This window comes from Ewingella allii, assembly GCF_044430645.1.
GTDB lineage: Bacteria > Pseudomonadota > Gammaproteobacteria > Enterobacterales > Enterobacteriaceae > Ewingella > Ewingella allii.
In genome coordinates, this window is record NZ_JAWUDN010000002.1 from 401,275 (window position 1) to 445,079 (window position 43,805).

39 protein-coding genes (1 of these 39 running past the window's edge) are annotated in these 43,805 nt (G+C 55.0%); 27 read left to right on the plus strand and 12 right to left on the minus strand.

The window, feature by feature from the left end:
* Positions 1 to 83, minus strand: partial view of a transporter substrate-binding domain-containing protein gene (locus SBO83_RS08600; RefSeq protein ID WP_396131192.1) — the 5' end (the start) only. Its footprint begins 709 nt before the window's first position; only the first 83 of its 792 coding nucleotides appear in the window; the start codon lies at positions 81 to 83; its stop codon lies beyond the left edge, outside the window.
* A 21-nt stretch (positions 84 to 104) separates the two neighbouring features.
* Positions 105 to 1,292 (minus strand): amidohydrolase, encoded by a 1,188-nt coding sequence (locus SBO83_RS08605; RefSeq protein ID WP_396131193.1) that lies wholly within the window; start codon positions 1,290 to 1,292, stop codon positions 105 to 107.
* 205 nt (positions 1,293 to 1,497) lie between these two features.
* On the opposite strand from SBO83_RS08605, the gene SBO83_RS08610 reads away from it, so the two are divergent.
* Positions 1,498 to 2,367: a LysR substrate-binding domain-containing protein gene (locus SBO83_RS08610; protein ID WP_396131194.1), complete on the plus strand. Its 870-nt coding sequence runs from the start codon at positions 1,498 to 1,500 to the stop codon at positions 2,365 to 2,367.
* Between the two features lie 17 nt (positions 2,368 to 2,384).
* Here SBO83_RS08610 and SBO83_RS08615 read toward each other — a convergent pair whose 3' ends face one another.
* Positions 2,385 to 3,266: a PhzF family phenazine biosynthesis isomerase gene (locus SBO83_RS08615; protein ID WP_396131195.1), complete on the minus strand. Its 882-nt coding sequence runs from the start codon at positions 3,264 to 3,266 to the stop codon at positions 2,385 to 2,387.
* 89 nt (positions 3,267 to 3,355) lie between these two features.
* On the opposite strand from SBO83_RS08615, the gene SBO83_RS08620 reads away from it, so the two are divergent.
* Positions 3,356 to 4,675 (plus strand): SidA/IucD/PvdA family monooxygenase, encoded by a 1,320-nt coding sequence (locus SBO83_RS08620; protein ID WP_396131196.1) that lies wholly within the window; start codon positions 3,356 to 3,358, stop codon positions 4,673 to 4,675.
* Here SBO83_RS08620 and SBO83_RS08625 read toward each other — a convergent pair.
* Positions 4,672 to 5,193 carry a class IV adenylate cyclase gene (locus SBO83_RS08625; RefSeq protein ID WP_396131197.1) on the minus strand — a complete coding sequence of 174 codons (522 nt, stop codon included), beginning with the start codon at positions 5,191 to 5,193 and terminating at the stop codon, positions 4,672 to 4,674. The genes SBO83_RS08620 and SBO83_RS08625 overlap by 4 nt on opposite strands.
* Before the next feature lie 207 nt (positions 5,194 to 5,400).
* Here SBO83_RS08625 and SBO83_RS08630 point away from each other — a divergent pair, with 207 nt between their 5' ends.
* Positions 5,401 to 5,841, plus strand: a complete 441-nt coding sequence (locus SBO83_RS08630; protein WP_034792620.1) for a DUF1198 domain-containing protein — start codon at positions 5,401 to 5,403, stop codon at positions 5,839 to 5,841.
* A 132-nt stretch (positions 5,842 to 5,973) separates the two neighbouring features.
* Positions 5,974 to 6,861, plus strand: coding sequence for a GyrI-like domain-containing protein (locus SBO83_RS08635; protein ID WP_396131198.1), 888 nt, complete (start codon positions 5,974 to 5,976; stop codon positions 6,859 to 6,861).
* A gap of 66 nt (positions 6,862 to 6,927) precedes the next feature.
* On the opposite strand, the gene SBO83_RS08640 is transcribed toward SBO83_RS08635, so the two are convergent.
* A complete protein-coding gene (locus SBO83_RS08640) occupies positions 6,928 to 7,263 on the minus strand; it encodes a DUF2002 family protein (RefSeq protein WP_034792632.1) in 336 nt (111 codons plus the stop codon).
* Positions 7,264 to 7,411: 148 nt separating this feature from the next.
* Positions 7,412 to 8,608 (minus strand): MFS transporter, encoded by a 1,197-nt coding sequence (locus SBO83_RS08645; protein WP_396131199.1) that lies wholly within the window; start codon positions 8,606 to 8,608, stop codon positions 7,412 to 7,414.
* Between the two features lie 280 nt (positions 8,609 to 8,888).
* On the opposite strand from SBO83_RS08645, the gene SBO83_RS08650 reads away from it, so the two are divergent.
* Positions 8,889 to 9,197 carry a DUF883 family protein gene (locus SBO83_RS08650; protein WP_034792638.1) on the plus strand — a complete coding sequence of 103 codons (309 nt, stop codon included), beginning with the start codon at positions 8,889 to 8,891 and terminating at the stop codon, positions 9,195 to 9,197.
* 260 nt (positions 9,198 to 9,457) lie between these two features.
* On the opposite strand, the gene pdxR is transcribed toward SBO83_RS08650, so the two are convergent.
* A complete protein-coding gene (gene pdxR / locus SBO83_RS08655) occupies positions 9,458 to 10,918 on the minus strand; it encodes a MocR-like pyridoxine biosynthesis transcription factor PdxR (protein WP_396131200.1) in 1,461 nt (486 codons plus the stop codon).
* Between the two features lie 91 nt (positions 10,919 to 11,009).
* Between pdxR and SBO83_RS08660 the strand changes: the two genes are divergently transcribed.
* From SBO83_RS08660 to nrdF, 5 genes are all read left to right on the plus strand, one after another.
* Positions 11,010 to 11,441 carry a carboxymuconolactone decarboxylase family protein gene (locus SBO83_RS08660; RefSeq protein ID WP_396131201.1) on the plus strand — a complete coding sequence of 144 codons (432 nt, stop codon included), beginning with the start codon at positions 11,010 to 11,012 and terminating at the stop codon, positions 11,439 to 11,441.
* Between the two features lie 257 nt (positions 11,442 to 11,698).
* Complete coding sequence (nrdH, locus tag SBO83_RS08665) at positions 11,699 to 11,938, plus strand: glutaredoxin-like protein NrdH (RefSeq protein ID WP_100937547.1); 240 nt, start codon at positions 11,699 to 11,701, stop codon at positions 11,936 to 11,938.
* A 10-nt stretch (positions 11,939 to 11,948) separates the two neighbouring features.
* The gene (nrdI, locus tag SBO83_RS08670) at positions 11,949 to 12,353 is read left to right on the plus strand and encodes a class Ib ribonucleoside-diphosphate reductase assembly flavoprotein NrdI (RefSeq protein WP_034792650.1); all 405 of its coding nucleotides are present in this window, start codon (positions 11,949 to 11,951) and stop codon (positions 12,351 to 12,353) included.
* Positions 12,335 to 14,497 (plus strand): class 1b ribonucleoside-diphosphate reductase subunit alpha, encoded by a 2,163-nt coding sequence (nrdE, locus tag SBO83_RS08675; RefSeq protein ID WP_396131202.1) that lies wholly within the window; start codon positions 12,335 to 12,337, stop codon positions 14,495 to 14,497. Before nrdI ends, nrdE begins: the two co-directional genes overlap by 19 nt.
* Positions 14,498 to 14,517: 20 nt before the next feature.
* On the plus strand, positions 14,518 to 15,501 hold the full coding sequence (gene nrdF / locus SBO83_RS08680; RefSeq protein ID WP_396131203.1) for a class 1b ribonucleoside-diphosphate reductase subunit beta: 984 nt from the start codon (positions 14,518 to 14,520) through the stop codon (positions 15,499 to 15,501).
* On the opposite strand, the gene SBO83_RS08685 is transcribed toward nrdF, so the two are convergent.
* Positions 15,498 to 17,138 (minus strand): AarF/UbiB family protein, encoded by a 1,641-nt coding sequence (locus tag SBO83_RS08685; protein ID WP_396131204.1) that lies wholly within the window; start codon positions 17,136 to 17,138, stop codon positions 15,498 to 15,500. The two genes, nrdF and SBO83_RS08685, sit on opposite strands and share 4 nt — an antisense overlap.
* 137 nt (positions 17,139 to 17,275) lie before the next feature.
* Positions 17,276 to 18,631, minus strand: coding sequence for a 2-hydroxycarboxylate transporter family protein (locus SBO83_RS08690; protein ID WP_396131205.1), 1,356 nt, complete (start codon positions 18,629 to 18,631; stop codon positions 17,276 to 17,278).
* Between the two features lie 312 nt (positions 18,632 to 18,943).
* On the opposite strand from SBO83_RS08690, the gene SBO83_RS08695 reads away from it, so the two are divergent.
* From SBO83_RS08695 to proX (SBO83_RS08720), 6 genes are all read left to right on the plus strand, one after another.
* A complete protein-coding gene (locus SBO83_RS08695) occupies positions 18,944 to 20,581 on the plus strand; it encodes an ATP-binding protein (RefSeq protein ID WP_396131206.1) in 1,638 nt (545 codons plus the stop codon).
* 121 nt (positions 20,582 to 20,702) lie between these two features.
* A complete protein-coding gene (locus SBO83_RS08700; protein WP_034792741.1) occupies positions 20,703 to 21,422 on the plus strand; it encodes a response regulator in 720 nt (239 codons plus the stop codon).
* A gap of 600 nt (positions 21,423 to 22,022) precedes the next feature.
* The gene (proV, locus tag SBO83_RS08705) at positions 22,023 to 23,219 is read left to right on the plus strand and encodes a glycine betaine/L-proline ABC transporter ATP-binding protein ProV (RefSeq protein ID WP_185689337.1); all 1,197 of its coding nucleotides are present in this window, start codon (positions 22,023 to 22,025) and stop codon (positions 23,217 to 23,219) included.
* On the plus strand, positions 23,219 to 24,433 hold the full coding sequence (gene proW, locus SBO83_RS08710; RefSeq protein WP_396131207.1) for a glycine betaine/L-proline ABC transporter permease ProW: 1,215 nt from the start codon (positions 23,219 to 23,221) through the stop codon (positions 24,431 to 24,433). The genes proV and proW overlap by 1 nt, the downstream gene beginning before the upstream one ends.
* 130 nt (positions 24,434 to 24,563) lie before the next feature.
* Entirely contained in the window at positions 24,564 to 25,568 is a 1,005-nt protein-coding gene (proX, locus tag SBO83_RS08715) for a glycine betaine/L-proline ABC transporter substrate-binding protein ProX (RefSeq protein ID WP_396131208.1), read from the plus strand.
* 56 nt (positions 25,569 to 25,624) lie between these two features.
* Positions 25,625 to 26,623: a glycine betaine/L-proline ABC transporter substrate-binding protein ProX gene (gene proX / locus SBO83_RS08720; RefSeq protein WP_396131209.1), complete on the plus strand. Its 999-nt coding sequence runs from the start codon at positions 25,625 to 25,627 to the stop codon at positions 26,621 to 26,623.
* Between the two features lie 513 nt (positions 26,624 to 27,136).
* On the opposite strand, the gene SBO83_RS08725 is transcribed toward proX (SBO83_RS08720), so the two are convergent.
* Positions 27,137 to 27,949, minus strand: a complete 813-nt coding sequence (locus SBO83_RS08725) for a DUF4225 domain-containing protein (RefSeq protein ID WP_396131210.1) — start codon at positions 27,947 to 27,949, stop codon at positions 27,137 to 27,139.
* A 307-nt stretch (positions 27,950 to 28,256) separates the two neighbouring features.
* Here SBO83_RS08725 and SBO83_RS08730 point away from each other — a divergent pair, with 307 nt between their 5' ends.
* A complete protein-coding gene (locus SBO83_RS08730; protein ID WP_396131211.1) occupies positions 28,257 to 28,688 on the plus strand; it encodes a type II toxin-antitoxin system HicB family antitoxin in 432 nt (143 codons plus the stop codon).
* On the opposite strand, the gene SBO83_RS08735 is transcribed toward SBO83_RS08730, so the two are convergent.
* The gene (locus SBO83_RS08735; protein ID WP_396131212.1) at positions 28,685 to 29,569 is read right to left on the minus strand and encodes a LysR substrate-binding domain-containing protein; all 885 of its coding nucleotides are present in this window, start codon (positions 29,567 to 29,569) and stop codon (positions 28,685 to 28,687) included. The two genes, SBO83_RS08730 and SBO83_RS08735, sit on opposite strands and share 4 nt — an antisense overlap.
* A 144-nt stretch (positions 29,570 to 29,713) precedes the next feature.
* On the opposite strand from SBO83_RS08735, the gene SBO83_RS08740 reads away from it, so the two are divergent.
* The 5 genes from SBO83_RS08740 (at position 29,714) to emrB (ending at position 36,255) form a co-directional block, all read left to right on the plus strand.
* Positions 29,714 to 30,898 carry an MFS transporter gene (locus tag SBO83_RS08740; RefSeq protein WP_396131213.1) on the plus strand — a complete coding sequence of 395 codons (1,185 nt, stop codon included), beginning with the start codon at positions 29,714 to 29,716 and terminating at the stop codon, positions 30,896 to 30,898.
* 570 nt (positions 30,899 to 31,468) lie between these two features.
* A complete protein-coding gene (gene mprA, locus SBO83_RS08745; RefSeq protein WP_034792674.1) occupies positions 31,469 to 31,990 on the plus strand; it encodes a transcriptional repressor MprA in 522 nt (173 codons plus the stop codon).
* 22 nt (positions 31,991 to 32,012) lie between these two features.
* Positions 32,013 to 33,467 carry an efflux transporter outer membrane subunit gene (locus tag SBO83_RS08750; protein ID WP_353503218.1) on the plus strand — a complete coding sequence of 485 codons (1,455 nt, stop codon included), beginning with the start codon at positions 32,013 to 32,015 and terminating at the stop codon, positions 33,465 to 33,467.
* 29 nt (positions 33,468 to 33,496) lie between these two features.
* Positions 33,497 to 34,693, plus strand: a complete 1,197-nt coding sequence (gene emrA / locus SBO83_RS08755; protein WP_034792680.1) for a multidrug efflux MFS transporter periplasmic adaptor subunit EmrA — start codon at positions 33,497 to 33,499, stop codon at positions 34,691 to 34,693.
* A 17-nt stretch (positions 34,694 to 34,710) separates the two neighbouring features.
* Complete coding sequence (gene emrB, locus SBO83_RS08760) at positions 34,711 to 36,255, plus strand: multidrug efflux MFS transporter permease subunit EmrB (RefSeq protein WP_353503220.1); 1,545 nt, start codon at positions 34,711 to 34,713, stop codon at positions 36,253 to 36,255.
* An 89-nt stretch (positions 36,256 to 36,344) separates the two neighbouring features.
* On the opposite strand, the gene SBO83_RS08765 is transcribed toward emrB, so the two are convergent.
* Complete coding sequence (locus SBO83_RS08765) at positions 36,345 to 37,478, minus strand: tRNA/rRNA methyltransferase (RefSeq protein ID WP_396131214.1); 1,134 nt, start codon at positions 37,476 to 37,478, stop codon at positions 36,345 to 36,347.
* Between the two features lie 228 nt (positions 37,479 to 37,706).
* Between SBO83_RS08765 and trxC the strand changes: the two genes are divergently transcribed.
* The 5 genes from trxC to SBO83_RS08790 all read left to right on the plus strand — a co-directional run bounded on the left by trxC (position 37,707) and on the right by SBO83_RS08790 (position 43,550).
* The gene (gene trxC, locus SBO83_RS08770) at positions 37,707 to 38,126 is read left to right on the plus strand and encodes a thioredoxin TrxC (RefSeq protein ID WP_034792689.1); all 420 of its coding nucleotides are present in this window, start codon (positions 37,707 to 37,709) and stop codon (positions 38,124 to 38,126) included.
* 130 nt (positions 38,127 to 38,256) lie between these two features.
* Positions 38,257 to 38,961 carry a DTW domain-containing protein gene (locus SBO83_RS08775; protein WP_396131215.1) on the plus strand — a complete coding sequence of 235 codons (705 nt, stop codon included), beginning with the start codon at positions 38,257 to 38,259 and terminating at the stop codon, positions 38,959 to 38,961.
* A gap of 32 nt (positions 38,962 to 38,993) precedes the next feature.
* On the plus strand, positions 38,994 to 41,672 hold the full coding sequence (locus tag SBO83_RS08780) for a bifunctional acetate--CoA ligase family protein/GNAT family N-acetyltransferase (RefSeq protein WP_396131216.1): 2,679 nt from the start codon (positions 38,994 to 38,996) through the stop codon (positions 41,670 to 41,672).
* Positions 41,673 to 41,786: 114 nt separating this feature from the next.
* Positions 41,787 to 43,142, plus strand: a complete 1,356-nt coding sequence (gene pssA / locus SBO83_RS08785; RefSeq protein ID WP_396131217.1) for a CDP-diacylglycerol--serine O-phosphatidyltransferase — start codon at positions 41,787 to 41,789, stop codon at positions 43,140 to 43,142.
* Positions 43,143 to 43,202: 60 nt separating this feature from the next.
* Complete coding sequence (locus SBO83_RS08790) at positions 43,203 to 43,550, plus strand: YfiM family lipoprotein (RefSeq protein WP_396131218.1); 348 nt, start codon at positions 43,203 to 43,205, stop codon at positions 43,548 to 43,550.
* Positions 43,551 to 43,805 lie beyond the last annotated feature (255 nt).

The window sequence follows — 43,805 nt, forward strand, 5'->3', positions numbered from 1 at the left end:
ACGCGCAGCGTCTCACCTTCGGCGTGCGCCATGCTGCTCATCATCAGGCCTAAAGCCGCCAAAACCAGTGTTTTTCTCATCATTATGTTCTCTCTTTCCCAAGGTTATCGCTGTGAATGCCACTGTGAAAACTCTTCGCGCACCGCGCTGAGCATCGCCGGGTCCTGATACAAGTCGATCGCGGTCATCGCCAGCGCCTTGGCGGCCTGTAACATGGTTTGCAGCCCGGCCGGAGAGCCCGCGGCTTCGGCAAATTCCGGGGTATGCGGCAGCACATCGCCAATGCGCAAGTAAGGGTGGATGGCCGCCGTGATCTGGCTAACGTTGCCGATATCAGAGGAACCAATGCCGCCGCTGAGTGGCGGTGGCACCACTTCCACACCCAGTATCTCCAGGTTCTGTTGGAAGAAACCGGCCAGCGTCTGATTGTTATTGCGCTCGGCGTAGGTCAGCCCTTCTTCGATTTCCAGCCGCGCGCCGCTCATGTCGGCCGCCCCTTGCGCGGCGGCAAACGCTTTCTGTTTGACGATAGCCAGCCCTTTGACGGTGTTGGCGCGCATCAGGAATTTCGCCTCGGCATAGGCCGGAACGATATTGGTGGCGCTGCCGCCGTTAGTGATGATGCCGTGGACGCGGACATCATCGGTGAACAGCTGGCGCAGGGCGTTAATGCCGACGAAAGTGTGGATCACCGCGTCCAGCGCGCTGATACCGTTTTGCGGCGCCGACGCCGCGTGGGCCGCCTTGCCGTAAAATTTAAAGGTGGCATCGACACAGGCCAAACCGCCGCGCGTCACCATGGTTTTATCTCGCGGGTGGAACATCATCGCGGCGTCCACGTGGTCGAAATAGCCAAGGTTTGCCAGAATGATTTTGCCGCCGCCCTCTTCTTCCGCGGGTGTACCAATCACTTCCAGCTTGCCGGTCAGGGCTTCGCCGCAGGCTTTTAAAGCCAGCGCGGCGGTGATTGACGCCGCGCCGATCAGGTTGTGGCCGCAGGCGTGGCCCAGACCTTCCAGCGCGTCATATTCGGCTAAAAGTGCAAGGGTCGGGCCGGGCCTGCCGCTGTCGAAAGTGGCACGAAACGCCGTCGGCAGGTCGCCAATGCCCTCTTCAATGCTAAAACCAGCGGCGCGCAGCGGCGCAATCAGCGCGGCGGCGGACTTCACCTCTTCAAAGCTCAATTCAGGATTGGCATGCAGGTTTAGCGCCAGCAGCGTTACCTCATCCGAAAGCTGGTCAACCGCGCCAATCACGCGATTTTTATGTTCTGTTATGGTGCAAAAAGCCATGTTGTTTTCCCTGCCGTGGTGCAAAAAACCAAAAAATATTTTCGCCCGCCGCCGTGGAGACGCTTCTCAGAGCAGGACGAACACCCTCAGAAATAGGGCTTTTTGCCGAAAGCGTCCAATTGAGCCTTTTTATCTGTTGCGCTTATTAGCCAAAAATTATTTTATGGCTGAAGCATTTCATCAACAAACGGGGATCGGGGCGGCAATGAATGAAAAAGATTGGCTGATTCTTAGGGCGGTCTATCAACATAAAAATATCACCCGCGCCGCCGAGCAGCTTTACACCTCGCAGCCCGCGCTGAGTTATCGCCTGCGGCAAATTGAGCGCAAGTTGGCGATTCGGCTGTTCGCCGAGGGGCAAAAGGGGCTGGTGTTTACCGCGCAGGGGGAGTATCTCGCCCAGCACGCCCTGAAGGTGCTGGCGGATTTGCAGCAGTTGAAAATCACCCTGCACAGCATGGAGCGCGGCCAGCAGGGGGAGATCACCCTCGGCGTCTCCAGCAACTACGCGGCTTATCGCCTGCCCGCCCTGCTCAAACAGTTTCAGCAAACCCATCCCGGCATTCGCGTTCACGTGATGAGTGGCTTTAGCGAACAGATTTTCCAAAAGCTGTTGCGTAATGAAATCGACATGGCGCTGGTGAAGGACGACTTTAGCTGGAAAGAGGGCAAACATTTGGTGGAGGAGGATGACTATTTTTTAGTGAACCGTCAGGATTTCGATTTCTCTTTACTGCCGCAAATGCCGCAGATAAAAATCCACCACGGCGCGCACGTCACCCAACTGATTGAGCGTTGGTGGAACGCCAATTTCTCCCATGCGCCGAATATTGCGATGGAGGTCGATAAGCTGGAGGTTTGTCTGGCGATGGTCGAGCACGGACTGGGTTATGCCATTGTCGCCAGCTACTTACCTTTGGCCGAGCACCTTTATCGCCGCCCGATCACGGTCGATGGCAAAACGGTGAAGAACCGAACCTGGCTGCTTCACCGCCATAATTTGGACACCTCGCCGGTGATGCAGCCGTTTATCCACTTGATGCAAATGGCGCTGCACGACGAGGCGAGAAATTGAATCGCAGCAACTAAAATTTAGAGGGTGACGGTACCGTCAATCAGCGTGCAGGTATTGCCGCCAATCCAAGGTTCACCGTCGATGTACTCCACCGCCACGCAGCCTTCGCGCTGGCGAATGGTGCCCTGACGCACCTGATAGCGTTCGCCGGTTTGCGCTCCGTCCGGGAAGCCCTGAGACTTCAGCACCCGTGCCAGACAGGCGTTGGCGCTGCCAGTCACCGGGTCTTCAATCAGCACGCCCTGCTCGATAATCAACGCACGCAGCTCATAATCCGCCGGGCCGTCCTGATCATGCAGGCCGAAGATCGCCAAACCGTGCATCCCTGACTTATGCACGATCTCTTGCAAGGCGTCGGCGTCAAACTGCGCAGCCAAACAGGCTTTGGCACTCTCCATGCGCACCACCAGCCAACCCAGCCCCATGTTGACCGCCACCGGCACGGCGTCCTGCTGGCGTTTCGCCCCTTTTAAGGCTTTATCCAGCAGCGGCAGGTGCTCTGCCGCCAGTGCTGACAGGCTGGCAGGGGGCGCACGGAAGGCCAAACCGCCCTCTTCCAGCATCTTGACCGGCACCAGCCCGACGCCGCACTCCTGAATCAAATGACCGGCGTTTTTCGGCTTCAGGCCCGCTTCCAGCAGCGAGTGCGCGGTGCCTAGGGTCGGGTGGCCCGCGAACTGGAACTCCGTGTCCGGGGTGAAAATACGCACTCGATAATCCGCCGCCGGGTCGGTCGGTTTAAGCACAAAAGTGGTTTCTGAAAGATTGGTCCAACGCGCCATGGCGCTCATTTCTTCATCACTCAGGTCGTCGGCGTCGAAGATAACGGCCAGCGGGTTGCCTTTGAGTGGAACAGCAGTAAAAACATCGACTTGCTTAAAGCGGCGGGTCTGGGTCATGAGAGATCCTGTCTAAAGTCAGCGATTAAAAATCCACATTCAAAGCAGTGTTCTATGATTACTGCATCCGAAAGTCAAAAGAGACTTGTATGTCCACCATGCCATTTATGTCTAAAAACAGTGAAAAGAGTACAGCAGTTGACCTGATAGGGGTCGGGATTGGGCCTTTCAATCTGAGCCTCGCGGCGCTGGCAAAAGATTCCGGCAAAGTGCAAAGCCATTTTTTCGATGCCAACGACGCCTTCCGCTGGCACCCCGGCATGTTACTGCCGACCGCCACCATGCAGACCTACGTGTTGCAGGATCTGGTGACCACCGTCGCGCCGCGCAGCGAATTCTCATTTATCAATTATCTGGTGGAGCAGAAGAAGATTTATCGCTTCCTCGCCACCGAGCAGCTGATCATCAGCCGCGATGAGTTCTCTGACTACCTTCAGTGGGCCTGCGATCGCATCGACAATCTGCATTTCTCCCAGCCGGTAGACGCCATCGACTTTGACGACGCCACCGAAGAGTTTGTGGTGCATACGCCGCAGGGCGACCACCGGGCGCGCAACATCTGTCTGGGCACCGGCCACGCGCCGTGGGTGCCGAAAAGCGCCCGCGCGGCGCTGGGCAAACAGTGTTTCCACGCCGCCGAGATTGAGCTGCGCGAGCATGATTTTACTGGCAAAAGAGTGATGATTGTCGGCGGCGGCCAGAGCGGCGCTGACATCGTGCTCAACGCCCTCGACGGCCACTGGGGCGAGTTCGCCGAACTGAGTTGGCTGTCGCGCCGCCCCAACTTCCAGCCGCTGGATGAGTCGATTTTCACCAATGAGTATTTCACGCCGGAATACGTGGATTACTTCTACACCCTGCCGGAAGAGATCCGTGAGCGGGAGATTCAAACCCAGAAACTGCCTTCCGACGGCATCAGCTACCACACGCTGGAAGCCATCTATAAGCAGCTTTACCACAAGTTTGACGTGCTGCATCAGCCGCGCAATGTGCGCCTGTTCCCACACCGCGCGCTGGACGCTATCCGCCAGCAGGCCGACGGCAGCTATCGCCTCCAGGCCTTGCACGGGCTGGAAAATGTCGAGGAGCATTTCGACGCTGACGTGGTGATTCTGGCTACTGGCTACCGCCCGGCCCTGCCGGACTACCTCGCGCCGCTGCTGGATCGCATTCCCTATGACCGCGAGCAGCACCTGCCGCTGCGGCCTAATTTCAACCTGCAATGGGAAGGCCCGGCCAACAACCGCATTTACGCGGTAAACGCTGGGATCCATAGCCACGGCAGCGCCGAAGGCCAGCTAACCCTCACCGCGTGGCGCTCGGCGAAGATCCTCAACCACCTATTGGGCGAAGCGCATTACGATCTCAGCCCCGGCCCGTCGCTGGTGCAGTGGTGGAGCGGCAACTAGTGCCGGCCTTTGGCTTTTAGCAGATCCACATAGGCCTGATCGATTAACTCCTGACGGTCTATGTGCAGTTTTTCCAGCAGATCTTCGGCAATGGCCACGCCCTGCTCTTGGGTTTCGTGGTCGGCCAGCACCACTTCAAACTCCAGATAGTCGCCGAGATGCTTGACGCGATCCAAATGCAGCCGCGTCTGACCAATCATAAATAAAGTGCGCTGTTTGATAACCCGCCCGGCCGCACCGTAGGCCAGCGTCAGGGTATGGCGCAGCCCGTCGGGATCGGCGGTTTCGGTCAGGGTGTAGAAACTGGTTTTCGGCCCGGACTGATCCGGCCGCTGGTAGAAGATCAGCTCACCGCGATCCGCTGAGAAGGTGCGCAGCTTGAGGCGACCGTGCGGGCAAACAAAGAAAGTATCATCTTGATCAATCAGCGTCGGCAATCCCTCAGCCAGTAGGGCGAGCTTTTCATACATTGCTGAAAAATCATCAATTCTGGCTTTTATTTCAACATTTCTGGCCATGCCCTCTCCTTAAAAACAGTCCATAAAAGTTAGCCGTTTTACCCTATCATGATGAAACCACCATGACATCCGCAGGGTTAATCGACGCGGCGCAAATTCTTGGTTTTCTCCTTAAGCTTTTCAGGTAATAACCAGATAAACTCGCACTATCGGGTGTCGCGCACCTTTCTCATTACGTCAGTCAAAGGCCGGAGGCCAGCGTCCAGAATGATATGGATTATGTTAGCTGCAGTTGTTGTCGTGTTTATCGTTGGCTATTGGTTCATGACCGCAGATACCCGTAAGGCGAATGACTCCCTTGCCAGCCTGCTAAAAATTAAGCCGGTTTATATCGATTCCATGCTGTTAGAAATGGGCAAGCGCCAGAGCCAGATGTTTACTCGCTCGATCAGTGGCGGCTATGCCGAAGAGATCCGCAAGGCGGCCTATGTGGTGTTTATCTACCACACCTTTATTAAAGACGCTTCGGAAGAAAACGTGATCAAATGGCGCGAGATTCTGATCCGCGCGCACCTGCCGCCGCAGCTCTCCAGCGAGCACGCCGAGCTGGCGCTGTTCTACTTCTCCGAGTTGGATATCGAACCGTTCGAGTTGGCGCAGTTCCGCCGTCAGTACAATGAAACCTATAATCAGATTCACTTAGTTTGAAGCCTGACGCTTGGTTAGTGCAGCGCGAAACGGCCCTTCTGGGCCGTTTTTGTTTCCGACACCTAAAAGAGCAATCTCAGTCAGGATGACTCCTCCCGCCGCTGGCAAAGTGGTGTCTTGAAGAGAGGGAAAATGAATAACGATAAATTTGATCATTACGCCCGGCGTTTCGAGCAGGTATTTGATTTTATTGAACAGCATCTGGACAGCGCGCTGACGGTTGAACAGCTCAGCGAAGTGGCCTGCTTCTCGCGGTTCCACTTTCATCGCCAGTTCAGCCAGTTCTGTGGGGTGAGCGTCAGCCGCTATATCACGCTGATGCGCCTCAAGCGCGCCTCGTACCGGCTGGTTCAGCAGTCGCCGAACAAGATTATTGATATTGCGTTAGATGCCGGTTTTGAAAATCCGGAGTCCTTTTCCCGCGCCTTCAAGCATACCTTTGGCCTAACCCCCAGCGAGTTCCGCAAGGCGCCCGTATGGATGGACTGGCATAAACATTTTCAGTTTCCCGGCATGGAAACCCAGAAGAGGATGGAGAAGATGGACGTAAAAATTATTGAAGTTGAGCCGATACCGGTGGCGGTGCTAGAGCACCACGGCGAGCCGATGCGTGTCAGCAACTCAGTGGCGACCTTTATTGAGTGGCGCAAAGCCTCGGGGTTGTCGGATTACGCGACGCAAAGCACCTACGGCGTGCCTTATAACGACCCGCTGGTCACGCCGGGCGAGGAGTTTCGCTTCGACATTTGTGGCGAACTCAACCCGCAGGCGCAGGGCAAAGTCCCGGCTAATTCGCAGGGAGTTATCAGTAAAACCCTGCCCGGCGGCCGCTGCGCCGTGGTGCGCCACGTGGGTTCATACGATCGCATCAGTGAAACGGTCTACAACCTGTATCGCCAGTGGCTGCCGCAAAGTGGTGAAGAGCTGCGCGATTTCCCGGTTTATTTCCGCTATTTGCAGCTTGACCAAGAGTTGCCGGAACACGCCCAGCAAACGGACATTCTGCTGCCGCTGAAATAGCCATTCGTCCAATCATAGGCAAAAAAATAGCGCTGAATTTTCAGCGCTATTTTCTTTTCCACCGGCTTAGCGGAAGACGTTTTCGAGATAACTCGCCAGAATCTGGCGTGAACTGAAACCGTGGCAGATGCCGTAATAAGCTTCGTTCTCACTGGCTACGTCCAGCGGAAAACGGGTGTAAACCTGACTGCTGCGAAAAGAGGCCGTCGGCTCGGCGAAACGTTCGCTGCGCTCTTTCAGCGCCGGATGTATCACCAGGGCAGTCCGACCAAACCGCGCTTCCCGGTTCACATACACGTAGTGCTCACCCCGGTGGTAACCGTAGGCTTTATCATCAACAAAATCGCGCTCAAAACCTGAATTTTCTAAAACGCGCGCCACTTCATCTGGCCGTAAATACATGGTTGCTCCTCGCTTCTTTAACCGCAGAGCGACCTTACCGTATTCATCCGCCTGAATAACCACTTTATCCCGAGATTTGGCCTCTTTAGGATTTATCTAAAGCCAATAAAGATAAATTCCCGGCGTTTTACGCTATGTTTTTTCACCCTCAAGCCGAAGGCGGGGCCGCTTTGGCATTGGCCCACAGGCGCAGCGTCATTAACCATGCCAACACCACCATAATCGCCGCCGCCAGATAGATAGACGAGGTGCCCGCGTGTGCGATCAGCAAGCCAGCAATTGGCCCGGTCAGGCCCAAACCGAGGTCGAGAAACGCCGAATATGTCCCCAGTGCGGTGCCCTGATTCTGCGGCGGTACCTGCTTCACCGCCTCAACGCCGAGGGCCGGGAAGATAAGCGAGAAGCCGCAGCCGGTCAGCAATGCGCCCAGTTGCACGGTGATAGGATCACTGCCGAGCCAGATCATCAGCAGGCCCAAAGCTTCGAACAAGAAAGAGGCCAGCGCCACACGCAGGCCGCCAAAACGGTTAATGGTGTTAGCAAGGATCAGGCGAATGCCCACAAAGCCCAGACTGAACAGGGTCAGGGTGAAAGCCGCGCCGCTCCAGTTCTTCTCCGCATAGTAGAGAGTGATGAAGGTGGCGATCACCCCGAAACCCACGGTACCGAAGCCGAGGCCCAAACCGTGCAACCACATGCGCCCCAGCACCGCTTTGAACGCAATTCTCTTACCCGTCGTCACAGAAATATCCTGTTTACGGCTCGCCAGCCAGAGGGCCAGCAGCACGGACAACACCAGCAGCACCGCGACGCCGGTCAGTCCAAATTGTGCATTGAGCATCACGCCCAGCGGCGCGCCCACCGCCATCGCGCCGTAGGTGGCGACGCCGTTCCATGAAATCACCCGCGCCGTGTGCATGGCTCCCACCGCGCCAATCCCCCACAGGGTGGTGCCGGTGCTGGCAAAGCTTTCGCCCACGCCCAAGAACAGGCGGCCAACGCACAGCATCAGCAGGCTAAGCAGCGGATAGCCCGCCAGCAGCACCGCCAACATGTAGAATACGCCGCTGATACCACAGCAAGTCAGGCCAAACAGCACCACCTTTTTCGGTCCGAGCTGGTCGGCATAGCGCCCGGCGTGCGGGCGGCTGATGAGCGTTGCGAAGTACTGCACGCTGATAATTAGCCCAGCCAATACCGAGTTAAAACCCAGCGTGTTATGCACAAAGCCCGGCAGCACCGCCAGCGGCAAGCCGATGGTCAGATAGCAAACAAAGGTGAATGTCATGAATGACAAAATGCGTTTATTTAATTGCAGATTGGTGCGCAGCGTACTTACTGACATGGGAGAACCCGAACGGAGATCACAGATTGAATATTTATAGGATAAACAGGTTTGGCAGAAGTAGAAATCTAATTGCCGGGGAAAAATGTTATCTGCTGTAAAACCTTTCTCCACTTACAGAAAAGTCTGAGCCACGTCACGCTAAGCCGCGTGGGGACTGGTGCCGCTTCATAGTCAGAACCGCTAATATCGCCGAAAATCGCGGGTGATTCCCCTATGGATCCTTCCATCGCAGCATTTTGGACTATGCTTAAAGTACAGTTCAAACAAGGAGAGCCAAATGTTTAAGAAATCAGAAAAAGTAGAACGAGACATTAATGAGGATGTAACTCTGCTGGCCGATACCCTTGACGAGGTGCTGCAATCTTCGGGCGCTAAATCGAAAGATGAGCTGGAAAAAATTCGCGGCAAAGCCGAAGGCGTTTTACGCGATGCTCGTGCCCGCTTTAACGGCAACAGCAACATTAAGCAGCACGCGATTGACGCGGCTAACCAGGCGACCAACTACGTGAAAGATAATCCGTGGCACGGCGTCGGTGTCGGTGCCGCCGTAGGTATCGTGCTCGGTGTTTTACTGGGTCGCCGCTAAGCGCCTCGGTAAGCAGAAGTAACCTGAGTAGTAAGTAGGACAGGTGCTAATTCCTGTGTCGGGTACCAGCACCTGAGCGGAAGTTGACCCCCTCATTATTCCGCTTAGAAGCGGGGCTAATTTAATATTGGCCCCGTTTTCTATTTCCCCGTCATACTTCAAATGGCTGATGCGTTGGCTTTACTCAATCACCCGAATCACTGACACATGTCAGCTCATCGGGATTCCTTCGTTTGCCGCCTTCCATCCATTCGAATTATTTAGGGGAACCTCTCCGCGCTCTCAATCAAAATCGCCGCTAATTTATCGACCAGCTTGTCGGCCTGCTGTTGATTGAGAATATTGGGAAAGCCCATCAGTAAGCCATTTGGCCTTTGCGCATCGCCCTTCTTCCTCGGCTCCACTTGCCAATCTGACAGCGCCTGAATGGCCAGCCCCTGCGAGCGGGCGTGGCGCGCAATGGCAGCATCGTCGAAGCTGGCGGCCAAATTGGCGCACAGCTGGATCCCCCCGGCCTGTGGATTAACCCACAGCTGGTCGCTTGGAAAACGCGCCGCCAGCGCCTGAGTCAAAAAGGCCCGGCGCTCGACGTACAGCTGGCGCATACGCTTGAGATGGCGATAAAAATGGCCCTGCGCGATAAACTCAGCCACGCCGGTTTGCATCAGCCGCGGGCTGGCACAGCCGCGCAAATGGCAATATTCACTGACCTTATCCACCAGCTTTTCCGGCACCACCACATAGCCGAGGCGCAGCGCGGGGAACATCACCTTGCTAAAGGTCCCGGCGTAAATCACCTGCCCCCGAGCATCGAGGCTTTTCAGCGATGGCAGCGGCTGTCCCTGATAGCGAAACTCACTGTCATAGTCGTCTTCGATGATCCACGCCTCACGGCTGGCGGCCCAGTCGAGCAGCGCCATGCGCCGCGACAGGCTGAGTGATACGCCCATTGGGCTTTGGTGTGCGGGGGTGACCACGGCAAATTTCGCCTGCGGGAAGTGCTGAACGGCGTGGTCGATGTCCATCCCCTCGCCGTCCACCGGGATGCCCATCGGCGTGGCGCCCGCCGCGCGGAAAAAGGCCTGCGTCACCGGATAGCCGGGGTCCTCCAGCCAAACGCCGTCCTGCGGCTGCATTAGGCTACCTATCACTAAATCCAGCACCGCCGCGTAGCCCGAGCAGATGAAAACCTGCTCCGGTCGGCAAGAGAAGCCGCGCGACAACTGCAAGTAGGCCGCTACTTCATGGCGCAGAGCGGCATCGCCGTTGAGCGGCGCGTGGCCGAGATCCTCGATTCGCGTATGGCGAATTTGCCGCGCCACGATGCGCGACCAGATAGCGCGCGGGAAAGCGTCAAGCGCGGGCAGGCCAAGTTCCAGAGGAAAAGGCCGGCTGTTGGGCAACATCGGGTTAACCGTAAAGCGCGGCGGCTCGGGGACGCGCTCCGGTAAGGAGGAAAGGGTCGGCAGCGACAGGCTGACGCGCGTCCCCGCCTGTCCGCGGCTCTGCAAAAAGCCTTCCGCCATCAGCAGGCCGTAGGCGTTATCCACCGTGGCGCGGGCGACGCCCAGCTCGCTCGCCAGGCTGCGCGCCGAGGGCACGCGCTCTCCGGCCTGTAGCTGGTTCTGCATGATAGCCTGCTTAAAGCGATGATAAATCTGCCGATAGAGTGGCGCGGAGAGCTGGGGATCGAGCTGGAAGGAAGCCGAAAACGCGGACATTCATGGCCCTATCAAAAAGTGATTTTATGGCTCTGTAGTATAGTCCATGCGGCGGCTAAAGTATCTCTTATCAACCCAAGAGGAGATCAACATGACCCAGCTTCGCCTGCCTTACTACCAACTGTCCGCCAGCGTGATGGAACCGATGAAAGCCGCCCTCGGCGCGCTGGAGAAAGGCCCGTTGGACAACATCATCATTGAGCTGGTGTTCCTGCGCGTATCGCAAATCAATGGCTGCGCCTACTGTCTGGATATGCACGCGAAGGCGCTGCGCAAGGCGGAATACCCACAGGGAAAATTGGATCAACTGGCGGGATGGCGCGTCAGCCACGCCTATTCCGAACAGGAGCGCGCGGCGCTGGCATGGGCAGAGAGCCTGACGCTGATTGCTGCCACCGGCGCAGCGGATAGCGATTATGAGCCACTAAAGGCGCAATTTAGCGACGTTGAAATCTCTGAATTGACTTTTGCTATTGGTCTGATGAATGCGTTTAACCGTCTTGCGGTGGGGATGCGTCAATAAATGACCCGTTAATCTCTGCTTAAAAAATAATCCCACCCTCTTCAGCCCGCACCCAGCGGGCTTTGTCATTTTTGCAATAAGCAAAATTAAAATATCTACATATTGTATGGTTGATAATTTAAATCACCACATCTAGTATTCAATTCGTCGGGACGCTACTAAAGCACCGACACCCGCGCCCCCTAACTGCTGAAGCCATCGCCACAGCGACCGGGCAAAAATTGTCTCTGATTTCATTATGGATGGGAATACGAATCATGAGCATTATTATTTACAGCAAGCCAGACTGTGTCCAATGCAACGCCACATACCGCGCTTTAGATAAGCAAGGCATCGCCTACCAAGTCATCGACTTAACGCAGGATGCGCAAGCACTGGGCCAGGTTCGCGCCATGGGTTATCAGCAAGTGCCGGTGATCGTGGCCGGTGACGATCACTGGTCTGGCTTCCGCCCAGACAAAATCAGCGAATTGCGCCAACTGCAAACCGCGTTCTGAGGCCAGGCGGATGAATCCGTTGGTCTATTTTTCCAGTAGTTCAGAGAACACTCATCGTTTCGTCGGTAGAACAGGTCTGCCGGCGATTCGAATTCCGATTGACCGCCAGCCAGAGAAGTTACGCGTCACTCAACCCTACATTCTGGTGGTGCCGAGTTACGGCGGCGGCTCAGCCAAGGGCGCAGTGCCCACGCAGGTCATTCGTTTTCTGAACGATGAACACAATCGTTCACTTATCCGCGGCGTTATCGCCGCCGGAAACACTAATTTCGGCGCAGCGTATTGTATTGCCGGTGACATCATCGCCCAAAAGTGTCAGGTGCCTTACCTGTATCGCTTTGAATTACTGGGTACGCCGGAAGACGTTGCAAAGGTTACACAGGGAGTTACTGAATTTTGGCAACGACAGAAATGAGTCTTACCGAGGCAGACACCAGCAGCCCGGACTATCACGCTCTGAACGCGATGTTGAATCTGTTCGATGCCGAAGGCCGTATCCAATTCGACAAAGACAGGCTTGCGGCGCGCCAGTACTTCCTGCAGCACGTGAATCAAAACACGGTGTTTTTCCACAATTTGGCGGAAAAGCTGCGTTATCTGGTGGAAGAAGGTTATTACGAAGCGCAGGTGCTGGATCAGTACGCCTTCGAAGACATTAAGCGTTTGTTTAAACAGGCTTATGCCAAAAAATTCCGCTTCCAGACCTTTCTGGGGGCCTTCAAGTATTACACCAGCTACACGCTGAAAACCTTCGACGGCAAACGCTATCTTGAGCGTTACGAAGACCGCGTGTGCATGGTGGCGCTGACGCTGGCTCAGGGCGATGTCGCCCTCGCCGGGCACTTTGTGGATGAGATCATCTCTGGCCGCTTCCAGCCTGCCACGCCCACTTTCCTCAACTGCGGCAAAAAGCAGCGCGGCGAGCTGGTCTCCTGCTTCCTGCTGCGCATTGAAGACAACATGGAGTCGATTGGTCGCTCGGTGAACTCGGCGCTGCAACTGTCCAAACGCGGCGGCGGCGTGGCCTTTATGCTGACCAACATCCGTGAAGTCGGCGCGCCGATTAAACGCATTGAGAACCAGTCATCCGGCGTCATTCCTATTATGAAGATGCTGGAAGACGCCTTCTCCTACGCCAACCAGCTCGGCGCGCGTCAGGGCGCGGGCGCGGTGTATCTCAACGCGCACCACCCGGACATCCTGCGTTTCCTTGATACTAAGCGCGAAAACGCCGATGAGAAGATCCGCATCAAAACCCTCTCTCTTGGCGTAGTGATCCCGGATATCACCTTTGAGCTGGCGAAGAACAATGAAGATATGTACCTGTTCTCGCCGTATCACGTGGAGAAGGTCTACGGCGTGCCAATGTCTGAAATCAGCATCACGGAGAAATACCGTGAAATGGTTAACGACAAGCGCATCCATAAAACCAAGATCAACGCCCGCGAGTTCTTCCAGATTCTGGCAGAGATTCAGTTTGAATCCGGTTATCCGTACATGATGTTTGAAGACACGGTGAACCGCGCGAACCCGATCAAGGGTCGCATCAACATGAGTAACCTCTGCTCGGAGATTTTGCAGGTCAACACGCCGACCGTTTATGGCGAAGACCTCTCTTATCAGCAGGTGGGGAAAGATATCTCCTGTAACCTCGGCTCGCTAAATATCGCCTCGGCGATGGACTCGCCGGACTTCGGCAACACGGTAGAAATGGCTATCCGCGCGCTGACGGCGGTCTCCGACATGAGCAACATCCGCTCGGTGCCTTCTATCGATCAGGGTAATCAGGACTCCCACGCCATCGGCCTTGGGCAGATGAACCTGCACGGCTATCTGTGCCGCGAACGCATTTACTATGGTTCAGAAGCCGGTTTGGACTTCACCAATATCTATTTCTACAGCGTGGCTTATCACGCCGTGCGCGCCTCCAACCAGCTGGCGATTGAGCGCAACCAGCGTTTCAAAGGCTTTGAGGATTCGACCTACGCCAGCGGCAGCTACTTCGACAAATATGTCGATGAAGCCCAGGCCGACAAGTGGCAGCCGAAAACCGAGCGCGTGCGCGAGCTGTTTAGCGAGGCGGGAATTCACATCCCAACGACCCAAGACTGGGCAGCGCTGAAGGCCTCGGTGATGCAGCACGGACTGTACAACCAGAACTTACAGGCGGTGCCGCCGACCGGATCTATTTCTTACATCAATAACTCGACCTCAAGCATTCACCCGATTGTTTCACGGGTGGAGATCCGCAAAGAGGGCAAGATTGGCCGCGTCTACTATCCGGCGGCGTTCATGACCAATGACAACCTTGATTACTATCAGGATGCCTATGAGATTGGGCCGGAAAAGATCATCGATACCTATGCCGAAGCCACGCAGCATGTGGATCAGGGGCTGTCGCTAACGCTGTTCTTCCGCGACACCGCCACCACGCGCGACATCAACAAAGCGCAGATTTACGCCTGGCGCAAAGGCATCAAAACTATCTATTACATCCGTCTACGCCAGATGGCGCTGGCCGGGACTGAAGTTCAGGGTTGCGTGTCTTGCACACTGTGATCGATTGAAAGGACTTAAAAATGAGCGCAGTAAAACAATTATTAGTTCCGCAGCCAATCAGCAAAGCCATCAACTGGAACAAGATTCAGGATGATAAAGATTTGGAGGTGTGGAACCGCCTGACCTCCAACTTCTGGCTGCCGGAGAAGGTGCCGCTGTCCAATGACATTCCCTCTTGGGCCACGCTGAGTCCAAAAGAGAAGCAGCTGACTATCCGCGTATTTACCGGCCTGACGCTGCTCGACACCGTGCAAAACGTGGTGGGCGCGCCGACCTTGATGAAAGACGCGGTCACGCCACACGAAGAGGCGGTGTACTCGAATATCTGCTTTATGGAGGCGGTACACGCCCGCTCGTACAGCTCGATTTTCTCCACGCTGTGCGCCACCTCGGACGTAGACGAAGCTTATCGCTGGAGCGAAGAGAACGTCGCGCTGCAAAACAAGGCGGCGATCATTCTCTCCTATTATGGCGGGCAAGATCCGCTGATGAAGAAAGTCGCCAGCGTGTTCCTCGAATCTTTCCTGTTCTACTCCGGCTTCTATCTGCCGATGTACTGGTCCAGCCGCGCCAAGCTGACCAACACCGCCGATCTGATCCGCCTGATCATTCGCGATGAGGCCGTGCACGGCTATTACATTGGTTATAAGTTCCAGAAGGCCTTGGCTTTGGAAAGCGAAGAGCGCCAGCGGCAGATCAAAGCACAGGCGTTTGATCTGATTCAGGATCTGTACGACAACGAAATTCGCTATACCGAAGAGTTATATGACGACGTGGGCTGGAGCGAGGACGTGAAGAAGTTCCTGCACTACAACGCCAATAAGGCGCTGATGAACCTGGGTTATGAGGCTCTGTTCCCGGCCAGCATGGCGGATGTCAACCCGGCCATCTTGTCAGCCCTGTCGCCAAACGCCGATGAAAACCACGACTTCTTCTCCGGCTCCGGCTCGTCCTACGTGATTGGCACGGCGGTGAATACCGAAGACGAAGACTGGGACTTCTAACGCCGCAGTCTTAGCACCAGCAGCACCAACCCCGCGATACACACCGTTGTTCCCAGCAGTGGGAACAACGGAATTCCCCACAGATTGACGGTCGAATTCATCAAATAGGGCGCGATGCCCAGCGCAAAGGCGGCGGTGACGATGGCTATCGCCAGCGTAATGGCCGCGCGTTCCAGCGAACGGCTCAGTTCACTGAGGTTTTTGATCTCCACCCCGGCGTGCAGCCTGCCGCTTTTCAGCCGCTGGGTGATCAGCCGCAGGGTTTGCGGCAGCTCCTCGCTGGCCTCCACGGCTTCAATCCCCAAATTCACCAGACGCTGGCGCGTCGCCTCCGGCGAGAAGCGCTGCAGCATCATTTTTTCCAGCATCGGGCGCAGCGTGGCGACAATATCAAACTGCGGATCCAGCCGGTGCAGCACGCCGTCGGCGGTGATCAGCGCCTTAAACAGCAGCACCAGATCGGACGGCAGGATCAACTGATGCTCGCGGGCCATCAGCAGGAAATCGGTTAACGCGCCGCCGAGGGTCATCGGGGCAGAAAGCTGCCGGTCAAAGAAGTTCTGCGCCGCCAGCTCTAGGTCCATCAAATCCACCGCGTCGGTGTCGGTCCAGGCCACCAGCGTGTTGACGATCCCCGCCGTGTCGCGCTCCACCAGCGCGTGCAGCAACAGCAGCAGCTGATTGCGCCGCCGCTCGGAGAGGCTACCCACCATGCCGAAATCGATAAAACCGACTTTATCCCCCGCCAGCGCCATCAGGTTACCCGGATGGGGATCAGCATGGTAGAGGCGTAGATCCAGCACCATTTTCATAAAGGCAATGGCTCCGCGCCGCGCCAGCAGCGGGCGATCAAAGCCTGCGGCGATCAAATCGGCCGGATTAGAGGGCGAGACGCCGGGCAAATATTGCTGCACCAGCAGGCGGGGCGAAGAGAATTCGCTGTAGATCTTGGGAATGACGATCTCCGGCTGATCGCGAAAATAGTCGCCGATCTGCCGACAGTTGTAGCCTTCGTGGCTGAGATCTAATTCGTGGTTGAGCGCAATTTCCAGCGTTCTGACAATCTGCTGCGGGCGAAAGCGCGCCATCATCGGGCTTTGCTCGGCGGCGGTATCCGCCAGATAGGCCAGCAGGCGCAGGTCGGCCTGAATGGTTTTCTCCAGCTCAGGCCGCAGAACTTTAACCACCACCTCTTCGCCGCTGTGCAGCCGGGCGCGGTAGATTTGCGCCATGGAGGCCGCCGCCAAAGGTTCTAAATCAAACTGGGCGAAAACCTGCTGCGGGTCGCCGCCTAAGTCGCGACTCACCTGATCGCGAATAGCTTCCCACGGCAGAAACTGCGCCTGACTGTGCAACTTATCCAGCTCATCAATCCAACGCTGGTCGAGCAGGTCGGAGCGCGTCGCCAGTATCTGGCCGAACTTCACAAAGGTCGGTCCGAGGGCCTCCAGCGCGGCGCGCAGCCTCTGCGGCATAGTCTGGATATCAGCCTCATCATTGGCGGCCAGGCGCGATTTCACCAACCCGCCTAGCCCTACGATGGCGAGCAAATCCTGCAAACCGTAGCGGATCAGCACCTCGGTGATCTGCTTGAGTCTGGCGCGGTCGCGCACCGTCACGTACATCATTTTCAACATATACAGCTCCGTCCCTGAAGTGTGGTTGCGGCAAATTTCATACTCTCATTGTAGCGCACCGCGTGGCATAAACGCCGAAATGCTAAAACGAAAAAGGCCCGGTGATTAACCGGGCCTTGGTGACGCACAAGGAGCAATCAGGCGAAGAATTTCGCCAAGACCAGCAGGCCAACCGACACGTTGATCGCGCCACCGATGCGGGTGGCAATTTGCGCGAAGGGCATCAGCGCCATGCGATTGCCGGAGGTCAGGATAGCCACGTCGCCGGTGCCGCCCTGCCCGCTCTGGCAGCAAGAAACAATAGCCACGTCGATAGGGTGCATGCCGATTTTCTTGCCGACAAAATAGCCCGTGCCGACCAGCGCGCAGACCGTGGTCACAATCACGCACAGGTTCGAAATGGTGAAGGCGTTAACCAGCTCCTGCCAAGGGGTGATAGCCACGCCCACCGCGAACAGCACCGGGTAAGTCACCGCCGTGCGGAAGAATTTGTACACCGTCATCGACCCTTGTTGAATGGTCGGTGACACGCCGTTCAGCAGTTTGACCACCACCGCCGCGAACAGCATGCCGACCGGCGCTGGCAGGCCAATCAGGCGCTGACCCAGCATCCCCACCATGTACAGCAGCACCGCCAGCAGCGCGCCGCAGGCCAGCGCGTTGACGTCAGGCTTGCCTTTGAACTCTTCCAACCCGTGACCGATCAGGCCATTTTTCGCTGGCATCAGCTGGCCTTCGCCAGTCAGGTGCGGATAGCGTTTACCGATTTGGTTCAGCACGCCCGCCAGCACGATAGCGGTCAAACCACCCAGCATCACGATAGGCAGAATGCGGCCCAGCGCCACGCCCTGCTCCATGTGCAGAATGGTCGCATAACCCATCGACAGCGGGATGGCACCTTCGCCCACGCCACCGGCCATGATCGGCAGAATAAGGAAGAAGAAGGTCTGGAACGGCGGCAGGCCAAGTGCCATGCCCATCGCCAGCCCCGCCACCATGCCGACGATTTCGCCACACAGCATTGGGATGAAGATCCGCAGGAAGCCCTGAATCAGCACCTGACGGTTCATGCTCATGATGCTGCCGACAATAATGCAGCAGATGTAGAGATAGAGAATATTGGTGGATTTATAGAATTTGACCGTCGAGTCGACCACCACGTCCGGCAGCAGGCCGTAGTGCACCAGCGCGGAAGGAATAAAGGTGGCGCAGATTGCCGCCGCGCCCAGCTTGCCGATGATAGGCAGGCGTTTGCCGAACTCACCGCAGGCAAAGCCGAAGAAGGCCAGCGTCGCCACCATCACCACGATGTCGCTCGGCAGTTTGCCATTCAGGCAGTCGAGCAGAATCAGCACCCCCGCCAGCAAGAAGAAAGGCAGCGGAATGATCCCTATCTTGTAGTTATCCAAGATATGCCACCAGCGCTCCTTGGCAGAAACGGCCGGGGTTTCCTTCTTTTTCACAACAACGTAGGAATCATCAGTGGTGCTCATAATACTTTCCTCATGCTTTAAAACTTCATTAGTAATGAGGATAAAAAATAGCGACCCCGCATCGTTGTGAGGCTGTTCAAATTAAAATCGCTGATTTAAAGGTTGTAATGGTTTTAATGGCGTTAATGTTACTTAGGCTGCAAAGCTTATCAGCTTTGTAGTAAATCGCGCCTTTAGCCTTTTTATTATTGTGGCTATTTAGCCCCGTGGCGCGCGGCAGTTGCGTATTTCCTCACAACACCGCGCGATGGGAATGACGCCGCTGAAAACGCCATGTTAGGCTTATTCTCTGTTTACTTGGTGGCTGCCAGAATGCGATTACGATTCACCTTTCAAATAAAGCTCTTTCTCTCACTGGTGGGCTTTTCCTGCGTGCTTTTGGCGGTACTCGGGCTACTTTTATTCCGCACCGTGGATGAACAACTGCATAAAGATTTGGGTAGCCGCGCCAAAGTGCAGGCGTCGCAAATCGCCCTGATGCCCGGCCTGGCTGAGCGCGTAGAGGCCGAAGACAGCGCGGGAGTGGCAAAACTGGTCGCGCCGCTGCGGGCGAAAAGCGACGCCAGTTATATCGTTATTGGCGATGTGCATGCCGACCACCTGTACCATTCGCAGTCGCCGGAACGCCTCGGTAAACCTCTCGTTGGCGGGGATAACGCCGAAGTGCTCGAGGGGAAAACCATTATTACCGTGCGTCAGGGCGGCATCGGAATCTCTTTACGCAGTAAAGCGCCAATCGTAGACGCCAATAATAAAGTCATCGGCATTGTCTCCGTCGGATACCTGATTTCTTATATCGATGACGTCACGGTGAAATTGCTGGCGCAGACCGCCCTGTCCGGCATTCTGCTATTAGCCCTGCTGTTTCTTTTCTCATGGTTATTCAGTAAGAATCTCAAGAAACAGATGTTCTGGCTGGAACCAAAAGAGATTGCACTATTAGTTCGCCAACAGAAGGCGCTGCTGGAAGCCATTTATGAAGGGGTGATCGCCATTGATCACCAGCAGCGGATCTTGTCTATCAACCACGCCGCCCGCGAGCTGCTGGACATCCACCAGCCGGAAGACCTGCTGGTCGGCCAGCACATCCGCGACATTATTCACACCGGCGCGGAGTTCTTCACCGGCGACCGCGAAACGCCCAACAGCCACGATGAGGTGACGCGTTTTAATCAGCGACAGGTGATCGTCAACCGCGTGCGCATTGAGCTAGGCCCGTCATCGGAGATCGGCTGGGTGGTCAGTTTCCGCGATAAAAACGACATTAACACCCTCAGCAGCCAGCTCAGTCAGGTGAAACGCTATGCTGACAACCTGCGTATCATGCGCCACGAGCAGCTTAACTGGACGGCGACGCTGGCCGGCCTGTTGCAGATGAAACGCTATGACGAGGCAATGGGCTACATTCAGGCGCAGTCCGAAGGGGCACAGGCAGTGCTGGATTTTGTTTCAGAGCGCTTTGCCTCGCCGACGATTTGCGGTTTATTGTTAGGGAAATACTCCAGCGCGCGGGAAAAAGGCATTGAACTGACCTTCGACCCCGCCTGCCAGCTTCAGCGTATGCCCGCCGCGTTGAGCGAGTCGGAGCTGATGTCGATTATCGGCAATCTGATTGATAATGCGGTAGACGCCACGCTTGCCGCGCCGGGGCCGCATCAGCCGGTAGAGTTCTACCTCACCGATCGCAATGATGAGTTGCTGATTGAAGTGGCGGATCAGGGCGTGGGGTTGTCGGCGGAGATCCGCCCGCGTATTTTCGAACAAGGCGCAACCACCAAGCCACTCTCCTCGGCCGACCAGACCGGTGGCGAGCACGGCATTGGGCTGTACGTGGTCGCCAGCTACGTGCATCAGGCGCAGGGCATGATTGAGATTTCGGACAATCAACCACGGGGCACGGTGTTCTCACTGTTTATCCCCAATCCCAAACCGCCGGGCAGCAACAGCTAAAATTTGACAGACTGGAACAGCGCTAAGCGCACTATTTTAATAAGAAAATCATGACCTACCCTACTTTATGAGCATGTCAGGAAACACGATGAACAAGAGTAGTTTCAACAACGGGGGCAGTATCAATAACGGCAGCGCGCTGGACGTGGTGATTGTCGAGGACGAGCCTTATCTGGCCGGGCTGCACCGTGACTTTATTGAGCAAAACTTTAATCTGCGGGTGGTGAGCATCGCCGCCACGCTGGCACAGGCCAGAACTCAGCTGCAACTTTACCGGCCACGGCTGGTGCTGCTGGACAACTATCTGCCGGACGGTCAGGGCATTGAGCTTATCGACAGCGCGCTGCTGAAAAGCCTCGACTGCTCGGTGATTTTCATCACCGCCGCCAGCGACATGAATACCTGTAGTCAGGCGATGCGCTATGGCGCGTTTGACTACATCATCAAGCCGGTCTCTTTCCAGCGCCTGCGCAATTCGCTGGAGCGCTTTTTGCAGTTTGTGCATCAGCTGCGCAATGTGAAGGTGCTCGACCAGCAGGCGCTCGACAGGCTGTATAACCTGCCCGCCACTGACATGCCCGCAGCCCCCGCGACCAAAGGCATTGAGCCAAATACGCTGGAGCTGGTGCGCCGCGTTTTCATTGCCGAACCGGACCGCAATTGGTCAGTCGATCAGGTGGTGGAACAGGTGGGAATTAGCAAAACCACCGGGCGTCGATATCTAGAATATTGCGTGGAAATTGGCTTTATCGCGGTGGAAATGCAGTACGGAAATATTGGCCACCCGCGACGGCTCTACCGGCTGATATTCCGCGAGGATCAGGCCCCCATTCATGACTAAATTATCCGGCTTCAGGGCCGGATAATTTTTGCGTCTGACGGACACAACTACGTTACATTTCGACAGATTCTCTTTACAAGTCTCACCGATTATTCTCAGGCACTCGATTTTTTCTTCATCGGATTTCCAACCCTTCTCACCCTGCGAGTGAAATGACTATTTCGCCTAAAAGTCGATATCACTTGAAATATCTCAAACTTGCGCTAACAGAATATTATTCTGCACATAAACCATAAAAATAATAAGTCAATTTAACTCAATAAAATCAATAGCATGTCTCAAAAATAATAATCATTTCAGCGCAATAAAATAGTAAGAAAAACGCGCTTCGCCATTGCATTAATTCATGCCAAAAACGATGGGTATTTGGCGTGAAATAACAAAATTCACAATGAGGGTTTTGCACCTAATTAGCCGCAGGGGAGTGCGCCGGGGAATATTATTCAGAAAGATTGAGACTTGTCTCAGACTCTCATTGTGGTAGGGTGTAAACCGTTCGATATTTCCGTACTTTGCGTACTAAGTAGATTCTATAGAGTTCAAACACAACTAGACCCATTTATAGCCGATGGCTATTTCTTTCCAAGGAATGCACATTGCATGACAATTAAAATCGAAGTAAAGAACCTGTATAAGGTATTTGGCGAGCACCCTGAGCGCGCATTTAAGCTGATAGATTCCGGCAAGAGTAAAGAAGAAATATTTGAGAAAACCGGTCTGTCATTGGGTGTCAAAAACGCCAGTCTGGCCATTGAAGAAGGCGAGATTTTCGTCATCATGGGATTATCCGGCTCCGGTAAATCCACTATGGTACGCCTTCTCAATCGTCTGATAGAACCCACCCGCGGTGAAGTGCTGATTGACGGCGAAGACATCGCCAAGATCTCCGAATCCAAACTGCGTCAGGTTCGCCGCAGCAAAATCAGCATGGTTTTCCAATCCTTCGCCCTAATGCCCCATCTGACCGTGTTGAACAACACTGCCTTTGGTATGGAGCTGGCTGGCGTGCCAACCGAGGAGCGCAACCAAAAAGCCCTCGAGTCTCTGCGTCAGGTTGGTCTGGAAAATTACGCTAACTCTTATCCCGATGAGCTGTCCGGCGGTATGCGTCAACGCGTTGGCCTGGCCCGCGCCATGGCGAATAACCCCGACATTCTGCTGATGGATGAGGCCTTCTCCGCGCTCGATCCCCTCATCCGTACTGAGATGCAAGATGAGCTGGTGAAGCTGCAATCCCAGCACCAGCGCACCATTGTGTTTATTTCCCATGACCTCGACGAAGCCATGCGTATTGGCGACCGTATTGCCATTATGCAGGGCGGCGAAGTGGTGCAGGTCGGCACGCCGGAAGAGATTTTGAATAATCCGGCCAATGACTATGTGCGCACCTTCTTCCGCGGCGTGGACATCAGTCAGGTGTTTAGCGCCAAAGATATCGCCCGCCGTCGCGGGACATTAATTCGTAAAACCCCCGGTTTTGGTCCGAGGGCAGCCCTCAAGCTGCTGGAAGATGCAGACCGCGAATATGGTTATGTGCTGGAGCGTGGTGAGCGCTTTATCGGCGTTGTGTCGATTGACTCACTGAAAACCGCGCTAAAAGCCAATCTTTCACTGGAATCCGCCCTGCTGGAGTTCCCGGCACCGGTGCAGGCAGACATGCCGCTCAGTGAACTGATTTCTCACGTTGCCGCCGCGCCGTACGCCGTGCCGGTGGTCAATGAGAGCAATAACTATATCGGTATTATTTCCAAAGCCATGCTACTTCGTGCTCTGGACAAAGAAGGGGGTAACGAATAATGAAGCATTCAATTCATAACGATAGCATCGTCCAACACGCGCAGGCTGCCACTCAAGAACTCGATCCGTCCGTCGATCCATGGAGCGCCGATAACGCCAGCGGCGGCCATGTTGACGCCGCGCAGTCAGCCACCTCGGCACCTGCCGATGCGGGCAGCAGCGACCCTTGGGGCGGCGCATCCGGCGGCAGCGATGCCGCAACCACGACAGCCCACAGCGCACCGGATGCCACCCATCAGGCGGCGACGCAGGCCAACGACTGGCTGAACGTCGCCCCGGCGCAGCATGACCAGTTCAACATTCTCGACCCGTTTCACACCACGCTCATTCCTCTCGATCGCTGGGTTACAGAGGGGATTGACTGGCTGGTAACCAATTTCCGCCCTGTGTTCCAAGGGATCCGCGTGCCGGTAGACTTCGTGCTCAGTGGTTTCCAACACGGCCTTGAGTCACTCCCGGCCCCTATCGCCATGCTGATTTTTGCTCTGATTGCCTGGCAGATGGCGGGGTTAGGCATGGGTGTCGCCACGCTGGTTTCTTTGGTGGTGATTGGCGCTATCGGCGCGTGGTCACAGGCCATGGTGACTTTGGCGCTGGTGCTGACCTCGCTGTTCTTCTGCGTGCTGATAGGACTTCCGCTCGGTATCTGGCTGGCTCGCAGCCAGCGCGCGGCGAAAATCATTCGCCCCCTGCTTGATGCGATGCAGACCACGCCAGCGTTCGTCTACCTGGTGCCGATCGTCATGCTGTTTGGTATCGGTAACGTGCCGGGCGTCGTCGTGACCATCATCTTCGCCCTGCCGCCTATCGTGCGTCTGACCATCCTCGGGATTAATCAGGTGCCGGAAGATTTGATTGAAGCTTCGCAGTCCTTCGGCGCAAGCCCAAGCCAGATGCTGTTCAAAGTGCAGTTGCCGCTGGCGATGCCGACCATCATGGCCGGTATTAACCAGACGCTGATGCTGGCGCTGTCGATGGTGGTTATCGCCTCGATGATCGCCGTAGGCGGTCTGGGTCAGATGGTGCTGCGCGGCATTGGCCGTCTGGATATGGGTCTGGCGTCGGTGGGTGGTGCAGGTATCGTTATCCTCGCTATTATCCTCGACCGCCTAACGCAGTCGATGGGTCAAGATACCCGCAGCAAGGGTGGCCATCGCTGGTTTACCCGTGGTCCAATTGGCTTATTGACCAAGCCTTTCGCCAAAAAAGCCTAATAGCTCGCTGTTCCTCCCGGCGGTTCGCCGCCGGGAGACATAAAAGTTGTACCACTACGCGTTAACGCACCTTCGCCTCATAAAACGCAGTCCACTCTTAAATTATTTAATAAAAGAATAAGGGTTCACTATGCGCACGACACACATCAGAGCGATTGCTCTCTCCGTATTACTGGCGGCACCTGCCGCTTTCGCCGCCGACCTGCCGGGTAAAGGCGTGGTGGTGAAGCCGCTGCAAAGCACGCTTCCAGAAGAATCATTCCAAACCGAACTGGTGAATCGCGCCCTGCAAAAGCTGGGTTATGACGTGCAGCCGACGGGTGAGGTGGATTACAACGTCGCCTACACCGCCATCGCTAGCGGCGACTCTACCTACATGGCGGTGAACTGGGACCCAATGCAGGTTGATATGTACGACGGCGCGGGTGGCGACAAGAAGTTCTACCGTCAGGGCACCTTCATCAGCGGCGCGGCACAGGGTTATTTGATCGACAAAAAAACCGCCGATGAATATCACATCACCAGCCTCGATCAGTTGAAAGATCCCAAGCTCGCCAAGCTATTTGACGCCAATGGCGACGGCAAGGCCGACCTCGCAGGCTGCGATCCGGGTTGGGAATGCGGCAACGTGATTAGCACCCAGCTCAAGGCTTACGGCCTCGACAGCACGGTGCAGCAGAATCAGGGTAACTATTCGGCCATCATCGCCGACACTCTGACGCGCTTCAAAAGCGGCAAGCCGGTGCTCTACTACACCTGGACGCCGTATTGGGTGAGCAACGAGATGAAACCGGGCAAAGACGTGGTCTGGCTGACGGTGCCATTCTCAGCGAATCCGGGTTCGAACAAAGATTTGGACACCAAGCTGCCTAACGGCAAGAACTACGGTTTCCCGGTCAACAATGAACATATCGTGGCCAACAAACAGTGGGCCGAAGCTAACCCGGCCGCCGCTAAGCTGTTCGCCATCATGAAACTGCCTCTGGCTGACGTGAATGCGCAAAACCTGCGGATGCACGAAGGCGAATCCTCAACGGCAGACATTCAGCAGCACGTTGATGGCTGGATAAAAGCTCACCAGGCCACTTTCGACGGCTGGATTGCCGAAGCTGCCGCTGCAGCTAAAAAATCCTAATTCGCACAGCAGTAATAACAATGACGATAAATCGACCATAAACAGGACATTCTTCTATGCGTAAATCAACTCTCTGGGCGGCCGCCACCCTGACCACGCTGGCTTCAGCCACCACTTTCGCCGCTGACCTGCCGGGTAAAGGCGTCACCGTCACCCCGATTCAGAGCACCATCAGTGAAGAGACCTTCCAGACCCTGCTGGTCAGCAAGGCGCTGGAAAAACTGGGTTACGACGTTCAGCCAATTCGCGAAGTGGATTACAACGTGGGTTACACCACCATTGCCGCCGGTGATGCCACTTTCACCGCCGTTAACTGGTCGCCGCTGCATGACGAAATGTACAAAGCCGCCGGGGGCGACAAGACCTTCTACCGCCAAGGGACCTATGTCAACGGCGCCGCGCAGGGTTATCTGATCGACAAGAAAACTGCGGAAAAGTACCACATCACCAATATCGAACAGCTGAAAGATCCCAAAATCGCCAAGCTCTTTGACACCAACGGTGACGGCAAAGCCGACCTGACGGGCTGTACGCCGGGCTGGGGCTGTGAGGCCGCGCTGAATGAGCAGCTGAAAGCCTATGGTTTGGAAAAAACCGTCAACCACAATCAGGGCAACTACTCGGCGATGATCGCCGACACCATCACCCGTTATAAAGAAGGTAAACCTATCTTCTATTACACCTGGACGCCGTACTGGGTCAGCGACGTGTTAGTGCCGGGTAAAGACGTGCTGTGGATGCAGGTGCCGTTCTCCGTAGTTCCGGGAGAGAAAGACGCCGACACCGCGCTGCCGAATGGCAAAAACTACGGTTTCAAAGTCAGCACTATGCACATCGTCGCGAACAAGAAATGGGCCGAAGCTAACCCAGCCGCCGCCAAACTGTTCGCCATCATGCAGTTGCCTCTGAAAGACATCAACGCGCAGAACTCGGCGATGCATGCAGGCCAAAGTTCTGAAGCCGATATCAATAACCAGACCGACGGCTGGATCAAAGCCCACCAGGCCACCTTTGATGGCTGGGTAAAAGAGGCGGCTGCGGCAGCTAAGTCTTAATAGCTTTTCTATAAATGCCTCGAGTTTTCTCGGGGCGAAGTAGGCAGAGGCGCTGAATAATTATTCAGCGCCTTTTACTTTTTCCCACGAAGAGCGACATGCCAGACTCCGTATGGGCAGATTAAAACGGATATTATTGTAAACGCTGATTGATTTTGAGATTATCAAACGCGTTGAATTACCAGATAAGGATGTTGATGCAATGGATTTCAGTAAAGAGCGCCTTTTAGCGTCGGGATTTACAGCAAAGGAGTTGCAGAAGCTTCAGAATAACATTGATAACTTTGGCGGGAGTTTTGAGCAGGTCGTCAGGGATTTATCCAAGAGATTTAATGTCTTAATTTTTATTTTATCTTTTTTTTGGTTATCTTTTATTGTTTCGTTATTCTTCTCATCTTATGACCGGCTTATCTCTTATGCTATCGGTTTGGCAATAATGACTGTAATAATGACATTCATTCAACCGCCAATCCTTTCATATAAGTGTTGGCGGTTTTGTCGGAGAATTTAACTTTATTTGTTATCTGTGCTGATAAGGTCAAATATCACTTTGGCCTGAATACCGTAACCGGCTATTTTCATTGTTAGCTTTGGTTTACTCATAGTGTCTACTTTTCTGTAAAAATCACTAGGTAGATAACGAAATAGCCGCCATGTCTCAGGCCTTTTTGATAGCCCTGCAATACCGTAAATACTGGCTACCAGTGAAATAGTATTATAGGCAGCTAGCCCAGACTCTGGTTTGAATCCAATAAACTTCGCTAATTGTATGCTGCCATCTCCGAATATTCCCTCAGATGTTGAGTTCCTTCCGTTTCTTATTACATCCACTTCTTTTGTTATTCCATTAGCTCCATCCATTACAAGAATTGCACCAGCTAGCATTCCTATCGGCTGCATAGTTGCGATCATTACACCGCCAGCAATAGCGGTTAATCCAGAAGCAACGATTCTTACAGCACTAATCATATAGCCAACGATTTTGTTATTTTCCCGTATAAACTCGACTTGTGCATAGAGTTTCGCGGTTTTCGTTCTCAGCATTCGCCCCTGTTCCTGAAGGCTTTCTATTTCAGCTCTGAGATTTTTAATACACACCATACAATCATCGTCAGATTTTGCTTGGCGTGCCGCAGCAAACTGCTGCTCAACAACGTCTTTAATTTCCTGAACGAATTGCATCCGTGTCAGGCCATCATTGAGGTGAAAAGACGCCAGTGTATTGGCTGTGTTGATCAACTTTCTAGCTTCAAGGTTAACCATTGTTTCCGCCCAGGCTTTGTTTCTTCCCCCTGAGCCAGCCATATTGAGCAAGGCTATATCCATTCGTTTTCTCCCTGTGGTATCTGCGGCGTGAGGAACCATGACCTAAGTCTATTTTGTTGATGAAATGATTGAAAATCAATCAAACGCTTATTTTTAGGAAAATAGCGCTAATTCCCCGTGGCAGCAGTTGAGCTTTTGATGGCTGGGTAAAAGAAGCGGCTGCTGCAGCGAAGTCGTAAGCTCCCCCAGCACGACCAGAAAGCGGAGAATTATCTCCGCTTTTTTTTGCTCACTGGATTGGTGTGTATTCGTGTGTATGATCGCTGGTAAAATGGCAGGCATGTGATGCAACTCGTGGAGGTTGAACATGTTTTTCTCAGTCGGTCTTGAAATACCCAAAGACGATCAGACTGCCTTTGGCATGATCTTTCCGGCTTTTTCTGCTTATAACTACGGCTGTTTCTCCGCTGCAGATACGCCACAAGAGATCGCACCAATGGTGCGCGAAGCCATTTTGATGACTCTCGAAGATATGGCGATCGGCGAAAAGTACGTGGTTGAAGATATTGTCGATGCCGGGCATCTGGTTTATGCCGCTGACCCAGAATACGCAGATTTTGATACGTGGTTTTTGATTGATATTGATTTGTCTGAGTTCGAAGGCAAGGCGCATCGCATTAATATTTCTTTGCCGGATTTGTTACTCAAACGTATTGATAACAAAGTCAAAGAGCACCCTTCTTATCGCGACCGCAGCCACTTTATCGCCACTGCGGCACGCAAAGAGTTATTGGTTTAGAGGGGTTTTGTCTCCTCCTCCTGAGCAAAGGCCAAAAAGCGTTCTGCGGCGGTGGAGAGGCTGTTTTGCCAGACGCACAACACTTGTCGGCGCGGGGCGTTTTCGATAGGAACCGAGATCAGGTCTTTGGCGTGTTGGGCGTGGGACAGCGGCACAATGCCCGCCGCCAGCGAGCGACGAACGATGCTCTCCAGCCACTCGATGTGGTCGATTTCAAAGCTGACGTGGCGCGTTATTCCGGCTTCGCTGAAGGCGCTGTCGGTCTGCCGCCTGGCCCCGGCTCCGGCATAAAAATCCACCAGCGGCACCTGCGCCAGCTGGCTAAGCGTGAGCTGCGGGCAAGTAGCGAAAGGATGTGTCGGGCTGAGCAGCGCCACCAGGGGTTCGTCGGCCAGCAGGCGGTTTGGCAAACGGAGCGCGGCGCTGTCTCCCGGCCATAAACCGACAAAAGCCACGTCGGTGCGCAGCTGTTGCACGTCTTCCAGCAGCCTCTCGCTCATCGCGACATACATGCGGATATTCACCCTTGGGTAGCGCTCGGTAAAACTCGCCAGTTGGCCAATAACATCTATCGCGTTAAGCGTTGAAATAATGCCTACGGTGAGAGTGCCGCTCACTTCGCCTTTCAAGGCGTCCATGGTATCCAGCAGGTGGGTTTGCGCGGCGAGCAACTGCTCCGCTGGCCCGATAAAAGCTCGCCCCGCCGCGGTCAATCTCACTTGCCGCGAAGTGCGTTCAAACAGCACGCAGCCTAGCTCCTCTTCCAATTTGGCTATCTGGTGGCTGAGGGCCGACTGCACGGTGTGGCAACGCTGAGCTGCGCGGGTAAAATTCTGTTCTTGCGCCACCGCAAGGGCAAAACGGATCTGTTTGAGGTTCATCGATTCATCGCGAAATGAGATAGTTAAGATGAAAATTATACATTGGTTTACTATTTAAAGCTGGGTGATACTCGCCCTCGCTCAATGTGGCGCAACGCCGCGAATGGGCCAAAACCTGCTTCCCTCTCTAATAATGAAAATAAAATGACTAATTCAACCAAGCACTCCCCTCTCACGCCGGGGCTGATCGTTCTTATGGCGATAGCCACGGGCCTGGCGGTCGCCAGTAACTACTATCCGCAACCCCTGCTGGAGACCATCGCACGCGCCTTTGGTCTGTCAGTCAATCAGGCCGGTTTTATCGTCACCATTGCCCAGCTCGGCTATGCCTTTGGCCTGATGTTTATCGTCCCGCTGGGGGATATGTTCGAGCGCCGCAAACTGATCGTGGTGATGACCGCCCTCTCCGCTGTCGGGTTGTTTATCACCGCCATGGCCCCGACGCTGACCATTATGCTGATTGGTACCGCGCTGACCGGGCTGTTCTCGGTGGTGGCGCAGATTCTAGTGCCACTGGCCGCCACTCTGGCTGAACCGGCGAAACGCGGCAAAGTGGTCGGATTGATTATGTCCGGCCTGCTGCTGGGTATCCTGCTGGCGCGAACCGTGGCGGGCGCGCTGGCGCAGCTCGGCGGCTGGCGTACCGTCTACTGGGTGGCCAGCGCCCTGATGCTGATTTTGGCAGTGATCCTTTGGCGTCGTCTGCCGACCCACAAACAGCACACCGACCTGAACTACGGCCAGCTGTTGAAATCCATTTTTAGCCTGTTCTTCAAAACGCCGGTGCTGCGTACCCGCGCGTTAATCGGCCTGTGCTCCTTCGCCAACTTCAGCATTTTGTGGACCTCCATGGCCTTCCTGCTGGCGGGCCCGGCCTATGGCTATTCCGAAGGAGTGATTGGGCTGTTCGGGCTGGTCGGCGCGGCGGGCGCACTGGCGGCGACCCGCGCCGGGCAGCTGGCAGATAAAGGCAAGGCGCAGTTGACCACCACTTACGGTTTAATTCTTATCTTGCTGTCATGGGCGGCTATCGCCTACGGCCAGCACTCGGTGGTCTCGTTGATTATCGGCATTATCGTGCTGGATTTGGCAGCGCAGGGTGTGCACATCACCAACCAGAGCGTGATTTATAAGTCGATGCCGGAAGCGCGTAACCGCCTCACCGCAGGTTACATGACCACCTATTTCATCGGCGGCGCGATAGGTTCTGTGTTGTCTGCTTCGGCCTACGAGTGGGCCGGATGGTATGGCGTTTCCGCCGCTGGCGTGGTGATGAGTATCCTAAACCTGCTGGTCTGGTGGTCGGGTTACAAGTACAAAATGGCCTGAGACCCAGACGGGCTAAGCCTTGATAAAAACTGACAAACGGGGGCAATCATCACGCCCCCTGATTAGCATGCAAATAATAATGATGGAAATTTATTTTACTCCGAGGGTGTTATCACTACAGACAGTCTGGTAATGTTTGCCCTATAAATTATTCATGAACGATATACATCGTTGACGCCGCACCGACTGTCCTATGCAAACCCACAGAGTCTTAAAGACGACACTTACCCCGCATGAATCTATGTTCAAGCTGGGAATGGTTGACGGTCCGCCCATCACTATTGGTTATCTCCCTTTCGCATTCCTTTTTAGCTTTGGCGTCTTATTGATGCCCGCTAACTCGCGCCTTTTGGCACTGTTTTCATCGGGCAGGCGTTTAATTTCTGGCTTCTGGCAGGCAGAAAAACATTCGTTGGCTGAGGCGCCATTTGGCCAGCGAAACGTATTACCTTTCGAATAATTCACCGGAGTTATGAATCACACTTATTGCTAAAGCTTTGGTGATTCCTGACATTGATATTACTAATTACGATCGTTACTATGTCAACCGTAACTAATGAGGCTTCTCATATGGACAGCTCGTTCGCGCCAATTGAAAACATGTTAAATATCCGCGCCAAGAAACAGAAAGACTTCCCTTATCAGGAAATTTTGCTGACTCGGTTGTCGATGCACATGCAAAGTAAATTGTTAGAAAATCGCAATAAGATGCTGAAAGCACAGGGTATTAATGAAACGCTGTTTATGGCGCTTCTGACTCTGGATGCTCAGGAGAGCCACAGCATTCAGCCTTCAGAGCTGAGTTCCGCACTGGGTTCTTCGCGTACCAACGCCACCCGTATTGCCGATGAACTGGAGAAGCGCGGCTGGATTGAGCGCCGTGAGAGCGATAATGACCGTCGATGCCTGCATTTGCATTTAACGACGGATGGCGAAGCTTTCATCCAGAAGGTGTTACCGCCTCAACATAAGTGCCTGCATTTCCTTTGGTCGACTCTTGATGCTGATGAACAAAAGCAGTTGGAAATCCTGACTCGCAAATTGTTAACCCGCCTCGATCAGATGGATGTCACCGCGACACAATTTTTCTAATTTCTGTTCAGGTAAACCACACATGTCACTCCAAGCCAGCTGGAGACTCACGCCGCTGTTCGCCGTTCTGTTATTGGCGGGCTGCGCCTCCAGCGATAACCTCGCTCCGCAGTCAACCTTGCTGGATACCCAGCAGTTGAAACTGGCACAACCGAAAGTCAGTTCAATGGCGATCAGTCCGCAATGGTGGCGCAGTCTTAACGACCCGCAACTTGATGCCCTGATGACGACGACATTGCAAAATTCGCCGTCACTGCGTCAGGCCGCGGCTCGCGTACGCGAAGCGCAAAGCATCCTTGGAGGCGCTCACGCGGCGCAGACCCCGAATATTGATGCTACGGCTTCTCGGCGTCGCGAACGTATTTCAAAAAATACCATCCCGCCTTTCCTGACCAGCTACCCGTCAGCGCCTATCTATGACACCAGTAACGCGCTCGGGCTGAACTTCAACTATGAGCTGGACTGGTGGGGCAAGTTCCAAAATCAGGTCAATGCTGCCAAAGCGCAGGTTGACTCCGCGCGCGCCGAGCAGGCTCAGGCCGCGCTGAATCTGACCAGCTCCGTCGCCTCTGCTTACTATCAGTTGCAGGCGAATCTGGCGGTGCAGAAAGTCTTGAAACAGGAAGTCGACAACAATCAGCGTCTGGCAGATTTGCGTAAAGCGCAGTATCAGGCAGGGATCTACGGCGTGGACGTGCCGCAGCAGATTCAGGCTCAGGCCGACAGCGCCAAGCAGCAGCTGATTGAGTCGCAATCCCAGATTGATCAACTGAAACACCAGTTGGCGGCCCTTGCGGGGCAAGGTCCTGACGCGATGAACAATCTGCGCGAAGTGCCGCTTCCTGCCGACGATGCTATCTCGCCGAAGGGTGAATTGACGCTCGACTTGCTGGGTAAACGCCCGGATATCGCCGCGCAGCGCTCGCTGGTTGAGTCCTATTTGCAGACCGTCAAAGCCACCAAGAAAGAGTTCTACCCGAGCCTAACCATCAGCGCCTTCGCCGGATTGAACACCACTGATTTTGGCGGCACGCACCCGAACCTGTTAGAGGCGGCGAGCAAGGCGTGGAACATCACGCCGGCCCTCTCCCTGCCTATCTTCCACGGCGGCGAGTTGCGTTCCCAGTTAGCCGGAGACTCCGCGCGCTACGACGAGGCCGTTGAGTCTTACAACCAGACCATCCTGACCGCCGTCCAGCAAACTGCCGATGCCATGACCGTGGCGCAAAGCAGCGCGGCTCAGTTGCAACAAGCCTCTTCCGCCGTGAAGTCGATTGAAGATGTCTATCGGGTGGCAGATGCGCGTTATAAAGCCGGGGTGATTGGCCGCGATGAGCTACTCACCGGCCAGTCCGCTTTGTTGCAGCAGCAACAGACGCAGTTGAATGCCAGCAGTAATTTGTTGCAGGCGAAAATCAGTCTAATTCGCGAGCTCGGCGGCGGCTATCAGGCCCCGGCAGCGGAAAAAAACCAATAATAAAAACCTAAGCGTGGATGGAGAAAACCATGAGCGATAATGCGGGCATTCAGTCAACGCCTCCGCAGGAGCCGGTTGCGACTAAGCAGCCACACAACAAAAAGAAATCACGCAAAATTGCCTTGCTGTTCTTAACGGGGGTATTTGTCATCATCGCCATCGCCTATCTGATTTACTGGCTGCTGGTGCTGCGTCATTTCCAAAGTACCGATGACGCCTACGTCGCCGGTAATCAGGTGCAGATCATGGCTCAGGTGTCGGGCAGCGTGACCGACGTGAACTTTGATAGCACCGACTACGTCAAGAAAGGCGATACGCTGGTTGTCCTCGACCCAACCGACGCCCAACAGGCTTTCGAGCGCGCCAAAACCGCGCTGGCCAATAGCGTGCGTCAAACGCACCAGTCAATCATCAATGGCCGTCAATATCAGGCGAACGTTGCCCTGCGTCAGACTCAGCTGAAACAGGCTGAAGCTGACCTGAAACGCCGCGTGGTATTGGGAAGCGTTGATGCGATTGGTCGCGAAGAGCTGCAACATGCTCATGATGCCGTAGACACCGCCAAGGCCCAGCTCGACGTCGCCGTGCAGCAGTACAACGCCAATCAGGCGATGATCCTCAATACCCCGGTTGATAAACAGCCGCAGGTGTTGCAGGCCGCCGCACAGGTGCGCGATGCCTGGTTATCCCTGCAACGAACTAAAGTGGTCAGCCCAATCGACGGTCTGGTTTCACGCCGTACGGTACAGGTCGGTCAGCAAATCACCCCAGGAACCGCGCTGATGGCAGTAGTTCCCGCCAATCATGTATGGGTTGATGCTAACTTCAAAGAGACTCAGCTGGCGAACATGCGTATCGGCCAATCCGCTACCGTGGTCAGCGATATGTACGGCGACGACGTGACCTATAAAGGCAAAGTGGTCGGGATGGATATGGGTACCGGCGGCGCGTTCTCCCTGCTGCCTGCTCAGAACGCCACCGGTAACTGGATCAAAGTGGTTCAGCGCTTACCAGTGCGTATTCAGCTCGACGACGAACAAGTGGCGAAGCACCCGTTGCGCATTGGCTTGTCCACGCTGGTGACGGTCGATACTCAAGACCTGAACGGCTTGGTGCTGGCAGATAAAGTGCGTACCGAACCTCTGTATCAGACCACCGCGCTGACGCTGGATCTGGCACCGGTTAACGCCATTATTGCTGATGTGATCAACGCCAATGCTGGCTAACGGCTTCGGAGGCCAACGTGGATAAGAAACCACTAGTCGGCGCGCCGTTAGCCTGGATGACGGTGGCGCTGTCGATGGCCACGTTTATGCAGGTGCTGGACTCCACCATCGCCAACGTGGCTATTCCGACCATTGCCGGCAACCTCGGTGCCTCGAACTCACAGGGCACCTGGGTTATCACCTCGTTCGGGGTGGCTAACGCCATCTCGATCCCCATTACTGGCTGGCTGGCGAAACGCATCGGCGAAGTCAAACTGTTCCTGTGGTCTACGGTGCTGTTTGCCTTCGCATCTTGGCTGTGCGGCATGTCCAACAGCCTGGAAATGTTGATCTTCTTCCGTGTGGTACAGGGCGTGGTGGCAGGTCCACTGATCCCGCTATCGCAAAGTCTATTGCTGAATAACTATCCTCCGGCCAAGCGAAGTACCGCCTTAGCGCTATGGTCGATGACGGTGATCGTGGCGCCCATTTGCGGCCCGATCCTCGGCGGTTATATCAGTGATAACTACCACTGGGGTTGGATCTTCTTTATCAACGTGCCGATCGGTATCGCCGTGGTGGCCTTGACGCTGAAAACCCTTAAAGGGCGCGAAACGGCAACGCAGATCCGGCCGATCGACAGCGTCGGGCTGGTGCTGCTGGTGCTGGGGATCGGCTGCTTGCAGGTGATGCTCGACCGGGGCAAAGAGCTGGACTGGTTTAACTCCACGGAAATTATCGTGCTGGCCGCCGTGGCGGTGGTGGCGCTCTGCTTCCTGGTAGTCTGGGAGTTGACCGACGACCACCCGATAGTCGACCTGTCACTGTTCAAGTCGCGAAACTTCACCATCGGCGTGCTCTGTATCAGTCTGGCTTACATGCTCTACTTCGGCGCGATTGTTCTGCTGCCGCAGTTACTGCAAGAGGTCTATGGGTATACCGCGACCTGGGCGGGCCTGGCGTCAGCGCCTGTGGGGATATTGCCAGTAGTGATGTCGCCGATCATCGGCCGCTTCGCCCACAGGCTGGACATGCGTAAGCTGATCACCTTCAGCTTTATCATGTACGCGGTGTGCTTCTACTGGCGTGCTTACACCTTCGAGCCGGGCATGGACTTTGGCGCATCGGCGTGGCCGCAGTTTATTCAGGGCTTCGCCGTCGGCTGCTTCTTTATGCCGCTGACCACCATTATTCTGTCCGGCTTGCCGCCAGAACGCATGGCGGCGGCATCCAGCTTGTCGAACTTTATTCGTACGCTGGCCGGCTCGATTGGTACCTCGGTCACCACCACCATGTGGGCTAATCGCGAGTCGCTGCACCACGCGCACCTGACTGAAAACATCACGCCGTTCAACCCAGAGGCGCAGCAGACCTATCAGCAGTTAGAAGGGATGGGAATGAGCCACCAGCAGGCATCGGGCTGGATTGCGCGGGAGATAACCAATCAGGGGCTGATCATCTCGGCTAATGAAATTTTCTGGCTATCCGGCGGAGCCTTCTTGATATTGCTGGTCTTAATCTGGTTTGCCCGACCTCCGTTTGGCGGTGCGGGTGGCAGCAAGGACGGCGGCGGTGCGCACTAAACCGCTGAATGAACAGGCTTTTCGCCAAACAAAAAGGACGCCCTGAGGCGTCCTTTTTTCATGCTTACAGCTGCGGGATCTGGCGGGGATTAACCCTGATTCTGACGCCACCAGTCGGCCAACAAGATGCCGGTCGCGACAGATACGTTCAGACTTTCCACTTTACCGGTACCACCGATAGAGATGTTGATGTCACCCTGCTGCCAGGCGCTGTCGGACAGGCCGTCGCTCTCTTCACCCAGAACCAACACAATTTTGGCTGGCAGTTCGGCTTTGCCGAGCGCGGTGCCTTTATGGCTGGAGGTGGTCACGATGGTGTAACCCGCTTTACGGAAGCTGGCCAGCACGTCGAGGAAGTTGTCAGCGCTGATGGCTTTAACGTGTTCCGCGCCGCCTTCGGCAGTACGCACCGCAGCACCAGACTCCAGCAGAGCCGGGTCTTGAACCAGCAAACCTTTCACACCGAAGTGCGCGCAGCTACGCATAATGCCGCCAAGGTTGTGCGGATTACCGACGTTTTCCAGTGCCAGTACGCAATCTTTCGCCGGAGCCGTTTGCAGATAAGTGTCTGCATCCAAGCCCTGACGCTTTTTGATCAGGAAGCAAACGCCGCCGTGGTGCTCGGTACCAGAGGCTTTCGCCAGCTCGTCATCTTCGACCACGTGGTAGGCTTTGCGATTCGCCGCCATCCAGCGCAGCGCTTCGCGGAAACGCGGCGTCACAGACTGCACGAACCAGGCGCGAACAATGGAGTCAGGACGGCTAGCGAACAGTGCCTGACAGGCGTTTTCGCCGTAGACACGGGTCTCTTCCTGACGCTGACGACGCAGCTGCTCTGGGTCGATAAAGCTTTTGCCGCTGATTCCGCCGTGATCCGGAGCTGACTCATCGTCTGGCGCGCGGGAAACGGTTTTCCACGGAGAAGAATACGGGCCGTCATCGTCACGCGTGGAACGCGCAGGACGAGGTGCATCACGACCTGTACGCTGCGGGCGAGCATCGCCACGACGTGCGTCAGGACCGCGTGAATCACCACGGTTATCGCTGCTACGACGCTCATTGCGGCGGGCATCGTCTGGACGGGATCCTTGGCGAGGTTTATCGCCTGGACGTCCTTTATTGCTGGAAGGACGTTTATCGTTATTGCGGTTATCGCCGTCGTCGTCACTGCGGACGTACATCACTTTGACTTTGCCGTTTTTGCCACTGAATGAATCGTTCATTTCTCTCTCCACCTACGCGCAGGGCGCGAAGATTACCTGATGTCTGTGTGCTAAGCCACTTGCTTTGGACCAAAAGCTTAAAACTATCGTATTCATTGAATAAACCACGTTGTTCGCTCGCCCGCATCTCTCCATACTTACAACAAATAAGTAACATATCAGCCCCGCGGTTACCGCTAACAGGTTCGGGTTGATCCGATCCCATTTGAGCAATACAGAGGCTATTTTATGAATACGATTTGTCCATCATGTCAGGCCACTAATCGCCTGCCAGAGGATCGTATCAATGACGGCGCTAAGTGTGGCCGATGCGGCCATGCCCTATTTTCCGGCAGCGTGGTTCATGCAACTGCCAGTACGCTGGATAAATACCTGCAAGATGATCTGCCGGTGGTTATCGACTTCTGGGCCCCGTGGTGCGGCCCGTGCGTGAGCTTTGCGCCGATCTTCGAAGACGTCGCGCAGGAACGTGCCGGTAAAATCCGCTTCATTAAAGTCAATACTGAAGCCGAGCCGGAGCTGAGTGCGCGTTTTCGCATCCGCAGCATTCCTACCATTATGGTATTCAATGAGGGCAAAATGGTCGACTCTCTGGGCGGTGCCATGCCCAAGACGCCTTTCAACAATTGGCTGAATGAATCATTGTAACGCATAAGTCAGAATTAAGCCCTGACCAATGGCCTGCTTGATGCGGGCCATTGGTTTTTATGCTGACAAGAACCTACCACTTGCGGGCAACGGCGATTAGAATAGCCGGTTTTCCACCCGCGGAATGCTTATGTCAGACAATGCCGTTCTTCGCCTGCGTGCGCAGCGTTTAGCTCAATCTACTCGTCCCTTTCTGGCGCGCGGCTCGCGGGCTATTCGCTGCCAGTCCTGCCTGCTGCCGAAACGCAATTGCATCTGCGCCACGCGGGAGATTCATCAGGCCACCAGCCGCTTCTGCTTGGTGATGTTCGACACCGAACCCATGAAGCCGAGCAATACCGGGCGGCTGATCGCTGACGTGCTGCCTGATACCCAAGCCTTTATGTGGTCGCGCACTGAAACCGATCCGGCCTTGCTGGAAGCCATTGCTGACCCAACGCGTCAGGCTTACGTGGTGTTCCCGGCCTCTTTCGCCCAGCCTCCGCGCCAGGTCTTTACTGAAATTCCGGCAGGCAGCAAGCCGCCGCTGTTTATCATGCTCGATGGCACCTGGACCGAAGCCCGCAAGATGTTCCGCAAAAGCCCTTATCTGGATAACCTGCCGGTGTTCTCGCTTGATGTGAGTGCTAGCTCCGACTACATCCTGCGCGAAGCCTCGCGTCCGGAACTGCACTGCACGGTAGAAGTGGCGGCGGCAGCACTTGAAAAAGCCGGAGATCTGGCCGCCTCGGCTGGCCTTTCGCGCCACTTTACCCACTTCCGCACCCAATATTTAGCCGGAAAACCTCATCATCCGGTGCATCAACTCACAGCAAAAGAGCCGGAAAGCTTCTAGAATCAAAAGCATCACGGATTTGAGGAAAGAGAATGAGCCAGCGTGGACTAGAAGCCTTACTAAGACCTAAATCCATTGCGGTATTAGGGGCGAGCGACAAGCCGGGCCGCGCCGGATATCTGATGATGCGCAATCTGCTGGGTGGCGGTTTTAACGGGCCAGTCCTGCCAGTCACGCCCGCTTACCGCGCGGTGTGCGGCGTGCTGGCTTATGTCGATGTCGCCAGCCTGCCCATCACGCCCGATTTAGCCATTCTTTGTACCCGCGCCGAGCGCAACCTCGCGCTGCTCGAGCAATTGGGCGAGCGCGGCTGCAAGACGGTGATCATCCTCTCTTCCCACTCCCAGCAATTTACCGAACTCAAAGCCTGTGCCCAGCGCTACGCCATGCGCCTGCTCGGGCCGAATAGCCTTGGGATACTCGCGCCGTGGCAAAGGCTCAATGCCAGCTTCTCGCCGGTGCCGATCCTGCCCGGCAAACTGGCATTTATCTCTCAGTCGGCCGCCGTGGCAAACACTATTCTCGACTGGGCGCAGCAGCGCTCGGTGGGCTTCTCCTACTTTATTTCCCTTGGCGACAGCCTCGATATTGATGTCGACGACCTGCTGGATTTCTTGGCGCGGGACAGTAAAACCAGCGCCATTTTGCTCTATCTCGAGCACGTCAGCGACGCTCGTCGCTTCCTGTCGGCTTCGCGCAGTGCCTCGCGCAACAAGCCGATTCTGGTGATCAAAAGTGGCCGCAGCACGCAGGCGCAGAAGCTACTCAATAGCCCGCTCAGTCTGGACGTGGCGTATGACGCAGCCATTCAGCGCGCGGGCTTGCTACGCGTGCAGGACACCCACGAGCTGTTCTCTGCCGTAGAGACCTTAAGCCACATGCACCCGCTGCGAGGTGAGCGCTTGCTTATTGTCAGTAATGGAGCCGCTCCGGCGGCCATGGCCCTCGACCAGCTACTGGCGCGCAATGGCAAACTGGCGACTCTCGGCGAAGAGACTCAGGCCGCACTTCGCGCCGCGTTGCCACAGAGCATTGCCATATCCAACCCTTTAGATCTGCATGATGACGCCACGCCCGAGCGTTATCAGTCAGTGCTTACTTCGCTACTAGACAGCAATGACTATGACGCCCTGCTGGTTATCCACGCGCCAAGCGCCGCCGCGCACGGCACGGTGACGGCTGAGCGGCTGATTGCCACTTTAAAAGGCCATTCGCGCGGCAAGCGCGTGACCCTGCTGACCAACTGGTGCGGCGAATACTCTTCGCAAGAGGCGCGCAGGCTGTTCACCGAGGCAGGTATTCCGACTTATCGCACTCCAGAAGGCACGGTTACGGCCTTTATGCACATGGTGGAATACCGCCGTAATCAAAAGCAGCTGAAAGAGACGCCTTCCCTGCCGGTTGGGTTGCAGCAGAACACCGATGAGGCCCACAGGTTAATTACCCAGGCTCTGGACGAGGGCGCCACCCAGCTGGATACCCACGAGGTTCGCACTATTCTCCACGCCTATGGCATGGAGGTGCTGCCAACCTGGATTGCCAGTGACAGCGCCGAGGCGGTACATATTGCCGGGCAAGTGGGTTACCCGGTGGCGCTTAAGCTGCGCTCGCCGGATATTCCGCATAACTCTGAAGTTCAGGGGGTTATGCTCTATTTACGTACCGCGAGCGAAGTCGAGCAGGCCGCTAACGCCATTTTTGATCGCGCCAGGCAGGTTTTCCCGCAGGCCAGAATTCACGGTTTGTTAGTGCAAACTATGGCCAACCGCCCCGGCTCCCAAGAGTTGCGAATCGTAGTTGAGCAAGACGCAGTGTTCGGCCCGTTGATTATGCTTGGCGAAGGAGGCAGCGAATGGCGGCCCGAAAAGCAGGCCGCGGTGGCACTTCCTCCACTCAATCAGGCGCTGGCGCGCTATTTGGTGCTGCAAGCAGTGAAAGGCGGCAAAGTGCGGGCGCACAATGTCTCACGCCCGCTGGACATTCCCGCGCTCAGCCAGCTATTGGTCAAAGTCTCCAACCTGATTGTTGACTGCCCGCAGATCACCCGTCTGGAGATCCACCCGCTGCTGGCTTCCGGCGATGAACTGAATCTGCTGGATGTCACGCTCCAACTTAGCGACGTCAGCGATAGCGGGCCATCCAGACTGGCTATTCGCCCTTACCCTCAAGAGCTGGAAGAGCCGGTCACGCTGAAAGATGGCTCAGGCTGCCTCTTCCGCCCCATCCTTCCTGAAGATGAGCCGCTGCTGAAAGCCTTTATCCTTAAGGTGACTAAAGAGGATCTCTACTATCGCTACTTCAGTGAGATCAACGAGTTTACCCACGAGGATTTAGCCAACATGACCCAAATCGACTACGATCGCGAGATGGCTTTCGTGGCGGTGAGAGATTTTGATGAAAAATCTGAAATCATTGGTGTGACGCGCGCGGTGTCCGATCCCGACAATATTGATGCTGAATTCTCGGTGCTGGTTCGTTCAGATCTCAAGGGACTTGGCCTTGGCAGACGCCTGCTCGAAAAGATGATCATTTACACCAAAGAGCACGGAATACAGCGTCTGACAGGTATCACGATGCCGAATAATCAGGGTATGGTGGCACTGGCGAGGAAGCTTGGGTTTGAGGTGGATATCCAATTGCAGGATGGCATCGTTAATCTCACGCTAGCCCTCAATTCTAGCCATAACCTCGCCGCTGAAGGCCATAAATAGGCAAAACATACGCACAATGGGGATTACTAATGGTATTATCGACCGATTGTGCGGTGTACATGTTCTGTCTGTACCGCTATCGCTATTACCTAAAGAGAGAAGAAGCGCACTGTGATGTTGTCAAAATTTAAACGTAATAAACATCAACAACACCTTGCTCAACTGCCAAAACTCCCCCAAACGGTTGACGCTGTACAGACGCTGTACTGCCCAACGGATTTCCGCACAACGCTGCTCGAGGCTATCGCCAAAGCAACTCAACGGATTTATCTGGCCGCGCTGTATCTCGAAAATGATGACGGTGGTCGGGATGTTCTGTCAGCACTCTATGCTGCAAAACAACTAAGGCCTGAGCTAGAAATTTGTATCTTGGTTGACTGGCACCGCGCCCAGCGTGGTCGTATTGGCGATGCCGCGTCCAATACCAATGCCGACTGGTATTGCAGCATGGCGCAGCAGCACCCTGACGTTCTGGTGCCGATTTATGGCGTCCCGGTTAACACTCGCGAAGCCCTTGGGGTTCTTCATCTCAAAGGCTTTGTTGTGGATAACCGAGTCATCTACAGCGGCGCCAGTCTCAACGACGTCTACCTGCACCGTCACGCCAAATACCGCTATGACCGTTACCATCTGATCACCAATGCTGCATTGGCCGATTCCATGGTCGACTTTATGAAGAAGTCGATTCTCTCTGCCAGCGCGGTGCAACGCCTTGATCGCCAGGATCGCCCAAAAAGCATTGAGATTAAAAACGAAACTCGCCAGTTCCGTCAGTCGCTAAAAGACAGCAGCTATCACTTTACCGGTACTGCGGGTAATGATGAGCTGACGGTGACGCCGATGGTGGGTTTGGGTAAGCAAAACTCGCTTAATCGCACCATTCACCATCTTATGGCCAGCGCCGAGCAAAAGCTCACTCTCTGCACCCCTTATTTTAATATGCCTGCCCTGCTCGCTCGTAACATCGTCGCCCTGCTGCGCCGGGGTAAACAAGTCGAGATTATCGTCGGCGACAAAACGGCAAACGACTTCTATATCCCGCAGGATCAGCCGTTTAAAATCATCGGCGCGCTGCCTTATCTCTATGAAATCAACCTGCGCCGATTCCTCAGCCGCTTACAGCGCTTTGTCGACAGCGGCCAGCTGATTATTCGTCTGTGGAAAGATGGCGAAAACAGCTATCACTTAAAAGGAATGTGGGTTGACGATCGCTGGCAACTGATCACCGGTAACAACCTCAACCCGCGCGCCTGGCGTCTGGACTTAGAAAACGCCATTCTGATCCACGACCCGCATCGCGAAATGGTGGTGCAGCGCTCTAAAGAGCTGGATGAGATCCGCGAACATACGCAGATCGTTTCTCATTATATGGAATTGGAAAGCATCCCTAACTACCCAATCAAAGTTCGTAAGCTTATTAGGCGTTTACGCCGAATTCGAATCGACAGATTAATTAGCCGAATTTTGTGATCCGCTATACTAGAAGCCTGATCGATGTGATCAGGCTTTTTTATGTCAGGAATATCAGTCATGAAGCTCTTGCTCTCACGCTTACCTGCTGTAGCCCTTCTCATCCCTATTATGCTCTCCTCCGGATGTAGCCATTACGCCAATGATAATTGGACAGGCAAGGACAAAGCTCAGCATTTTATGAGTTCGGCAATCTTAGCCGCTGCGGGCACATCTTATGGTGAACGTCAGGGGTGGAATGATGCTAAAAGCCGGTCTTTCGGGCTGCTATTTTCCATCGGATTAGGTGCAGGGAAAGAGCTTTATGACAGCCGAGAAGCGGGTACAGGGTGGAGTTGGAAGGATTTTGCCTGGGATATTGCCGGGGCAGCTGCAGGCTATGGGGCTTATCAGGCGATTCATAATTAGAATTGATTCTGCCAGCCATCAATCTAATATCACTATATTTCAGTAAGATAGAAGACGTTGGTCAGTTTGTGATCCACTGGCTTAACAATAGCGCGTAGTGATCGATAAGCCATAACGCAAGAAGCCCCCGGCTCGCCAGAGCAGGGGGGCTTTTTTGTTTTGCACTTTGCCATTTCCTACATAGCAAAAAACCCCGGCCTTTCGGCTGGGGTTTCTCACTTTATTTGATGCCTGGCAGGTGATGAACCACCGCGT

What these genes read in the sequence shown, in the direction of transcription:
- SBO83_RS08765 (WP_396131214.1), bottom strand. Translation starts at nt 37,478, where the DNA reads ATGAACGATTCATTCAGTGGCAAAAACGGCAAAGTCAAAGTGATGTAC.
- SBO83_RS08625 (WP_396131197.1), bottom strand. Translation starts at nt 5,193, where the DNA reads ATGGCCAGAAATGTTGAAATAAAAGCCAGAATTGATGATTTTTCAGCA.
- SBO83_RS08685 (WP_396131204.1), bottom strand. Translation starts at nt 17,138, where the DNA reads ATGTTGAAAATGATGTACGTGACGGTGCGCGACCGCGCCAGACTCAAG.
- SBO83_RS08740 (WP_396131213.1), top strand. Translation starts at nt 29,714, where the DNA reads ATGACTAATTCAACCAAGCACTCCCCTCTCACGCCGGGGCTGATCGTT.
- proX (WP_396131208.1), top strand. Translation starts at nt 24,564, where the DNA reads ATGCGCACGACACACATCAGAGCGATTGCTCTCTCCGTATTACTGGCG.
- SBO83_RS08635 (WP_396131198.1), top strand. Translation starts at nt 5,974, where the DNA reads ATGAATAACGATAAATTTGATCATTACGCCCGGCGTTTCGAGCAGGTA.
- SBO83_RS08650 (WP_034792638.1), top strand. Translation starts at nt 8,889, where the DNA reads ATGTTTAAGAAATCAGAAAAAGTAGAACGAGACATTAATGAGGATGTA.
- SBO83_RS08640 (WP_034792632.1), bottom strand. Translation starts at nt 7,263, where the DNA reads ATGTATTTACGGCCAGATGAAGTGGCGCGCGTTTTAGAAAATTCAGGT.
- pdxR (WP_396131200.1), bottom strand. Translation starts at nt 10,918, where the DNA reads ATGTCCGCGTTTTCGGCTTCCTTCCAGCTCGATCCCCAGCTCTCCGCG.
- SBO83_RS08725 (WP_396131210.1), bottom strand. Translation starts at nt 27,949, where the DNA reads ATGGATATAGCCTTGCTCAATATGGCTGGCTCAGGGGGAAGAAACAAA.
- SBO83_RS08615 (WP_396131195.1), bottom strand. Translation starts at nt 3,266, where the DNA reads ATGACCCAGACCCGCCGCTTTAAGCAAGTCGATGTTTTTACTGCTGTT.
- nrdH (WP_100937547.1), top strand. Translation starts at nt 11,699, where the DNA reads ATGAGCATTATTATTTACAGCAAGCCAGACTGTGTCCAATGCAACGCC.
- SBO83_RS08620 (WP_396131196.1), top strand. Translation starts at nt 3,356, where the DNA reads ATGTCCACCATGCCATTTATGTCTAAAAACAGTGAAAAGAGTACAGCA.
- SBO83_RS08790 (WP_396131218.1), top strand. Translation starts at nt 43,203, where the DNA reads ATGAAGCTCTTGCTCTCACGCTTACCTGCTGTAGCCCTTCTCATCCCT.
- SBO83_RS08630 (WP_034792620.1), top strand. Translation starts at nt 5,401, where the DNA reads ATGATATGGATTATGTTAGCTGCAGTTGTTGTCGTGTTTATCGTTGGC.
- SBO83_RS08730 (WP_396131211.1), top strand. Translation starts at nt 28,257, where the DNA reads ATGTTTTTCTCAGTCGGTCTTGAAATACCCAAAGACGATCAGACTGCC.
- nrdF (WP_396131203.1), top strand. Translation starts at nt 14,518, where the DNA reads ATGAGCGCAGTAAAACAATTATTAGTTCCGCAGCCAATCAGCAAAGCC.
- proX (WP_396131209.1), top strand. Translation starts at nt 25,625, where the DNA reads ATGCGTAAATCAACTCTCTGGGCGGCCGCCACCCTGACCACGCTGGCT.
- SBO83_RS08690 (WP_396131205.1), bottom strand. Translation starts at nt 18,631, where the DNA reads ATGAGCACCACTGATGATTCCTACGTTGTTGTGAAAAAGAAGGAAACC.
- pssA (WP_396131217.1), top strand. Translation starts at nt 41,787, where the DNA reads ATGTTGTCAAAATTTAAACGTAATAAACATCAACAACACCTTGCTCAA.
- proW (WP_396131207.1), top strand. Translation starts at nt 23,219, where the DNA reads ATGAAGCATTCAATTCATAACGATAGCATCGTCCAACACGCGCAGGCT.
- SBO83_RS08775 (WP_396131215.1), top strand. Translation starts at nt 38,257, where the DNA reads ATGTCAGACAATGCCGTTCTTCGCCTGCGTGCGCAGCGTTTAGCTCAA.
- proV (WP_185689337.1), top strand. Translation starts at nt 22,023, where the DNA reads ATGACAATTAAAATCGAAGTAAAGAACCTGTATAAGGTATTTGGCGAG.
- SBO83_RS08750 (WP_353503218.1), top strand. Translation starts at nt 32,013, where the DNA reads ATGTCACTCCAAGCCAGCTGGAGACTCACGCCGCTGTTCGCCGTTCTG.
- mprA (WP_034792674.1), top strand. Translation starts at nt 31,469, where the DNA reads ATGGACAGCTCGTTCGCGCCAATTGAAAACATGTTAAATATCCGCGCC.
- SBO83_RS08645 (WP_396131199.1), bottom strand. Translation starts at nt 8,608, where the DNA reads ATGTCAGTAAGTACGCTGCGCACCAATCTGCAATTAAATAAACGCATT.
- SBO83_RS08735 (WP_396131212.1), bottom strand. Translation starts at nt 29,569, where the DNA reads ATGAACCTCAAACAGATCCGTTTTGCCCTTGCGGTGGCGCAAGAACAG.
- trxC (WP_034792689.1), top strand. Translation starts at nt 37,707, where the DNA reads ATGAATACGATTTGTCCATCATGTCAGGCCACTAATCGCCTGCCAGAG.
- SBO83_RS08660 (WP_396131201.1), top strand. Translation starts at nt 11,010, where the DNA reads ATGACCCAGCTTCGCCTGCCTTACTACCAACTGTCCGCCAGCGTGATG.
- SBO83_RS08610 (WP_396131194.1), top strand. Translation starts at nt 1,498, where the DNA reads ATGAATGAAAAAGATTGGCTGATTCTTAGGGCGGTCTATCAACATAAA.
- nrdI (WP_034792650.1), top strand. Translation starts at nt 11,949, where the DNA reads ATGAATCCGTTGGTCTATTTTTCCAGTAGTTCAGAGAACACTCATCGT.
- SBO83_RS08605 (WP_396131193.1), bottom strand. Translation starts at nt 1,292, where the DNA reads ATGGCTTTTTGCACCATAACAGAACATAAAAATCGCGTGATTGGCGCG.
- SBO83_RS08695 (WP_396131206.1), top strand. Translation starts at nt 18,944, where the DNA reads ATGCGATTACGATTCACCTTTCAAATAAAGCTCTTTCTCTCACTGGTG.
- SBO83_RS08780 (WP_396131216.1), top strand. Translation starts at nt 38,994, where the DNA reads ATGAGCCAGCGTGGACTAGAAGCCTTACTAAGACCTAAATCCATTGCG.
- emrA (WP_034792680.1), top strand. Translation starts at nt 33,497, where the DNA reads ATGAGCGATAATGCGGGCATTCAGTCAACGCCTCCGCAGGAGCCGGTT.